43 protein-coding genes (1 of these 43 running past the window's edge) are annotated in these 49,893 nt (G+C 64.7%); 21 read left to right on the top strand and 22 right to left on the bottom strand.

Translation table 11 applies throughout. The annotated features are described in order from the left end of the window. Positions 1-251: 251 nt before the first annotated feature. Positions 252-716 carry a glycine zipper family protein gene (locus tag AC1DUB_RS15135; protein WP_477730182.1) on the bottom strand — a complete coding sequence of 155 codons (465 nt, stop codon included), beginning with the start codon at positions 714-716 and terminating at the stop codon, positions 252-254. A 125-nt stretch (positions 717-841) separates the two neighbouring features. Here AC1DUB_RS15135 and AC1DUB_RS15130 point away from each other — a divergent pair, with 125 nt between their 5' ends. Beyond that, positions 842-1,009, top strand: a complete 168-nt coding sequence (locus tag AC1DUB_RS15130; RefSeq protein WP_477730181.1) for a hypothetical protein — start codon at positions 842-844, stop codon at positions 1,007-1,009. A gap of 78 nt (positions 1,010-1,087) precedes the next feature. Here the strand turns inward: AC1DUB_RS15130 and AC1DUB_RS15125 are convergent, their stop codons facing one another. The 3 genes from AC1DUB_RS15125 to modA form a co-directional block, all read right to left on the bottom strand. Next, complete coding sequence (locus tag AC1DUB_RS15125; protein WP_477730180.1) at positions 1,088-2,239, bottom strand: ABC transporter ATP-binding protein; 1,152 nt, start codon at positions 2,237-2,239, stop codon at positions 1,088-1,090. A gap of 41 nt (positions 2,240-2,280) precedes the next feature. Next, complete coding sequence (gene modB, locus AC1DUB_RS15120; RefSeq protein ID WP_477719404.1) at positions 2,281-2,949, bottom strand: molybdate ABC transporter permease subunit; 669 nt, start codon at positions 2,947-2,949, stop codon at positions 2,281-2,283. A gap of 124 nt (positions 2,950-3,073) precedes the next feature. Next, the gene (gene modA, locus AC1DUB_RS15115) at positions 3,074-3,970 is read right to left on the bottom strand and encodes a molybdate ABC transporter substrate-binding protein (RefSeq protein WP_477730179.1); all 897 of its coding nucleotides are present in this window, start codon (positions 3,968-3,970) and stop codon (positions 3,074-3,076) included. 409 nt (positions 3,971-4,379) lie between these two features. Here modA and AC1DUB_RS15110 point away from each other — a divergent pair, with 409 nt between their 5' ends. Further along, the gene (locus AC1DUB_RS15110) at positions 4,380-6,248 is read left to right on the top strand and encodes a phosphoenolpyruvate carboxykinase (GTP) (protein ID WP_477722007.1); all 1,869 of its coding nucleotides are present in this window, start codon (positions 4,380-4,382) and stop codon (positions 6,246-6,248) included. Between the two features lie 90 nt (positions 6,249-6,338). On the opposite strand, the gene AC1DUB_RS15105 is transcribed toward AC1DUB_RS15110, so the two are convergent. After that, positions 6,339-6,872, bottom strand: coding sequence for a hypothetical protein (locus AC1DUB_RS15105; protein WP_477719401.1), 534 nt, complete (start codon positions 6,870-6,872; stop codon positions 6,339-6,341). Positions 6,873-7,058: 186 nt separating this feature from the next. Here AC1DUB_RS15105 and AC1DUB_RS15100 point away from each other — a divergent pair, with 186 nt between their 5' ends. After that, on the top strand, positions 7,059-8,015 hold the full coding sequence (locus AC1DUB_RS15100; RefSeq protein WP_477730178.1) for a LysR family transcriptional regulator: 957 nt from the start codon (positions 7,059-7,061) through the stop codon (positions 8,013-8,015). Positions 8,016-8,208: 193 nt separating this feature from the next. After that, the gene (locus AC1DUB_RS15095) at positions 8,209-9,219 is read left to right on the top strand and encodes a Bug family tripartite tricarboxylate transporter substrate binding protein (protein WP_477722005.1); all 1,011 of its coding nucleotides are present in this window, start codon (positions 8,209-8,211) and stop codon (positions 9,217-9,219) included. Positions 9,220-9,268: 49 nt separating this feature from the next. On the opposite strand, the gene AC1DUB_RS15090 is transcribed toward AC1DUB_RS15095, so the two are convergent. Together AC1DUB_RS15090 and AC1DUB_RS15085 are read right to left on the bottom strand one after the other, a co-directional pair. Further along, entirely contained in the window at positions 9,269-9,445 is a 177-nt protein-coding gene (locus AC1DUB_RS15090) for a hypothetical protein (protein ID WP_477719398.1), read from the bottom strand. 215 nt (positions 9,446-9,660) lie between these two features. After that, the gene (locus AC1DUB_RS15085; protein ID WP_477730177.1) at positions 9,661-10,083 is read right to left on the bottom strand and encodes a VOC family protein; all 423 of its coding nucleotides are present in this window, start codon (positions 10,081-10,083) and stop codon (positions 9,661-9,663) included. A gap of 161 nt (positions 10,084-10,244) precedes the next feature. Here AC1DUB_RS15085 and AC1DUB_RS15080 point away from each other — a divergent pair, with 161 nt between their 5' ends. Further along, positions 10,245-11,129 carry a metallophosphoesterase gene (locus tag AC1DUB_RS15080; RefSeq protein WP_477730176.1) on the top strand — a complete coding sequence of 295 codons (885 nt, stop codon included), beginning with the start codon at positions 10,245-10,247 and terminating at the stop codon, positions 11,127-11,129. Positions 11,130-11,159: 30 nt separating this feature from the next. Here AC1DUB_RS15080 and AC1DUB_RS15075 read toward each other — a convergent pair whose 3' ends face one another. Both AC1DUB_RS15075 and AC1DUB_RS15070 read right to left on the bottom strand, forming a co-directional pair. Beyond that, entirely contained in the window at positions 11,160-13,763 is a 2,604-nt protein-coding gene (locus AC1DUB_RS15075) for a CHASE domain-containing protein (protein ID WP_477730175.1), read from the bottom strand. A gap of 109 nt (positions 13,764-13,872) precedes the next feature. Next, positions 13,873-14,457: a TetR/AcrR family transcriptional regulator gene (locus AC1DUB_RS15070; RefSeq protein ID WP_477730189.1), complete on the bottom strand. Its 585-nt coding sequence runs from the start codon at positions 14,455-14,457 to the stop codon at positions 13,873-13,875. Between the two features lie 317 nt (positions 14,458-14,774). Between AC1DUB_RS15070 and AC1DUB_RS15065 the strand changes: the two genes are divergently transcribed. After that, positions 14,775-15,326, top strand: a complete 552-nt coding sequence (locus AC1DUB_RS15065) for a hypothetical protein (protein ID WP_477730174.1) — start codon at positions 14,775-14,777, stop codon at positions 15,324-15,326. A gap of 31 nt (positions 15,327-15,357) precedes the next feature. On the opposite strand, the gene AC1DUB_RS15060 is transcribed toward AC1DUB_RS15065, so the two are convergent. The 3 genes from AC1DUB_RS15060 to AC1DUB_RS15050 all read right to left on the bottom strand — a co-directional run bounded on the left by AC1DUB_RS15060 (position 15,358) and on the right by AC1DUB_RS15050 (position 21,903). Beyond that, positions 15,358-19,419, bottom strand: coding sequence for a PAS domain S-box protein (locus AC1DUB_RS15060; RefSeq protein WP_477730173.1), 4,062 nt, complete (start codon positions 19,417-19,419; stop codon positions 15,358-15,360). A 163-nt stretch (positions 19,420-19,582) separates the two neighbouring features. Beyond that, entirely contained in the window at positions 19,583-20,830 is a 1,248-nt protein-coding gene (locus tag AC1DUB_RS15055) for an ABC transporter substrate-binding protein (protein WP_477730172.1), read from the bottom strand. Between the two features lie 158 nt (positions 20,831-20,988). Then, positions 20,989-21,903 carry a LysR family transcriptional regulator ArgP gene (locus tag AC1DUB_RS15050; RefSeq protein WP_477730171.1) on the bottom strand — a complete coding sequence of 305 codons (915 nt, stop codon included), beginning with the start codon at positions 21,901-21,903 and terminating at the stop codon, positions 20,989-20,991. Between the two features lie 116 nt (positions 21,904-22,019). Between AC1DUB_RS15050 and AC1DUB_RS15045 the strand changes: the two genes are divergently transcribed. Beyond that, the gene (locus tag AC1DUB_RS15045; protein ID WP_477730170.1) at positions 22,020-23,357 is read left to right on the top strand and encodes a D-amino acid dehydrogenase; all 1,338 of its coding nucleotides are present in this window, start codon (positions 22,020-22,022) and stop codon (positions 23,355-23,357) included. A gap of 36 nt (positions 23,358-23,393) precedes the next feature. Here the strand turns inward: AC1DUB_RS15045 and AC1DUB_RS15040 are convergent, their stop codons facing one another. Then, complete coding sequence (locus AC1DUB_RS15040; RefSeq protein ID WP_477730169.1) at positions 23,394-24,344, bottom strand: helix-turn-helix transcriptional regulator; 951 nt, start codon at positions 24,342-24,344, stop codon at positions 23,394-23,396. A 126-nt stretch (positions 24,345-24,470) separates the two neighbouring features. Between AC1DUB_RS15040 and AC1DUB_RS15035 the strand changes: the two genes are divergently transcribed. Beyond that, positions 24,471-24,998 carry a hypothetical protein gene (locus AC1DUB_RS15035; protein WP_477730168.1) on the top strand — a complete coding sequence of 176 codons (528 nt, stop codon included), beginning with the start codon at positions 24,471-24,473 and terminating at the stop codon, positions 24,996-24,998. Between the two features lie 62 nt (positions 24,999-25,060). Then, entirely contained in the window at positions 25,061-25,696 is a 636-nt protein-coding gene (locus AC1DUB_RS15030; protein WP_477730167.1) for a LysE family translocator, read from the top strand. A gap of 15 nt (positions 25,697-25,711) precedes the next feature. Here AC1DUB_RS15030 and AC1DUB_RS15025 read toward each other — a convergent pair whose 3' ends face one another. Further along, positions 25,712-26,125 carry a VOC family protein gene (locus AC1DUB_RS15025; protein ID WP_477730166.1) on the bottom strand — a complete coding sequence of 138 codons (414 nt, stop codon included), beginning with the start codon at positions 26,123-26,125 and terminating at the stop codon, positions 25,712-25,714. A gap of 121 nt (positions 26,126-26,246) precedes the next feature. Between AC1DUB_RS15025 and AC1DUB_RS15020 the strand changes: the two genes are divergently transcribed. The 10 genes from AC1DUB_RS15020 (at position 26,247) to AC1DUB_RS14975 (ending at position 37,031) form a co-directional block, all read left to right on the top strand. Further along, positions 26,247-26,804, top strand: a complete 558-nt coding sequence (locus tag AC1DUB_RS15020) for a flavodoxin family protein (RefSeq protein ID WP_477730188.1) — start codon at positions 26,247-26,249, stop codon at positions 26,802-26,804. Positions 26,805-26,935: 131 nt separating this feature from the next. Then, the gene (locus AC1DUB_RS15015) at positions 26,936-27,238 is read left to right on the top strand and encodes a hypothetical protein (protein ID WP_477730165.1); all 303 of its coding nucleotides are present in this window, start codon (positions 26,936-26,938) and stop codon (positions 27,236-27,238) included. Between the two features lie 379 nt (positions 27,239-27,617). Continuing rightward, positions 27,618-28,577 (top strand): MurR/RpiR family transcriptional regulator, encoded by a 960-nt coding sequence (locus tag AC1DUB_RS15010; RefSeq protein ID WP_477719384.1) that lies wholly within the window; start codon positions 27,618-27,620, stop codon positions 28,575-28,577. Positions 28,578-28,627: 50 nt separating this feature from the next. After that, positions 28,628-29,560, top strand: coding sequence for an isoaspartyl peptidase/L-asparaginase family protein (locus AC1DUB_RS15005; protein WP_477719383.1), 933 nt, complete (start codon positions 28,628-28,630; stop codon positions 29,558-29,560). 70 nt (positions 29,561-29,630) lie between these two features. After that, positions 29,631-31,529, top strand: a complete 1,899-nt coding sequence (locus AC1DUB_RS15000) for a dipeptide ABC transporter ATP-binding protein (RefSeq protein ID WP_477719382.1) — start codon at positions 29,631-29,633, stop codon at positions 31,527-31,529. An 85-nt stretch (positions 31,530-31,614) separates the two neighbouring features. Then, the gene (gene gsiB, locus AC1DUB_RS14995) at positions 31,615-33,177 is read left to right on the top strand and encodes a glutathione ABC transporter substrate-binding protein GsiB (protein ID WP_477719381.1); all 1,563 of its coding nucleotides are present in this window, start codon (positions 31,615-31,617) and stop codon (positions 33,175-33,177) included. Between the two features lie 78 nt (positions 33,178-33,255). Further along, positions 33,256-34,176 (top strand): glutathione ABC transporter permease GsiC, encoded by a 921-nt coding sequence (gsiC, locus tag AC1DUB_RS14990; protein WP_477719380.1) that lies wholly within the window; start codon positions 33,256-33,258, stop codon positions 34,174-34,176. Positions 34,177-34,189: 13 nt separating this feature from the next. Further along, a complete protein-coding gene (gsiD, locus tag AC1DUB_RS14985; RefSeq protein ID WP_477719379.1) occupies positions 34,190-35,110 on the top strand; it encodes a glutathione ABC transporter permease GsiD in 921 nt (306 codons plus the stop codon). 15 nt (positions 35,111-35,125) lie between these two features. After that, a complete protein-coding gene (locus tag AC1DUB_RS14980) occupies positions 35,126-36,202 on the top strand; it encodes a DmpA family aminopeptidase (RefSeq protein ID WP_477719378.1) in 1,077 nt (358 codons plus the stop codon). 10 nt (positions 36,203-36,212) lie between these two features. Then, a complete protein-coding gene (locus AC1DUB_RS14975) occupies positions 36,213-37,031 on the top strand; it encodes a M55 family metallopeptidase (protein WP_477719377.1) in 819 nt (272 codons plus the stop codon). A gap of 33 nt (positions 37,032-37,064) precedes the next feature. Here the strand turns inward: AC1DUB_RS14975 and AC1DUB_RS14970 are convergent, their stop codons facing one another. The 7 genes from AC1DUB_RS14970 to AC1DUB_RS14940 all read right to left on the bottom strand — a co-directional run bounded on the left by AC1DUB_RS14970 (position 37,065) and on the right by AC1DUB_RS14940 (position 46,938). Beyond that, positions 37,065-38,024, bottom strand: coding sequence for an alpha/beta hydrolase (locus AC1DUB_RS14970; RefSeq protein WP_477730164.1), 960 nt, complete (start codon positions 38,022-38,024; stop codon positions 37,065-37,067). An 18-nt stretch (positions 38,025-38,042) separates the two neighbouring features. Beyond that, complete coding sequence (locus AC1DUB_RS14965) at positions 38,043-40,469, bottom strand: efflux RND transporter permease subunit (protein ID WP_477730163.1); 2,427 nt, start codon at positions 40,467-40,469, stop codon at positions 38,043-38,045. 10 nt (positions 40,470-40,479) lie between these two features. Beyond that, positions 40,480-41,559: a WD40/YVTN/BNR-like repeat-containing protein gene (locus tag AC1DUB_RS14960; RefSeq protein WP_477719374.1), complete on the bottom strand. Its 1,080-nt coding sequence runs from the start codon at positions 41,557-41,559 to the stop codon at positions 40,480-40,482. Then, positions 41,559-42,914, bottom strand: coding sequence for a DUF1329 domain-containing protein (locus AC1DUB_RS14955; RefSeq protein WP_477719414.1), 1,356 nt, complete (start codon positions 42,912-42,914; stop codon positions 41,559-41,561). The genes AC1DUB_RS14960 and AC1DUB_RS14955 overlap by 1 nt, the downstream gene beginning before the upstream one ends. Positions 42,915-42,957: 43 nt before the next feature. Then, on the bottom strand, positions 42,958-44,631 hold the full coding sequence (locus tag AC1DUB_RS14950) for a DUF1302 domain-containing protein (RefSeq protein WP_477730162.1): 1,674 nt from the start codon (positions 44,629-44,631) through the stop codon (positions 42,958-42,960). 61 nt (positions 44,632-44,692) lie between these two features. Further along, positions 44,693-45,460 carry a coniferyl-alcohol dehydrogenase gene (locus AC1DUB_RS14945; RefSeq protein WP_477730161.1) on the bottom strand — a complete coding sequence of 256 codons (768 nt, stop codon included), beginning with the start codon at positions 45,458-45,460 and terminating at the stop codon, positions 44,693-44,695. A 23-nt stretch (positions 45,461-45,483) separates the two neighbouring features. Next, positions 45,484-46,938, bottom strand: coding sequence for a benzaldehyde dehydrogenase (locus AC1DUB_RS14940; protein ID WP_477730160.1), 1,455 nt, complete (start codon positions 46,936-46,938; stop codon positions 45,484-45,486). Between the two features lie 258 nt (positions 46,939-47,196). Between AC1DUB_RS14940 and AC1DUB_RS14935 the strand changes: the two genes are divergently transcribed. Both AC1DUB_RS14935 and AC1DUB_RS14930 read left to right on the top strand, forming a co-directional pair. Next, the gene (locus AC1DUB_RS14935; protein WP_477730159.1) at positions 47,197-49,011 is read left to right on the top strand and encodes a sigma 54-interacting transcriptional regulator; all 1,815 of its coding nucleotides are present in this window, start codon (positions 47,197-47,199) and stop codon (positions 49,009-49,011) included. Between the two features lie 231 nt (positions 49,012-49,242). Beyond that, positions 49,243-49,761, top strand: coding sequence for a flavin reductase family protein (locus tag AC1DUB_RS14930; protein ID WP_477730158.1), 519 nt, complete (start codon positions 49,243-49,245; stop codon positions 49,759-49,761). An 80-nt stretch (positions 49,762-49,841) separates the two neighbouring features. On the opposite strand, the gene AC1DUB_RS14925 is transcribed toward AC1DUB_RS14930, so the two are convergent. Then, positions 49,842-49,893, bottom strand: the end of a protein-coding gene (locus AC1DUB_RS14925) for a DUF1508 domain-containing protein (RefSeq protein ID WP_477730157.1). The gene runs 122 nt beyond the window's last position; only the last 52 of its 174 coding nucleotides appear in the window; its start codon lies off the right edge, out of view; it ends in the stop codon at positions 49,842-49,844.

The raw sequence follows: 49,893 nt of genomic DNA, 5'->3' as shown, positions 1-49,893 counted from the left end.
CTATTTATGCAAGATGCGTTGCGAGTCAAAAAGGCCATGAGCAAGGCGCAAAACGCAGGCGGGGTAGACCCCGCCAAGGCTTTGCAACGCCGCGCAGGGCCTTTTTGATCGCAACCCGAAGGGAATGGGGTGAAAACAGCGCCACTCTGCGTTGCGCTCCTAGCCCAGACGCCCGGTCTGGGCGTCGTCGCGCGCCTTGATTGGCGCTGTTTTCACCCCATTCGCATTTGCATAAATAGCGTTCACAGGCCCTAGTTCCAGCCGATCACGTCAAAGCCCTTTTCGCTCAGGCAGCGCTGCACGAAGCTGCGGTAGGTGGTGTTGGGCCGGTCGCTATGGAACGCACCCGAGACCGCACCGGCCGAGCCGCCCACCGCGGCCCCTGCAGCGCCAGCCCGCAACACGCCCTCGGTGCCGCGGCCCGTGATCAGCGCGCCGACCGCGGAGGCGACGCCCACTGTGGCTGCACCCTCGCCGGCCCGGCGGCCCACTTCATTGCTCCGTTGCTCGGGCGTCAGGCCGGCCGACACGGCGCGCGACATGCAGGCGTCGGCCTCGGCCCGGCCTTGCACCTCGCCGACGCGGTTGAGCGTGGCATTGGGATAGAGCACGGGCCTGGCCGACGGGCTGCCGGGCCCGCTGGTCGCGCAGGCAGACAGCAGGGCCACGGCGGCCGACACGGCGCACACTGCAAAAATTCTGGCCGATGTGTTCATGCGTTCCTTCAACTGCTTCCTTCAACTGATTTGACAGCCTGAAGATTACCGCAGGCAGGTAATTGCCGCTGCCCGGGCCATAAAGGTAAAATCCCAAAAGTTATCAAGACTTTCCAGGAACCACCATGTCCAGCTCAGCCAATCACACCACCCATGCAGCGCACAGCAGCCCCACCCCTGCCGAAGACCAGGATGTAGTGGATGCCATCGCGCCGCTGATGCCCCTGGTGCTGCCTGTCGTCGGTGGCGTGCTGATGTTCCTGCTGGCTTTCATCGCCGTATTCCTGGCCTGATACGCCCTCTTCCGGGAACGCCGAAGTCCGCCGCAGGCGGACTTTTTCGTTAGGCAAGCCGGCAACCCCTTCAGCGCTTCAGCCCTGCCGCACCGGCATGATGTGAACGGCTTGCGGCGGAATGTGCAGGTGCAGCACGCTTCCGGGCTCGGCGCCGAGCTGCCGCAGGGCAGCCGTCGACAGGTTCAGCGTCAGGCATTGCGACGGCAGCTGCGATGGCACCAGGGTGCACAGGCTGATCTCGCCCAGCGGCAAGACCTCCTGCAGGGTGCAGGAAAAGGTATTGACCGCCTGCGCCGGGGGCGTGACCGACAGGTCCAGCAACTCACCGGCAACCACCCAGGACACTTCGGCGCCATCATCCAGCCGCCCCTTGTCAATCACCGCCAGGCTGACGTCCGCCGTACCCGGCAGGCCCTCCGGACTGTCGCTGGCTGGCGCCTCGCCATGCCAGACCAGGCGGCCAAAACCGGGCGCATCGGCGGGCCTGTTGGAAAAAAACCGTCCCTGGAAATGATTCTGGATACCCACCAGCTCGGCAACCCGGGCGTTGCGGGGGCTGGCAAACACCCGGGCGGGCGGGCCCACCTGCAGCGACTCGCCGGCATCCAGGATCACCACCCGGTCGGCCAGCCGGCGCGCTTCGCTCAGGTCATGCGTCACCAGGACCATGGGAATCGCCACGCTCTGGCGCAAGGCCGCCAGTTCCCGGTACAGCGTCTGGCGTGTCGGCGCGTCCACCGCCGAAAAAGGCTCGTCGAGCAGCAGCACCTGGGGCTCACGCGCCAGCGCCCGCGCCAGTGCCACGCGCTGCTGCTGGCCGCCGGACAGCTGGTGCGGTCGCCGGGCTTGCAGGCCCGCCAGCCCCATGCGCTCAAACAGGGCATCAAAATAGGCTTTGGCTCTCGCAGGATGGGCGGCGAGCGCTACATTTTCAATGGCCGTCAGATGCGGAAACAAGGCATAGTGCTGAAACACCAGGCCGACACGGCGCTGCTGCGGCGCCCGGCGGATGCCGCCTGCGCTGTCAAACCAGACATCCTCCACGCCCGTGCCGACACTGACGCGGCCCTGCAGGCCCGGGCTTCGCAGCAGACCCGCCACCGCGCGCAGCACGCTGGTCTTGCCGCTGCCCGAGGGGCCCAGCAGCGCCAGCAACTCGCCAGGGGCGCAGTCAAAGCCGGCATTGAGCCGGATCGGACCGTGGTTTTGAAGTGAGACCTGCAGCATGGGGTGTCGGGTGGGAGCGGGCAAGATGACAGCGCCAGGCGCTATCTGTCCTGCAGCGGGTGCGCCTTGCCGGCCGCAAAAACAAGCGCCAGCGCGCCCAGCGAAGCCAGCACCAGGGCCAGCGCCATCACGTGGGCGGCGGGCATGTCAAAGGCCTGCACCCGGTCGTAAATCGCAATCGACAGGGTTTTGGTCTCACCGGCAATGCTGCCGCCGACCATGAGCACCACGCCAAACTCGCCCAGCGTGTGCGCCATGGTCAGGGCCACGCCTGCCAGCAGGCCGGGCCAGGCCAGCGGCAGCTCGATTTTCCAGAAGGCGCGCCAGGGACTCAGGCCGCAAACCCAGGCCGCTTCGCGCAAGCTGCCGGGAATGGCGGCAAAGGCGCGCTGCAGCGGCTGCACCATGAAGGGCAGGTTGACCAGCACGCTGGCCAGCAGCAGGCCCTCGAAACTGAAGACCAGTCGCAGGCCGAGTGCGCGCGCCAGCCAGCCACCCACCGCCGAGCCCTGGCCCAGCGTGATCAGCAGGTAAAAGCCGATGACGGTGGGCGGCAGCAGCAAAGGCAGCATCAGCAGGGCCTCCACCACGGGCCGGCCGCGCCAGGGCGTGATGGCGAGCCAGCGCGCCAGCCACACGCCCAGCGGCAACAGCAGCACCGCCGAACAGACGGCCAGGGTCAGGGATACGCGAGCGGCTTGCCAGTCCATAGCGGCCTATTGTCGCAAACGGTTGCACATGGCAGGAAATGCCGTCAAAGGACAGCAGGCAGGACACCGGGCACGGCAAGACGGCAAAAGGCCTGAAAAGGCCTGATCAGGGCGGGCACCGGCCTCAAACGTAGCCGTAGCGCGAAAGCACGGCCTTCGCGCGCGCTGACTGCAGAAATTCGTAAAACGCGCGGGCGGCGGGCCCGGCATTTTTGAGCAGCACCATGCGCTGGCGCACCGGCGCGTGCAGGTCATCGGGCAGCAGCACATAACGCACGCGTGTCGCCAGCTCGGGCGCCAGCGCCAGTGACAAAGCCGTGATGCCGGCCTGCGCGGCGCCTGTGCTGACGTACTGCGTGGTCTGGGCGATGTTTTCCCCGAGCACGATTTTTCCCTGCACGGCGGGCCAGAGGTCCAGCTTTTGCAGCACCTGCACCGCCGCCTTGCCATAGGGCGCCAGCTCGGGGTTGGCAATGGCAAATTTCTGGACCTGGCCCAAGCCGGCTTTGAGTCCGCGCAACTGCGGGTCCAGCGCCAGTGGGGAGTCGGCCGGCACCAGCAGCACCAGGCGCCCGGTGGCATACACCAGCCCGCGGTCCAGCGTCAGCCCGGCATCGGCCAGGCGCAGCGCGAAGTCTTCGTCGGCCGACAGGAAGAGTTCGGCCGGCAAACCCTGCTGGATCTGCCGCACCAGGTTGGCGGACGAGCCGATGTTGATCCTGACCCGGCTTTTCTGTTCACGCTCAAACAGCGGCACCAGTTCCGCCAGCACCGGCTGCAGGTTGGCCGCCGCCGCGACCAAGGCAGGCCTGGAGCCGTCCATGTCCTGCGTATTCTGCGTGTTCTGCGCCGACGCCGGACTCGCCAGTCCAAGCCCCAGCTGAAGCGCCAAGGCCATTTGCAGCAGCCCGGCCGCAGCATGCCGCGCCCGCACCTGAAGAAGCCCGAACCGGGCCCGGAACAAAGCCTGGCGTACGCGGCCTGGCAGCGCGATCACCGCGTCGGGAAACGGGGGTTTCATGAAACGACTTCTCCTTTTTTTGGTGCATTCACCCGGCCAGGTCACGGCCGCCATGACCCCGGATATTTCACGCATAACCTCATGCAAGTTTTGCATATCTTTTGACCGTAACTTCTAGGTAACCCATCGCGATCTTCTTAAAATGAATTTTTGGTCGGCCCGTGCACCCCCCAAAAGCAGCCCACCAGCCGCTTTTTTGCCGCAGCGCCCCCGCAGCTTCGGCTTGCGGTTCCGCTCGCCGACCGAGAGTGTCCGATGGTAGTCGCCGATTGTTTCGGGCCGGAGCCGGTCTCGCCTGAATCTGCAGCCAGCGCCATTTCGACAGACGCCCCGTGTCACAGCAACTGCTGCATCGCGACATCCACCGGCGTTTATCGAAATAGCGCTTTTTAACTTTGGAGTTTTTTCGATGAATCACCCCGTCATGCAAGGACTGGATCTGGGCACGCCCAGCTATGTCAAGAACGCAAAACTGATTGCCTGGGTCGCCGACATGGTAGTCCTGTGCAAGCCTGACCGCGTGTACTGGTGCGACGGCAGTGACGCCGAATACCAGCGCCTGTGCCAGCAACTGGTCGATGCCGGCACCTTTAAAAGGCTCAACGAAGCCAAGCGCCCCAACAGCTTCCTGGCGCAGAGCGACCCTTCCGACGTGGCACGCGTGGAAGACCGCACCTATATCTGCTCGGCCCGCAAGGAAGATGCCGGCCCGACCAACAACTGGATGGCCCCGGCCGAGATGCGCGCCACGCTGCAGCCGCTGTTTGACGGCTGCATGACGGGCCGCACCATGTATGTGGTGCCGTTCAGCATGGGCCCCCTGGGTTCGCCGATTGCGCACATCGGCGTCGAGCTGTCGGACAGCCCCTATGTGGCGGTCAACATGAAAGTCATGACGCGCATGGGCAAGGCGGTGTTCGACGTGCTGGGCGTCAATGGCGAGTTCGTGCCCTGCGTGCACACGGTGGGCGCGCCGCTGGCCGCTGGCCAGAAAGACGTGACATGGCCGTGCAACAAGACCAAGTACATCGTGCATTACCCCGAGACCCGCGAGATCTGGTCCTACGGTTCGGGCTACGGCGGCAATGCGCTGCTCGGCAAGAAGTGCTTTGCGCTGCGCATCGCGTCCAACATGGGCCGCGACGAGGGCTGGCTGGCCGAGCACATGCTGATCCTGGGCGTGACCAACCCCGAGGGCAAGAAATACCATGTCGCGGCGGCCTTCCCGTCGGCCTGCGGCAAGACCAATTTCTCCATGCTGGTGCCGCCCGCCGGCTTTGACGGCTGGAAGGTCACCACCATTGGCGACGACATCGCCTGGATCAAGCCTGCCGCCGATGGCAAGCTGTATGCCATCAACCCGGAAGCCGGCTATTTCGGCGTGGCGCCCGGCACTAACATGCTGACCAACCCGAACTGCATGCGCAGCCTGAACCGCGACACGATCTTCACCAACGTCGCGTTGACCGACGACGGTGACGTCTGGTGGGAAGGCATGGAGCAGGATGCACCCGGCAAGGCGCTGCCGGCCCACCTGATCGACTGGCAGGGCAACGACTGGACGCCGCAAATCGCGAAAGAAACCGGCGCCAAGGCCGCCCACCCCAACTCACGCTTTACCGTGGCCGCGACCAACAACCCGGCGCTCGACAGCGCCTGGGATGACCCGAAAGGCGTGGCCATCGATGCCTTCATCTTCGGCGGCCGCCGCTCGACCACCGTGCCGCTGGTGACCGAAGCGCGCAACTGGGTGGAGGGCGTCTACATGGCGGCCACCATGGGCTCCGAGACGACAGCAGCCGCAACCGGCCAGGCCGGCGTGGTGCGCCGCGACCCGTTCGCGATGCTGCCGTTTACCGGCTACAACATGAGCGACTACTTCCAGCACTGGCTGAACGTGGGCAACAAGCTCGCCAGTTCCGGCGCCAAGCTGCCGAAGATCTACACCACCAACTGGTTCCGCAAGGGCGCGGATGGCAAATTCGTCTGGCCCGGTTACGGCGAGAACATGCGCGTGCTGAAGTGGATGATTGACCGTATTGAAGGCAGCGGCAAGGGCAATGAACACATCACCGGCATCAGCCCCAGCTACGAAGACCTGAACTGGACCGGCCTCAACTTCAGCGCCGAGCAGTTCAGCAGCGTGATCAGCATGGACAAGGCGGCCTGGCTCAAGGAGCTGGAGCTGCACGCCGAGTTGTTCAAGCAGCTTGAGCATCATCTGCCGAAAGAGCTGGGCGAGACCAAGGCGGCGATTGAGAAACGCCTGGCCGCCTGACAGGAACGCCGGACACAAAAAAGCCACCTCGCGAGGTGGCTTTTTTTTGGGGGCTTACCGCAACAGCGGCCCGGCCCGGGGCTCAGAAGTTCAGATGTAGTTGCGCTGGTAAGCGCGCATCACCGAACTGCCCAGTTTCACCGTACGCTCTGCTGCCGTGACCGGTGTCGAAGCGGCGGCCGGTGCAGCTTGCGCGATCTCGGCGTTGGCTTCTTCACGCAGGATTGCGGCCTGCAGGTCGGCCATCACGCGTGGGTCATTCCTGGCCGCAGCCCACATGCGCTGGTCGGCGCGGGCCTGTGCCAGGCTCTGTGACCAGTCAGCCAGACCGGTTCTCAGCTGGGCTGCCAGGCTGCGCGCGGTGCTCGCAAACAGTGCCAGTGCAGCGAAGGCCGCGGCCCAGAGCGCGATCCACATGACCAGCAAATGGCCTTCCGTGACGCTGTCCATCACCTGGTAGGCCACCACCATGACCGCAGCGGCGATGGCGGAGAGCAGCAGCGTGGCCAGGCCGCGCGTGCCGGAGAAACTCTGACGCAGGTGCTTGGCGGCATCAATGGCCGACTCAACACGGGCGACGCCGGGGTGCTGGTTGGAATACTTGATATTGACAAAGCTGGTCATGGTGAACTCCTCCGTTGGTTAACTGCCCCGACTGGCAAGATTGGCAGCGGGTAGGAGAATGTTAGGGTAATTACTGATGTTGTTCAACTTTATCTTTATGATAAACATCATTCACAATGGTGATAACAAAGTCCGGCCAAACCAAGCCACACCACCTCGCCCGGCCCGTTAATGAAGGAGCGCCCCTTGAGCCCAACCAACTTCCGTACCCTCGATCTGAACCTCCTGCGCGTGTTTGACGAGGTCATGGCGGAACGCAGCCTGACACGGGCGGCGCGCAACCTGTCGCTGACCCAGCCGGCCGTGAGCAATGCCTTGCGCCGCTTGCGCGAAACACTGGGCGACGAACTGGTGCAGCGCAGCGGCCAGGGCATGGCCCCCACCCCGCGCGCGCGCGCCATCTGGCCGGCGGTGCGCGAGGCCTTGCAACAGCTGCAGGAGTCGCTGCTCCCCAGCGAGTTTGTGCCGGGCAATGCCAGCACCACCTTTGTGCTGGCCATGGCCGACGCCACGGCGGCGGAACTGATACCGGGGCTGACCGAGACGCTGGAGCAGGAGGCGCCGGGGGTGTCCATGCGGGTGATACCGCTGACCACGCGCGACCCGCGGCGCTTGCTGGACGAGGAAGCCTGCGACCTGGCGGTCGGTTATTTCCCCTCGGTGCTGGCCGACCTGACGGCCCATGCCCAAAGCGGCGAGCCCATGCCCTTCCAGCACCGGCGACTGTATGACGGCGAGTATGTCTGCGTGATGCGCAAAGGGCATCCGCTGGCCAGCGGCCCCCTGACGCTCAACCGCTTCTGCGCGGCGCGACACATGCTGGTGAGCTTTTCAGGCCGGCCGTATGGCTTTATTGACGAGTCGCTGGCCTCGCTGGGGCGCGAGCGCCAGGTGGTGCTGACGGTGAACCAGTTCTTTACGGCAGGGCGGGTGGTGGCCAATTCCAACCTCCTGACGGTGTTGCCACGCCACTTTGTCAGCGTCACCGGCATCGCCGAGCAGCTGGTGCTGCGCCCCCTGCCCTTTGACGTGTCGCCGGTGCATGTGGACGCGGTGTGGCATCGCCGCTCGCAGCAGCGCGCCGCCCACGTGTGGCTGCGCGAGGCCGTCTTGCGGGCGGCCGACAAGGCCTTTTCGAGCTGACCGAACTGACCATCGGCCAGCGGCGACCTGACAACTCTTTGGGACAAATCGGCGGAATAGCCCAATAATGTCCGGGAGTTCAGCTACTTTATTGATAGCGACTTGAACCTGACCGGGATGCCCCTTGCGCTGGGGCATGCTTTTTGCACCGCTTGTTGCACACAGTTTTTTCTGCTGTTTTCAGGAGCCTGCCATGCCTCATCCCGTCCTGCCTACCGGCCTCACCTCATCCCACCAGCGCCTGCCGCGCCGCACCGCACTGAAGGTGCTGGCTGCCGGCGCTGCCAGCGTGGCACTGCCGGCACTCGCCGCCTGGCCCGAGAAGCCGATCAAGATCGTGGTCACCTTCCCTGCCGGGGGCGCCAGCGACATCGTGGCCCGGGTCATGGCCGAACAACTGGGTCGAAAGCTGGGCCAGGCTGTGGTGGTGGACAACCGGCCCGGTGCCGGCGGCAGCGTGGGCGGGCTGGTGGTGACCCAGGCGCCCGCCGACGGCTACACCCTGATGCTGAGCAATTCCACGCCGATTTCCATCGGCCCCTTTGCGCTGGAAAAGCAGCCCTACGACCCGGTGGCGGGCTTTACCCATATTGCGCTGATAGGCAACGCGCCCTGCGTGGTGATGGCCAACCCGGCCGCGCCGATCAAGACCATCACCGACGTGGAAGCACAGGCCCGCAAGGCCGGCCGGCTCGACTTTGGCTCGGGCGGCCCCGCTTCCATCGGCCATATCTATGGCGAGCTGATGAAAAAAGCCATGGGCGTGAACCTGGTGCACATTCCCTACCGCGGGGGTGCGCCCATGACGACCGACCTGATTGCCGGCGTGATCCCCATCGGCATTGATGTGCTGACAGCCTTTGTGCCCTACTTCAAGAGCGGCCAGCTGGTGCCCCTGGCCGTGACGTCGGCGAATCGCTCACCCCTGGTGCCCGATGTGCCCAGCGTCGTGGAGTTTGGTTACCGCAAGCTGGTGCTGGACAACTTTTTCGGCCTCAGCGGGCCCGCCAACCTGCCCGCCGACATGGTGACGCGGCTCAATACCGCGTGCAACGAGATCCTGGCCAGCAGCGAGGTCAAAAAGAAAATGCTGGACCTGGGCATCACCACCAGCCCGGTCAGCAGCGCGGCCTTCACCGGCTTTGTCCGCGAGCAGGTATCCGTGCTGGCGCCAGCCGTGAAAGGCGCAGGCGTCAAGCTTTAACGGGCGGTTCGACGCCGCGCGCGGCCCCCGGCGAGATTTACGGACGGCTTCAGCGAATCACGCTGAGGTAGGCACGGGCGGCGTCGCGCAGCTCCTGGGCCTGGCGCGGATGGCGGCCGGCACGGGATTCGGCACGCTCCATCAGGTTGTGCGCCACACCGTTGACCGGGGCCACGCCCTGCGCTGAGGGCAAAAAACGAACTATCAGGGAAATCAGGGTGTACATGTCGACGCCGCCCAAGGGGGCGAAAAGTTGCAATGAACCTAGATTAAGGGTTTTCCCTAGGTTTACAAGCCTAAACAGGCACGAAAACCATGCAAAACCCGCATAGTTAGGCCGGCAGCCGGACATGACCCCGGCGACGGGGCCCGGTGCCCGTTGACTTGCAGGCGCGGCGGAGGACGGATGTGCGGCCCGGCCAGGGCCTCATGGCTCTTCCCCTAGTCCGTGACGCCGAATTGGGGATTCCAGGCTATCTCCCACAGGTGACCGTCCGGATCCTGGAAATAGCCGGCGTAACCGCCCCAGAAGGCGGGCTGGGCAGGCTTGACGATCTTCGCGCCCGCCCGCTGTGCCTGCTCCATGACAGCATCCACCTCTTCCCGCGTCGCCACGTTATGCCCTATTGAAAACTCGGTGGCGCTGCGCGCCGACTTGGCCACGCCTGTGTCATGCGCCAGGGAATCGCGCGGCCAGATCGCCAGCTTGAGGCCGGACTGCAAGTCAAAGAAGGCGACAGCACCGTGTTCGAATTGCTCGCCCACAATGCCTTGCGTGGCCAGCCCGAGCCCGTCGCGGTAAAACGCCAGGGACGCCTGGAGGTTGTCGACAGCCAGGGTGATCAGGGTGATGCGCGGTTTCATGGCAGCTTCTCCGGTGATGGTCTGACGCATTCAGGAATGCATCAATGCAAGAGTGCAAGAGCGCATGAACCAGCCTATCACCCGGGCAACTTTTTTCAAGCCCCGGCGCGCAGTCGGGGCGCAGCTGGCGAGGGATGGCGCTCTTCCCGCACAATGACCCGGTGAACATCCAGCTCCTGTCCGACCTGCACCTCGAATCCGATCCACATTTCAGGGCGCGGCCCCTGCCCGGCGCCGACCTGCTGGTGCTCGCCGGCGACATCGGCTCCTACCAGAATGGCTCCCAGCTGGGCAGCCTGAATATCAGCGACTTTGGTCTGGCGCGGTTTTCGCCGCTGCCAGTCAGCCAGGGGGGTGCGGGCTGGCCGACGCCGGTGCTTTTCCTGCCCGGCAATCACGAGTACGACGGGCTGGATTTTGACGAAACGAAAGCGCGGCTGCGCGCAACCTGCGAGCGGCTGGGCCTGGTCTGGCTGGAGCATGAAACCGTAATGCTGCAGGGTGTGCGCTTTATCGGCTGCACGCTGTGGACCGATTTTGATGCGCTCGCCATCGCTGCGGCGCGGGCGGGGACCGTCACCGATGAAGCGCAGCGCAAGGCCCGCGAAAAAGCCTTTCGCGCCGCCAACTTCTACCTGAACAGGCACCACGCGTTTCGCGGCGGCCAGCCGATGCTGGCCGAGGCCGTGCGGGAAGAAGGCCTGAAAAGCCAGGCCTGGTTGCGGCAGGCGCTGGCGGCGCCCTTTGACGGACCCACCGTAGTCGTCACCCACTTCGCACCCAGCCTGCTCAGCGCCGACCCGCGCTACGGACTGGTTCCGGGCACAGCCGGATTTTGCAATTCGCTGGACGAGCTGTTCGCCAGCGCGGATCTGTGGCTGCATGGCCACCTGCATTGCCCGGTTGATTACGTGAAGGATGGCTGCCGCGTGGTGGCCAACCCGCTGGGCTATGCGCGCAAAGGCGAGCAGCTGGCGTTCAAGCCCGATTTGCTGATCGAAATTGGACCGCCCTCTTTTTCCACGGGTTGCAAGCTACACAATTGATAGCACTTCAAGCCGGCATCCCCAGCCCTCTCAGGGCCGGGGATGTGCGAGTGTGAAACAGAAACTGGCACCCTGGCCAATGGCCGACTGGGCCCAGATTTGCCCCCCATGGCGCGCAATGATTCGGCGAATGTTGGCCAGACCCACCCCGGCACCGGGAAAGTCCATCGGGGAATGCAGGCGCTGGAAGCTGCGAAACAGCTTGCCGGCATGCGCCATTTCGAAACCGACCCCGTTGTCCTTGACCTCATACACCGTCTGGGCCGTCTCACCGACGGCCACCTCGCGCACGCCAAAGCTGATTTCAGCAAAGCTCTGCCGCGACGTGAATTTCCAGGCATTGCCCAGCAGCTCTTCCATGACCAGCCTGAGCAGCATGGGGTCGGCCCGCGCCACCAGGCCATCCTGAATGCAGATACTGGCCACGCGCGTGCCTTGCTGCTGCAGTTGCAGGTTGTCCATCACGCCGCGCGCGATGGCGCTCAGGTCCACCAGCTGTGGCCGCAGCTGTACGCGCGACAGATTGGCCAACGCGAGCAGGGCCTCGGTCAGCTCACCCGCCTGCTGAACACCCGCCTTGATGCGCGCGAGGTAGTGTTTGCCATGGGGATCGCTCACCATGCGTTCGAGCAAACCGCTGAAGCCGCCGATGGCAATGATGGGCTGGCGCAGGTCATGCGCCACCGAATGGGCAAACTCCTGCAAATCCCGGTTGGACGCTTCAAGCTGCGCCGTACGCCGCTTGACCCGCTGCTCCAGCTCGGTGTTCAGTTCGGTGATGCGCGCTTCCGAGCGCTTGCGCACGGTGATGTCGCGCAGCACAACGTTGGCGCAGGCCTCATTGCCGTGGTCGAGGTACATCGATGATGACAGTTCGCACTCAAAGTGGGAGCCGTCACTGCGCAGCATCCGGAGTTCGCCGTAAGCTTTGCCTTCGCGCTGGCGCTCCTCCAGCAGCGGCTCCAGGCGCGCGTCGTTGGGGTCGACCAAGCCGTGCCGGCCACGCTGCCGCAGTTCGTCCAGGCTCATGCCAAACAGCTCGCAGGCGGCCGGGTTGGCATGCAGCACCTGGCCATCGGGCCGGGTCTGCAAAATGCCGTCGAGGCTGGTTTCGTAGAGCTGGCGGAAATGCTCTTCACTGTTGCGCAGGGCCAGCTGGGCCGTCTGACGCTCGGTGATGTCCATCAGGGTGCCCGCCATCAGGTCGGGCCTGCGCTGACTGGTCCACTCCGATACCCGGCCCCGCGCCAGCACCCAGACCCAGCGGCCATCCTTGTGGCGCAGGCGCGCTTCGAAGTCATAGTAAGGCGTCTGGCCGGCAAAATGCTGCTGCAGCAAGGCGTCGGAACGCGCCAGGTCATCGGGATGCACCTGGTTGCGCCAGGTCTGGATGCTGACGGGTTGCAACTCGCCCAGCCTGTAGCCGATGATCCCGGCCCAGCGCTCGTCCAGGCGGAGGTCGCCGGTCTGCACGTTCCACTCCCACGTTCCAACATTGGTGCCTTCCACCATGCTGAGCAGACGCTGCTGCTCATGGGCCAGGCTGAGCATCATGTGCTGGGCCGCAGCCAGGGCCCGCGCCCGGCTGCTGCCGAGCAGCCAGATGCATACCGCGAGCAACAGGCTCAGCGCCACACCGCCCAGGCCCAGCAGGGTCGGCACAGGGCTCGCGGCCTGCGCCTCAAAAGCGGCCGTCGTGCTGACATGCAGCGTGAGGATGCGCCCGCCGGCTGAAATGGCGCGTGACGCGTGAATCAGGCGGTCGGCATAGTGCGCCGGGCCAATCTCGCCCTTGCTGGAGGCCAGATGCCCGTCAAAGTCATAAATCAGCTGATCCTTCGTGGCGCTGGCGCCGTCAAAGAGTTCAAAGTCAGCCTGTCCCTGTACGGCCGCGGCCGCACCGTCCATGACCTCGGCAACCACCAGGGGCGCAAACAGCAGCCCGATCAAGGCCGCGCTGCGTTGCGCCGGTGTTGAGGGGTCGGTGCCGGTCCGGAAAACCGGCAGCAGGTAGACAAATCCACGGTCCTGCCGGGAGGCTCCCAACAACAGGACTTCCTTGCTCAGTGTCGGCGCGCCGGTCGCCACGGCCCGTTCGATGGCCTCGCGGCGCACGGCATCGGCGCCCAGGTCCTCACCGAGCAAGGGGTAGTTGTCAGCCTCGGGTTCGATGAATTTCGCAACATAAAGATCGGGCGCGTTGCCAGCCGCGTTGACCGAAAAGGCGGGTGCGCCATCGCTCCGTTCTGCGCTGACGAAGCGGCCCAGGTCATCACGCAACACCCGCGCCAGCAAGCCAAAGCCACGCACGCCAGGGAACTCTTGCTGGATCTGCGTGGACTCCACATAGGCGCGAAACTCGGCACGCTCCACCGAATGGCTGGCCGCATAAACACCGGCCGCACCCCTGAGGCCCACCAGCGGCGCGTTCAGGCGGGTTTCCACATCGGCCTGGAGGCGGTCCACCTGGCGGCCAAAGCGCGCCCTGGCTTCGGCCTGGATACCGTCATTCACCCAGAACACACCCAGCCCGGTGAACACCAGCCCCACCGCCAGCGCCAGCCCCGCCATGCCCGCGGCGGCGCGCTGGCTGGTGATGGAGGGCTGTTCAGCGGGCAATACCTGCCGGCTCATGGCAAGACCAGGATCGGCCGGAGGAGGCGTCTACGGGGGGTCGCTTCGGCAGCAGGCGCCGCCGGAAAGGTTACATGGTGCAACGTGATTCCAGTCAGACGCGGCAGAATTACCGGCTGCTCAGCCCGTCAAAGCAGGTGCCCAGCACCAGCTCGACAATCTCTGCATCGCTGTGCTGTCCGCCCGCCTTCAGAAACTCCAGCGCCGGGTCGCAGGCCCGTGCATACAGCGTATAAAGCACCAGCAGCGGTGGCCAGGCCGGGTTCAGGCTGCCGTCCTGCTGGGCCTGCCCAATCCAGCCGCCAATCTGGTCGCTGATCACCATCAACCCGTCAAGATAAGCCTTGTTGGCCATCAGCGCGGCACGCAGGCTGGAGTTCTGGCTGGGCAACGAGGGCATCTCGCCGGCCAGCTGCATCTGCATCATCCAGCGCACCACAGCCTTGAGCTGATCGAGGGGCCGCGCGCCGGCGGCCAGCCCGGCCAGCCCGGCCAAAAACGTCCGGGCATGGCCCAACACCCGCACCATGGCTGCTGCCGCCAGGTCTTCCTTGCTGGAAAAGTGTTTGTAAAGGCTGGCCTTGGCAATACCCACGTCGGCGGCCACCTGGTCAACCGTCATCAGGTCGAAGCCTTTTTCGGCCAGCAGGCGATTGGCCGCCTGGACGATGGCCTCCTCGCGCGCCTGCAGCATCTGCACCTTGAATGGAACCCGAGCCGGGCCGGCCTTGAGTGCGCTGATTTTGGCCGTGACAGGTGCGGCGCTGCTGGCGATGACGGGACTGCGGGGAGACATGCGGCATTTTAGGCCACATGCACCGCCACCGGACCGCAACGCTGGACGCAGCATATGTTTGGTGAACTTGTTGGCCAAGGTGCTACCCAACGGTAATCACACTTTGTTCCAATTGTTGATTTGCGCAAAGCCTGCGTTTGGATGTAATTTGCAGGAAAGGGATTGGAAAAGGTGCAGCGCAACATAATTTGAACCGGTCCCCAGGGAGAAGCGTGATGAAAAACACAACGTCGTACCTTGGCGCCTGGCTTGGAGCGGCAAGCCTCGCCTTTGCTTTTGCGCTGGTGGCGCCCAACGAGTCCAGCGTGATGGGCCGTTTGCCAGCCGCGATGACGCAGACGCTGCAGCAGCAACCCGTGATGGTGCCGGAAGGGCTGCCTTCTGACCGCACCCTGGCGCTGATCACCTTCCAGCGAGGCCAGCGCGCCCAGGTTGAAAGCTGGATCCAGGGACTCGATTTGAGGAACGACCCGTCCATTGCCTGGATGCGCATGCCCGTCCTCCATGACCCGGGAACGCTGACAGGCCGCAGCGCGATCGAAAACAAGTTGCGGCAACACTATCCCGCAGATGCCGAGCGGGCCCGGCTGGTGCCGGTGTTCACCGACCGAGCCAGCTTCGTGCGCGCCGCGGGCCTGAATGGCACCGACCAGGCCTATGCCGTCGTCGTCAACCGCCAGGGCGACGTCCTGGCCAGGGTCGAGGGGCAGTTTGATCCCGACAAGGCCCAGACCCTGCGTGAGACGCTGCAGGCGCATGGCCTTTAAGCCTTAAACCCCCGCCCGCAGGCCTGTCCGCTTAAAGCCTCGCCGCGCCCAGCGTGAAGTAAAACGTTGCGCCGCGGCCAAGCGCTGCCTCGCCCCAGACCCTTCCGCCATGGCGCGCGATGATGCGCTGGACCGTGGTCAGGCCGATGCCGGTTCCGGCAAACTCGGACGGCGAGTGCAGGCGCTGGAATGGGCCGAAGAGCTTTTCGGAATAAGCCATGTCAAAACCCGCGCCTTTGTCCCGCACAAAGTAAACCGTCTCGCCGGCACTACCGGCCTGCTGGCCAAAGGTGATCTCGGTACGGGCCGCACCGGCGCTGAATTTCCAGGCATTGCCCAGGAGGTTTTCGAGCACCTGGTGGAGCAGCCGCGGATCGCCCTGAGCCGCCAGGCCGGGCTCGACATGCAGCTGCGCCACCCTGCCAGGTTCCCGGTCCTGCTGGCGGCCCAGCACGTCCAGGGCAAGGGCGCTGAGGTCCACCCGCTCCCAGCGCAGGCTGGCGCGCGACACCTGCGCCAGCGACAGCATGGCATCTATCAGTTCGCCCATTTGCGAAACGCCCGCACGGATGCGCGACAGGTAGTGCCGGCTGCGCTCGGCCTGTGGACCAGCGACTGTTTTGGCGAGGGCCTTGTCCAGCAGATCGCTGAACCCGTCAATGGCGCTGAGCGGCGTGCGCAGGTCATGCGAAACCGAATAGGAAAAAGCTTCCAGCTGCTTGTTGGCAAACTCCAGCTGCGCGGTGCGCTGCTGCACGCGCTCTTCCAGGCTGGTATTGAGACGCAGGATTTCTTCATGCGCCCGCTTGCGCTCGCGGATGTCGGTGTTGATGCCGAGCACGCCGTTGACCTGGCCGTGCTCATCGCGCACCACCGTCCAGCGCGCCTCGATGTACACGATGGAGCCATCGCGCGCCACCTGCTCCAGCTCGCCGGTCCACTCGCCATGGTTGGCCAAAGTCTGGTTCATCGCGTTGATCAGCACTTGCGGGTCGCGGTACATGAGCTCCTCCATGGTCTTGCCCAGCACCTCTTCGGCGGTCCAGCCGTACAGCTGTTCCGCGCCCTTGTTCCAGTAACGCAGGGTTCTGTCAAGGTTGCGCACCATGATGGCATCCTGCGCACGGTCGAGCAGCGAGGCCTGTTCGCGCACCTTGGCCGCGACTTCACGCGCGGCCTCCTGCCCCCGCCGGCGCTCCAGCCGGGCACGCAGACTGATGATGCCAAAGGCCAGGTTGTCGGCAAGCTCCTGGAGGAGCTTGCCCTCGTCGCTGGAGAAATGCTGAACCTCGCCGGCATACAGCCCCAGCACACCAAAAGTATTCGGCCCATCGCACAAGGGCAAAAACAGAGCGCTTCGGTAGCCCCGCTGCAAGGCCGCCGCCTTCCATCTGAAACGATGGTCGGCCTGCGCGATGTCACCAGTCTGCTGGGGCTGGCCACTGCGAATGGCGCGGCCTGCGGGACCCTGCCCCAGCGCCTCGTTGTCCAGCCAGCTGAGCCGGATCGAGGACAGGTAGCCATCTTCGTGGCCGAAATGGGCCACGGGCAGGATGCTGCCTGCCTCGTCGTCCTGCGCATACCCCACCCAGGCCATGCGGTAGCTGCCCGCCTCAACGGCCACGCGGCAAACCTCGGCCAGCAGGCCAGCCTCGTCATCAATCCGGTTCAGGGCCACGCTGGAGCGGCTGAGCATTTGCATCGCACGGTTGGTGCTGGCCAGCGCCAGGTCAGCGAGCTTGCGGTCGGTGATGTCGCGTGCCGTGCCCACCACGCGCTCGAGTTCACCCGCGGCATTGAACACCGGGTAGGAGTTATCGCGTATCCAGCGCGTCTGGCCATCCGGGGAGGTGATGCGGTACTCCACATCGGAGACCTTGCCGGCCTCTGTGAGCTCGTCAGCGAGCTTTAGCACGGGCCGGTCTTCGGGCAGAACGGCACCGAGATAGGACTTGGGATCGGCGTAGAGGCTCTCGCAGCTATGCCCCCAGATCCTTTCGTAGCCCGGGCTGACGTAAAGCATGCGGCCGGTGCGGGCGTCGCGGTTGTAAAACACCTCCTGGATGTTGTCCGCCAGTTCGCGAAAGCGCGCCTCGCTGCCAACCAGCGCCGCCTGCGCGCGGGCGTGCTCCAGTGCGATGCGGGCCAGGCGGGTTGCGGTATCCAGCAGTTCCCGGTCTTTGTCCCGCGGCTGGCGGGGTGTACGGTGGTAAACGGCGAACGTCGCCAGCACCTCGCCCTCGCCCGACACCACCGGCGTGGACCAGCAGGCCTGCAGGCCGTAAGTCCTGGCCACCTCGCGGAAGTCCTTCATCAGGGGGTCCGTCGCGATGTCTTCCACAATCACCGGCTGCTTCAGGAAAGCGGCCGTGCCGCAGGCGCCCACCCCCGGGCCGACGGGAAGCCCGTTGATCAGCTGCATGAAGCTCTCCGGCAAGCTGCCCACAGCCCCATGCCGCAGCTGTGGGCCGTCGACCAGCAGGATGGAGCACAGACCGCCGGCCACCCGGCCTTCGATGAGCCGCACAATGGCCTGGAGCGATTTCGACAGGGGGGCGCCTCCGGCAATCAGCGCCAGCACCTCCTGCTGATCGCGGGAAAAACTTTCCGCAGCCTTCAGGTCGGTGATGTCATTGAACACCGCCACCGCGCCAATCAGTTGCTCGTCGCTGTCCCGCAGCGGCCTGGAGCTGACCCTCAAGACGCGGTCCTCAAGGCCCGGTTTGCGAAACAGCACATCCCAGTTATCGACCGTAGCGCCGCGCAGGGCCTGCGTCAGCGGCCGGTCCGCCGATGCGTAGACAGTTTTTCCGTCGAGCGTCAGCAATTCGTGGTCACGGCGCCACGCGTCCAGCGACGTGCCGGGCCCGGCGGTCGAAAAAAGCTTGCCCGCCGTGTCGTTAAAAAGCAGAAAGCGTCCCTCGGTATCGACCGCCGCCACACCCTCGCTCATGCTGTTGATGACGAGGTCCAGCAAGGCGCGCTCCTTGTCTACCCGGCGCCATGCGGCACCTGCTTCATCCTTGCGTGCCTGCAGGGACTCGGCCATGCGGTTAAAGGACGAGCCGATTTCGCCGAACTCGCCAGGGTGCAGCGGGCCAAGCTTGACGCGCGCCTCCAGATTGCCGCCGGTGATCTCGTGGGCTTTTGTCAAAATCGCGCCGGCCGGTTTGACAATCGAGCGGACACCCAGCCACCATGCGCAGCCTATGCCAAAGCCCGTCATGCCCAGCAGGGCCAGCAGATTGATGAGAAATGCCTTGCGCGGACCGGCCGTGATGACGTCACGCGGCGCGCTGACAGCCACGAACAATCCGTCGCCTGCCGTGCCGCCGACCGGCGCATACGCATAGACGCGCTCAACACCGTCCGCATCCACGGCCTCGCGCATGCCTGACTGCCGGGCCTGCGCGGCGTCCAGCACCACGGCATCGCGCTCCCGGCTGCCCTGCAAGCCCGGGCCGGCAGGGTGCTCCGCCACGACGGTGCCGCGCCTGTCAATCAGCCGCAACCGGGCGCCCTCCAGAACCGGACCGGCGGCCAGAGCCTCCGTCATCCTGCCGATGTCCAGCGCGGCAACCGCAACGCCATTGAGGACGCCTTCGCTGCTGTAGACCGGCACGGCAAAGCTAATCCCTGGTCGTCCGCTGGCGCGCCCTATGGTGTAGTCGCCCACCGAGAACTTCCGGCCGGCCAGCACCTGCCGGAAGAAGGACCGGTCGCCCGCATACACCTCGAAGCCGGCCTCCATCGCATGGCAGGAGACCTTGCCGTCGAGGTTCACAACCCCAAGGTTGACATAGGCTGAATCCTGCGATTGGAGGTTTTTGAGGTACTGCACGCACACCCGGTTTCGCGTGTCCTTGATCGACGGCCCGCTGGCAATGTCGCCGAGCAGCTGTGCGACCCGGTCCACCAGGCGCTGCTGGTGTGCCGCCGCCAGCAGCACGTCGGACTGCAGCCTGGACCGCGCCAGCTCAAGCGCCGTCTCCCGGCTTTTGGCGGCCGAATAAGCGAAGAGACCAAATACCGGCACCAGCGCAATCAGCGCCAGCAGCACCAGACGAAAACGAAGCCCTCCCCAACTCAGCATCCCGGTTACCTTGTGCCTTTCGCGGCGATGCAGCGCCACGCACGCATCTTGCCTGAGTGTGCGGAAAGCAGCGATGTTTGTAAATAGGCCGGTCCGCGGGCTATGGCTCGCGGGCTCGCGGGCTTGCGGACTTGCGGACTTGCGGACTTGCGCGCAGAGTCGGCTACTGCTTGCGCTGCACAAACAGGTTGCGCTTGGCGTCCTCGGGGTAAGCAAACGTGACCACACCATGTCTCACCATGCCCATCACCAGCATGTTCTGCGTGGCGGCGTCCTTGTCCTGCTTGCTGAAAGGCTGGTCATAGGTAGCCACCACGCCGTAGTACGTGCGGCTCTTGCTTTCGAGGGCGGCCTTGATGGCCGGGCCGCTGAGGTTGCCGTCGCGTATGCCGAACAGCGAGTACACGAGGATGTAGACGGCGTCATAACCCTGCGCAGCCGCCATGGGCACCGGAATTTTCCTGACATTGAATTTGCGGGCGTAACTGGCCAGAAAAGAAGCGCGGCGCTCGTTGCTGGGCTCGGCAATGAATGTCTGGGCCATCAGCGCGCCATCCGCTGCGTCCTTCCCGCCATCGATGAAAAACGGAAATGACAAGGTCCATGCGCCTACTTGCGGCACCTTCCAGTTGAGGGCCTGGCGGCCGTGCGCGATCACGGCGTTCTCCGGGCCCACGGTGTAGCTGAACACCACGTTGGCGCCCGCCGCTTTGGCGGCCTTCAATTCCTCGCCGAGATCCTTCACGCCCAGCGCAAAACGGGCGACATAAACGGGCTTCAGGTTTTTGACGCCCAGCGCTTTTTCCACATCCCGCAGGCCGGCTTCGCCGTAACCGGTGGTGTCGGCGAACACCGCCACCTTGCTCCAGCCGCGCTTGAGGATGTCCTCCACGACGAACGGGGCCTGGATGCCGTCGCTGGCCGACGTGCGGAAAATATAGCTTTCCGCCGCGGGGTATTTCGCCGTGAGCGGCGAGCCGGTGGCGCACGGAATGATCAGCGGCAGCTTGTTGGCCTGGTAGACCTCAAGCGACTTGGCGGCCACGCCGGTATTGCAAAAGCCAAGGGTTGCGGACACCTTTTCGGCGACCAGTTCCTGCGACATTTTCAGGCCCACATCGGGGTTGGCCTGGTCGTCCTTGCGCACAATCTGCAGCTTGCGGCCGAGGTAGCCACCCACCGCATTGATCTCGTCCACCGCCTGCTGGATGCCGTTGAGCATGGGCACGCCGAAGTCGGATGACGCGCCGGTGAACGGGCCAATCACACCAATCTTGAGCGTGTTGCCAGCCGGGGACGGGGCTGCCGCCGCAGCGGACCCCCCCTGGGCGGCCACCGGCAGCGCGGTGCCCAGCGCCACGAGGGCGGCAACGGCAGCGCCGAAGCCGGCAAGACGTGAGCTGATGAACATGTTGTGTCTCCTGTAGCCACGCAGGATAGGCGGCGCCAGGCGCGGGGACGCACCAGACTTTCCCCTAAAAAAGGGACGGGCGTCAGTGAGCCGTCAGCCTGCGGGGCGGCGGCGGGGAGCGGCTCCCGGTGGCAGGCTGGCGGCTGCCGCCCGGCGCATCAAGGCACCAGCGACAGGGCCGACGCCTGCCGCAGTGCCGCGGTGAGCGCATCCAGCACTTCGGACTCCAGATTCCAGCAATGCCAGTACAGCTGGATCGGCAGCGTGCAGGTGGGCAGCACATTGACGAGCAGGCCCTGATCGATCAACCCTTGCGCCAGCAGCCGCGGTACCACGCTGGCGCCCCAACCCGCCAGGACGGCACGCACCTGGCCTTCCGATGACGGCACAAAGAGCTGGTTGAGCGTGACACGTTTGAGCCCGAAGGCCTTGCCGACGAACTCGCTCTGCATGTCGTCCTTGCGGTTGAACGCCACGAAGGGTATGTCGCGGAAATTGTGGGCGGTCAGCGTCGAGTTGGCCAGCCTGTCCCGCGCAAATGCCGGTGCGGCCACGGCGACATATTCCATGGCGCCCAGAGAGACCATCTTGCATCCGCGCAAGGCCTGCCTGAGCGTGGTGACGCAGCCCAGCACCTGGCCTTCGCGCAGCCATTCCTGGGTGAAGTCCTGGTCGTCCGCGATGATTTCCATCGGCAGGCCCTGCTGCGCCAGATCGGTCAGCGCCCGCATGGCCCAGGTGGCAATGCTGTCGGCATTGATGGCAATGGAGATGCGCTCTTCTTCGCGCGCGCCGCCCAGCGAGCTCGGTGCCAGCTCCTTGAGGTCACGCTCCAGGTCGGCGCGCAAAAGACGCAGCATCTTGGTGTGCTTGAGCAGCAACTGGCCCGCAGAGGTCGGCTTGAGTGGCCGGCTCCGCACGATCAGCACGGTGCCGACCTGGGCCTCCAGCGCGCGCAGGCGCTGCGACACCGCCGACTGCGTGATCGACAGGCGCTGGGCCGCGCGCTCAAAACCACCCTCTTCCACAATCGCGGCCAGACACTCCAGCGCGTCCGGGTCAAACGTACTCATGGCAACTCCCTCACTATTAGCCAGACTGATGTTTTCACTGATAGTTTAATTTTTCTTTTAATTGAAAGCAACATCCTTCACACTCCAACGCACGGAAAGGACGGAAAGGCACGGTCATGAAAGTTGTTGTTTTGGGTGCGGGAATTATTGGCGTGAGCACCGCCTGGCACTTGCTGGAGCGCGGACATGACGTGACCGTGGTGGACCGGCAGGCCGATGCGGCGCTGGAAACCAGTTTCGCCAATGCCGCGCAAATTTCCGTGAGCTATTGCGAGCCCTGGGCCAACCGGGATGCGCCGCTGAAGGCGCTGAAGTGGATGTTTCGCAATGATGCTCCGCTGCTGTTCCGACCCAAGCTGGACATCCATCAATGGCGCTGGGGCCTGCAATTTCTGGCCCAGTGCAATGACGCCGCCTTTGAACGCAACGTGCAGCAACTGGTGGCGCTGGGCGCCTACAGCCACGCCGCCCTCAAGGACGTGGTGAACGCCACCGGCATTGAATACAAGCGGCTGGAGCGCGGCATCGCGCATTACTACACCGACCAGAAATCGTTTGACACCGCCGGCGACGCCGCTGTGTTGATGCAGAAATACGGCGTGGCGCGGCGCGTGGTGAGCACGGCCGAGCTGCTCGCCATCGAGCCGGCCTTCCAGTCTTTTGCACACCGCATCGTGGGCGGCACCTACACCGCCAGCGACGAAAGCGGCGATGCCCGCATGTTCACCCAGGCCCTGGCCCGGCGCTGCGCCGACCGGGGTGTCCGCTTCCTCTACGGCCACGACATCGACCACCTCGAGAAGGCCGGCGGCGCGATCGAATCGGTCGCGGTTCGCGCCCGTACGGCAAATGGAAAACGCGGAAATATTATTCACCTCCAGGCAGATGAGGTGGTGGCGGCCTGCGGCTCTTACACGGCGCCGCTGCTGCGCACGGTTGGCGTCGATCTGCCCATCTACCCGGGCAAGGGCTACAGCGCCACCTTCAAGCTGCTCAAGCCGGAGCTGGCTCCTTTCGTCAGCACCATTGATGACGAAGTCAAGTGCGCCATGAGCCGGCTGGGCAACCACCTGCGTGTGGCGGGCACCATCGAAGTGGGTGGTTACAACCTGTCGCTGGACACGCCGCTGGCCAAAGCCCGCTGCAGGATGCTGGCCGACCGCATTGAACAGGTGCTGCCCGGCGTCTGCGACACCCGGCTGGCGGAGCAAGGCGGCGAGCCGAATTTCTGGACCGGCCTGCGCCCTGCCACGCCGACCAACATTCCCTACATCGGAAGGACCAAAGTAGGCCGTTTGTGGGTCAATGCCGGTCACGGCACACTGGGCTGGACGCATGGTGCCGGCTCAGGCAAGGCCATGGCCGAACTGATCAGCGGCGAAACGCCGGCCATGAATTTCGGTTTTTACGGGTTTGACCGTCCCCGCGAGCCGCAAAGAGCCCTGGCCGCCTAGGGCCCGCCTTGGGGCGGCCCGTGCGGACATGGCGTGTCATGCCGCATGCTGGTCCAGCAGCTGTTGCGCCCAGGCGCGCAGCGCCTCGCGCAGGGCAGGCGGCTCCTGAATCTCGAAGGCAAACGGCAGCCGTGCCAGCTGCCGCGCAAACCAGGGCACATGGTCGGTCTGGCTATGCAGCAACACCCCCTTTTCACTGGGCTGGAACACGCCGATGCTTTCGGGGAGCGCCTGTTGCGCGCACTGCAAATCCGCGTGCAACAACACCCGGACCGTGATTGCCCGCGGCATGGTAGCCAGGCCCAGCGCCAGGTGCTGCACCGCATTGAAATCCGCCGGCGGCGTGAACACCGCATTGAGCGGCTGGACCTGCTGCACGCGGTCCAGCCGGAATGAGCGCAGTCCCCCACGCAGGTGGCACAGGCCGACGACGTACCAGCGCCCACCACGGTAGGCCAGGCCGTAGGGATCAAAGTCCCGCTCGGTCACCACGCCGTCGGCCGACTGGTAGCTCAGGTGCACGCGCTGCCAGCCATGGGCGGCCGCACTGAGGGCCAGCAGCGCCGTGTTGTCGCCGGGCGCGACCGCCCGGGTGAGGTCCAGCGTCACCGTCTCGCCCAGGGCCCGGATCCGGTTTTTCAGCTTGCCGGGCATCACGCGTTCGAGCTTGGCCTGCGCACTTTGCACGGCAGGCGCCGCTTCGGCCAACCCGAGCCCGCGAGCGGCCACCAAGCCGATCGACAGCGCCAGCGCCTCGTCGTCCGTGAACATCATGGGCGGCAATTTGAAGCCGGCGACAAGGCTGTAGCAGCCATAACGACCGCGCTCCGCCACCACCGGAATGCCCAGGCTCTCGAGCTTGGCGATGTAGCGGCGCAACGTGCGCCCATCCACCTCCAGCCGCCGGGCCAGCTCGGCGCCACTCAGCCGGCCGTGGGCCTGCAGCAATTCCAGCACCGTGAGCACGCGTGTGGTCGGGGAATACATGGTCAAAAAGTCTACTCCGTAATTAGGACTGAAATCACCCTATTACTTCTTTAGACTGGATTTTTACGGTGCTTCACGACCAGCACTGCTCACCCACTCCTCACTGCTTCTTTCGGAAAAACCACCATGATGACAACCGCCAATCCCGCTCAGGCCGCGCAACCCATCCAGCTCACCGATGGACGCCACGACTTCAATTTCATCACCGGGCGCTGGCTGGTCAGCAACCAGCGGCTGCTCAAACGCTTGCAGGGCTGCACCGAATGGGAGAGTTTCGAGGCCGTCCAGGATGGTGCCTTGCTGCTGGGTGGCCTGGGCAACATGAACGACCTGATGGTGGAGGGACAAGGCGTGATCGGCATGGCCCTGCGCTTTTTCAACCCGCAAACCCGGCAGTGGAGCATTTACTGGGTGAGCCGCAGCGACGGCTTGCTGCAGCCGCCTGTGGTCGGCGCCTTTGCCAAGGGCATCGGCCGCTTTGAAGGCACCGACACGCACGAGGGCCGGCCGGTCCGGGTGCGCTTTCTGTGGTCGGAGATCACGCCGGGCAGGGCCCGCTGGGAGCAGGCCTTCTCGGACGATGGCGGGCGCCACTGGGAAACCAACTGGGTGATGACCCTGACCCGGCCTGCCTACTACGCAGCCCGTTACTGAATTGCTGATGAATTGCTGATGAATTGCTGCGCTGCTGAAAAAAAAGAAAGGGCACGTCACCCATGGACCACTTCTCCCATCTCTGGCTGTTTTTCCTGATGGTGCTGGGCATCATCGTCCTGCCCGGCATGGACATGGCGTTTGTGATGGCCAGCTCGCTGACCGGCGGGCGCAGGTCAGGCCTCTTCGCGGTCAGCGGCATCGTGGCCGGCGGCATGTGCCATGTGGTGGCCGGCGTGCTGGGACTGGGACTGTTGCTGCAACTCGTTCCCGGCATGCTCCACGTCATGCTGCTGGCGGGAAGCGCCTACATCGCGTGGATAGGCTGGTCATTGATTCAAAGCACCTCCGTCTTGGGTGATTTGCCCGCCGTCCATTCGCACTCACCATGGCGCACCTTTCGGCAGGCAGCACTCACCTGCCTGCTCAATCCCAAAGCCTATTTGTTCATGCTGGCCATCTTTCCGCAATTCCTGCGGCTTGAGTACGGCTCGCTGTGGCTGCAGGCGATCGCGCTGGGGCTGATCATTGCGCTGACGCAAACCGGGGTGTATGGCTCGCTGGCGCTGGCGGCCGGCGGCACGCACCGGTGGCTGGCCAGCCGCCCCACGGCCAGCATTGCCCTGGCGCGCGCAGTAGGCGCCATGCTGATGCTGAGCGCGGCCTTCACCGCCTGGCAGGGCTGGCGCCAGCTGTGACCGTGCCGAGGGTGTTCAGGCGGGCGGGCCTGGGGGCCCTTTCAGCTCCACGGTATTGCCTTCGGGGTCAGTGAGGTAAATCGAAGGTCCCTCGCCTTCTGCGCCGTACCTGGACTCCACCTTGCCCGCCTGCACGCCGTTGGCGGCCAGGTGCCCGCGAATGGCAACCGCATCGAAGGGCTCGACGCGAAAGCAGAAATGGTCGACGTTGCGCGCTTGCGCGCCGGGCGCCGCACCACCGGCCCGCCCCAGCTTGCCGTCCACCGGCACCAGATCCACCAGCGAGCGCCCGGCGCGCAGCTGCACCAGGCCGATGTCGTCCTGCCGGCGTTCAACGGTGCAGCCCAGCACGCCCGTGTAAAACCCGAGCATGCGTTGCAGGTCAATGACCCGAAGGACGATGTGATCAATCTCGCGGATATGGATCATAAAAAACTCAAAGAAGCTCAAAAAGACCTGCATGCCGATCACGCTCATTCTGGCATGCACGGCCAGACCCTGCGCGCGCAAAGGCCTGCAAAGGCCCGCCAGAGCCAGTACCATGGCCGCCATGCAGCAGAACCCCCGCTTTCTTTTTCTCGCCACCTCGACCCGTGAACCCGGCGCGCAAGGCAACACCGAATGGCTGGCGCGGCAGGCCGCCGCCGCGCTGCCTCCCGGCACGCCGCAGGACTGGCATCACCTGTCCCGCATGCAGTTGCCGCTGTTCGTGGACCAGCGCCACACCACCGGGCAGTACGACATGCCGGCAGGCGACATGAAAACGCTGCTCGATGCCACCCTGGCCGCGACCGACATCGTGTTCGTGGCGCCGGTTTACTGGTACAGCATTCCGGCACCGCTGAAAATTTACCTGGACCACTGGAGTGCCTGGATGCGCGTGCCGGGCCTGCCCTTCAAGGACGAGATGGCGAAGAAGAAGCTGTGGCTGGTCACCACCAGCGGCGACCGCGCCAAGGCGCAGCCCATGATGGACTCGATCAGGCTCTGCGCGCAGTTCATGGCCATGGCTTACGGCGGCGAGTTGTGGGGCAAGGGCGGACCACCCGACGCCGTCAAGGCCGATACGGCTGCCGTGGCGCACGCCGCTACTTTCCTGGCTGGCTGATCCCGGAGCCAGCGCGGCTGCGGCCTGGTGTGCGGCAATGGCTTCATGCTTCGGCAACGTGGCCTTTTCCTACAGCCGGTGGCTTGTCGGGCTGACAGCACCGCAACAACAGGGCGTCCAGACTCGGGCATATGCCCAGACATAAACTGGCCGGACCGCCCGGCGAACCTGTCGATCAACCCGCTGCCGGCAAAGGCATGCCCGGCAAGTCGCCGCGCGCCCAGCGGCCGCTACCCGATCAGCCCATCACACCCGCAGACCGGTCCGTGGAGAGCAGCCTGGAGTTGCCGCATGAGCGTGACGAGGCGGTTGACATGACCGGCGAACAGACCAACCCCCTCATCGAGCAGGCGGAGCAGGATGTGCGCAAGGGGCTGAAGGACACCAGCAAGGGGCCCGAAATGGACCGGGCCTATAAAAAGCTCAAGTCCTGAGCAGCCGCCGGTGGGCGATCCTTCATTGCACGTCGCGGCTTTTGCCGGCTCGCCCGCACATCCGCCTCCCGCCTCTGCGCCGCCCTCCCGCACTCGGCCTGACCCATCAACCGGGTCCGCCACCCATCGCTTGCTATTGTTTTAATAGCTTCTTACGCCCGAATTACGTGGACCAGAGGCTATTTTCACCCAAGAAAATGGCGCACTGAACCGTGCCAGCCCTCCAGCGCCGATGTCTGAAGCCCGTCCCTTGAGCGAGGCCATTGCCATCGCCGGACAACGCATCGCGGGGGCTGGTACCGATTCCAAATGATCAAAAATTTCGCTATCATGAGTCGTTTTGTAAATTTATATACATTCAATTTCACGCCTGACCCTGATGACAACTGTTCCCGGCAACCCCTCGATGGCACAGCGCATTGCACGCGTGTTGCCGACGCTGACACGCTCGCACCGGCAGATGGCCGACTATGTGCTCGCCCACCCCTTGCAGGCCGCCACCATGCCCATCGACGAGCTGGCCGCCACGCTGGGGGTTTCGGTGGCCACCGCCAACCGGTTTGCGCGGGCGCTCGAATTTGACGGCTACCAGCAGTTCCGCGCGGCGCTGGTGCTGGGTTTTGAAACCACGCTGGCCCCGGTCGAGAAGCTGCGCAGCACGCTCGAACACCCCACCACGGTGGCTGACGTGTTCGCGAGCGCGCTGGCGGAAAACCAGCGCAATATCGACTTGACGCGGCAATCGCTCGATGCCCACAGCTGCGAGCAGGCGGTGGGCGCCATCCTGAATGCAAAGCGCATTTACATCATGGGCTTTGGCGCCAGCAGCTGGCTGGGCGGGCTGCTGCAGCGCAGCCTGGACCCGTATTGCGACAACGTGCAGTTGCTGGCCAACATTGAGAGTTCCTCCCACGCCGCGCGCGTCCTGACACGCCTGCAGCCCACAGACCTGCTCATCGCCATTGCCTACCCCCGGTATTTCGCCGACACCGTGTTGCTGACGCGCCGCGCACGCGAAGCCGGCGTGCCGGTGCTGGCGCTCACGGATCGCGTGACGTCCCCGCTGGCGCCGCTGGCCACGGTGGCGCTCTACGCCCATACCGACAGCCAGTACTTTGCCAACTCCGAGGCCAGCGCACTGGCACTCATCGAAGCGTTAAGCAGCGCGGTCGCCCACCGCGCCAAGGGCTCGCTCAAGGCGGCGACGCAGCTGGCCGAATCGGTGCTGCCCTGGCTGCACGGCAGCCACAGCGGCCGGCTGCGCGCCGAGGCCGCAGCGCCTGCGCCTGCGCCCCGCAAGGCCAGCGCCAAATCGAAATCCTCAAAGGCCCCCAAGTGACACCGCCCAAGCCCCTCCCACTCATTGCCATCCACGGTGGCGCCGGCACCATGAGCCGCAAGCACATCAGCACCGGGCAGGACGCGGCTTACCACGCCGCCCTGCAAGGCATCCTGCTGGCTGCGCAGCAGTTGCTGGCCGATGGTGGCAGCGCGCTCGACGCCGTCAGCCTGGCTGTTGACCTGCTGGAAGACTGCCCGCTCTTCAATGCCGGCCATGGTTCGGTCTTCACCCATGACGAAACCCATGAGCTGGACGCTGCCGTGATGGACGGCGCCACCCTGCGCGCCGGCGCGGTGGCCTGCGTGAGCCGCGTGCGCCGCCCCTTGCGCGCCGCCCGCGCCGTGATGGAGTACAGCGAACATGTGCTGCTGGTGGGCGCCGGCGCCGAAGCCTTCGCCGAAGGCCTGGGGCTGGAGATGGTTTCGCCCGATTACTTTTCAACCGAGGCCCGCCGCGAGCAACTGCGCCGCGCACTGTCCACCGACAAGGCGGTGCTGGACCACGACGGTGCGGCCTTGGTGTTCCGTCCCTCGGCAGCCGGCGCGGCGCCGCTGGATGATGACCGCAAATTCGGCACCGTGGGCGCCGTCGCGCTCGATGCGCACGGCAATCTGGCCGCCGCCACCTCCACCGGCGGCATGACCAACAAACGGCCCGGCCGCGTCGGCGACACGCCCCTGATAGGCGCCGGCACCTATGCCGACAACCGCACGGCGGCCGTCTCCTGCACCGGCACCGGCGAAATGTTCATACGCACGGCGGCGGCCTACGACATCTGCGCGCGCATGGCCTACGGCGGCCTGTCGCTGGACGCGGCGGCGCAGCAGGTGGTGATGAACGTGCTGCCCGCCATGGGCGGACGGGGCGGCCTGATTGCTGTCGACGCGCAGGGCAACCTGAGCCTTCCCTTCAACACCGAAGGCATGTACCGCGGCCATGCCCGCGTCGGCGAGACACCGCAAACCGCGATCTTTCGCTGATCGCCATCTGCGGCACGCTCCTTGCACTTCCAACATATCTCCACACACCTCCACACAAAAGCGCACCGCAATGCAATCCACCGTGGCCGAAGCCTCTCAACCCAGCGCCCTGTACCTGCCCGACAACCGGGTGGTGGCTGTCAACGACCTGTCGGTGCGCTTCACCACCTCCGAGCGCACGGTCGATGCGGTGCGCAATCTCTCCTTTCATGTGGACCGCGGTGAAACCCTGGCGATCGTCGGCGAATCGGGCTCGGGCAAATCAGTCACCTCGCTGGCGCTGATGCGCCTGGTCGAACATGGCGGCGGCCGCATCATCCACGGCAGCATGGCGTTTCGGCGCCGCAGCGGCGAGGTGCTTGACCTGGCGCAGGCGCGCAACGCGACGCTGCGCAGCATTCGGGGCGCCGACATCGCGATGATTTTCCAGGAGCCCATGACCTCGCTCAACCCGGTGTTCACCGCCGGGGACCAGATTGCCGAATCGATCCAGGAGCATCAGGGAAAAAGCGCGAGCGCCGCACGCGCCGAAGCCCTGCGCATGCTCGAACTCGTACGCATTCCGGAAGCGCGCAATGTGCTGAGCCGCTACCCGCACCAGCTCTCGGGCGGCATGCGCCAGCGCGTGATGATCGCCATGGCGCTGTCGTGCAAACCATCGCTGCTGATTGCCGACGAACCCACCACGGCGCTGGACGTGACCATCCAGGCGCAAATCCTGCAACTGATTCGCGCGCTGCAGGACGAAATGCGCATGGGCGTGGTCTTCATCACGCACGACATGGGCGTCGTGGCCGAAGTGGCCGACCGCGTGCTGGTGATGTACCGCGGCGACAAGGTGGAACAAGGCGCCTCCGAAGAAGTTTTTGCCCGCCCTCGCCATCCCTACACCCGCGCACTGCTGTCGGCCGTGCCACGGCTGGGCGCGATGGAAGGCACCGAATTGCCGCTCAAGTTCGACTTGCTGCGCACCGAAGAGGCCGATGCGGCACCGCGCGAGACGGCTCAACCGCAAGACACGATCGAGCCCGGCAGCGCGCCGATTTTGCGGGTGCAGGATTTGGTGACACGCTTTGATGTGCGCAGCGGGCTTTTGGGCCGCGTGGCACGCCGCGTTCACGCGGTGGAAAAAGTCAGCTTTGATATTCGGCCCGGCGAAACGCTGGCACTGGTCGGTGAATCGGGTTGCGGCAAATCGACCACCGGCCGCTCGCTGCTGCGCCTGGTCGAAAGCCAGAGCGGCGTGATTGAGTTTGGCGGGCAAAACATCCGCGACCTGCCCACCAGCACGCTGCAAGGGCTGCGCCGCAATATCCAGTTCATTTTCCAGGATCCGTTTGCCTCGCTGGATCCGCGTGTCACCGTCGGCTTTTCCATCATGGAGCCGCTGCTGGTGCACAAGATTGCCAGCGGCAAGGAGGCGCAGGCGCGGGTCGACTGGCTGCTTAAAAAAGTCGGCCTGCCCACCGAGTACGCCCAGCGCTACCCGCACGAGTTCTCGGGCGGCCAGCGCCAGCGCATCGCCATCGCGCGCGCCCTGGCGCTCAACCCCAAGGTGGTGATTGCCGATGAGTCGGTGTCGGCACTCGACGTCTCGATCCAGGCCCAGATCGTCAACCTGATGCTGGACCTGCAGCGCGAGCTGGGCATTGCATTCCTGTTCATCTCGCACGACATGGCGGTGGTCGAACGCATCAGCCACCGTGTAGCCGTGATGTTTTTGGGCCAGATTGTCGAGATCGGCCCGCGCCGCGCGATTTTTGAAAACCCGCAGCACGCCTACACCCGCAAGCTGATGGCGGCCGTGCCGGTGGCCGACCCGAGCCGGCGCCACCTGAGCCGCCAGCTGATGGAGGGCGAGATTCCCAGCCCCCTGCGCGCCGTCGGCGACGAGCCCGTCGTGCCGCCGCTGGTGCAGGTCGGCCCCGGCCATTTCGTGGCGCAGCACCGCATTGCCGGCGCCTACTAATTTTCTTCAGCCTGCATTTTTTCGATCCGCTTTTCGCTTGTTTTTCGCTTGTGTTTCCCCTCAACCTGAACCAGGAGTTTTCCCCATGACAGAACGTATGACACCGCTTCGACCCAAGGCCCTGGCTGCCAGCCTGCTGGCCTTGCTGGCCCTGGCCTCCGCTGGCTCGGCCCTTGCCGCCAAGGACGTGGTGCTGGCCATCGGCGGCCAGCCTGAAACGCTGGACCCCTACAACACCAACACCACGCTGACCACGGCGGTCACCAAGTCCTTCTACCAGGGCCTGTTCCAGTTCGACAAAGACCTGAAAATCGAGAACGTGCTGGCCGAAAGCTACACCGTTTCCAAGGACGGCCTGGTCTACACCCTCAAGCTGCGCCAGGGCGTGAAGTTCCATGACGGCACCGATTTCAATGCCGAAGCCGTCAAGGCCACGCTGGACCGGGTGCTCAACCCCGACAACAAACTGGCCCGCATCAACCAGTTCAACCGCGTGGACAAGGTCGAAGCACTCGCACCGTACAGCGTGCGCATCACGCTCAAGGAGCCTTTCGGCCCCTTCATCAACTCGCTGGCACACGCCTCGGCCGCGATGATCTCCCCGACGGCGCTCAAAAAATACGGCAACAAGGACATCGCTTTCAACCCGGTCGGTACCGGCCCCTTCACCTTTGTGGAATGGAAGCAGACCGATTTCATCAAGGTCAAGAAATTCGACGGCTACTGGAAAAAGGGCTACCCCAAGGTCGACAGCGTGACCTGGAAGCCGGTGCTGGAGAACAACACGCGCGCCGCCATGCTGCAGACTGGTGAAACCGACTTTGCCTTTCCGCTGCCCTACGAGCAGGCTACTGAACTGGAGAAGAACGCCAAGCTCAAGATGGTGACCGGCCCGTCCATCATCACGCGCTACCTCAGCTTCAACATGCTGCAAAAGCCTTTCGACAATCTCAAGGTGCGCCAGGCCATCAACTACGCCATCAACAAGGAAGCGCTTGCCAAAGTGGCCTTCGGTGGCTATGCCGTTCCAGCCGAAGGCATCGTGCCGCAGGGTGTCAAGTACGCCCACAAGATGGCGCCGTGGCCTTATGACCCGAAAAAGGCGCGCGAGCTGCTCAAGGAAGCCGGCTACGCCAACGGCTTCGAGTCGGTACTCTGGGGCGCCTACACCACCACCACGTCGCAGAAAACCATCCAGTTCGTGCAGCAGCAGCTGGCTCAGGTGGGCATCAAGATATCGGTGCAGTCACTCGAACCCGGCCAGCGTACCGAGTGGGTGCAAGCCGCGCCGGACGCCAAAACCGCGAAAGTGCGCATGTACTACGCCGGCTGGTCTTCTTCGACTGGTGAAGCCGACTGGGCGCTGCGTCCGCTGCTGGCCACCGAAGCCTGGCCACCCAAGCTGAACAACACCGCCTACTACAGCAACGAGAAGGTGGACGGCTACATCGCCAGCGCCCTGAAGTCGGTCGACGACAAGGAAAAAGCAGACCTGTATCGCCAGGCACAGGAGCAAATCATGAAAGACGCGCCCTGGGCACCGCTGGTGACGGAGAAGAACCTGTACGCCACGAGCAAGCGCCTGTCGGGCGTTTACGTGATGCCCGACGGCAACATCAACTCGGACGAAATCGCGGTCGCTGAGTAAGCATTTCCTTTACGCCTTCTTTGCACCGTTCCCGCGTGCGCCAGCCTCCGCTGGCGCACGCCCTGACCCGACTCCATCATGCTGAACTATTTTTTGAAACGGCTGCTGGGCCTGACGCCCACGCTGCTGATCGTCGCGGTGCTGGTGTTCCTGTTCGTCCACATGCTGCCGGGTGACCCGGCACGCCTGGCGGCCGGACAGGATGCCGACCAACAGACTGTGGAACTGGTGCGCCAGGAGCTCGGCCTGGACCGGCCGCTACCCGAGCAGTTCGTGAGCTTCTTCACGCACATGCTCAAAGGCGACTTCGGCACCTCGCTGCGCACGCGGCGCCCGGTGTCGACCGAAATCGCCGAACGCTTTCTGCCGACACTGCTGCTGACGCTGACCAGCATGAGCTGGGCGGTGATTTTCGGCATGGCCATAGGCGTGGTTTCTGCGGTGTTTCGCAACGAATGGCCGGACCGGCTGGGCATGACGGTGGCCGTCTCGGGCATTTCTTTTCCGGCCTTCGCGCTCGGCATGCTGCTGATGCAGGTCTTCTCCGTGCAGCTTGGCTGGCTGCCCACCGTGGGAGCCGACAGCTGGAAGCACTACATCCTGCCGTCCTTGACCCTGGGCGCGGCCGTGGCCGCCGTGATGGCGCGCTTCACGCGCGCTTCTTTCGTCGAAGTGATCCAGGAAGACTTTGTGCGCACGGCCCGTGCCAAGGGCCTGAAAGAGCGCACGGTTATTTTCAAGCATTGCCTGCGCAACGCGCTGATCCCCGTGGTCACCATGATGGGCCTGCAGTTCGGTTTTTTGCTGGGCGGCTCCATCGTCGTCGAGGCGGTCTTCAACTGGCCCGGCCTGGGCCGCTTGCTGGTCGATGCCGTGACCATGCGCGACTACCCGGTGATCCAGACGCTGGTGCTGCTGTTTTCGCTGGAGTTCATCCTGATCAACCTGGTGGTGGACGTGCTCTACGGCTTCATCAACCCCACCATTCGCTACAAATGAGAACAAGCCAGCCATGACACAGACCATCGTCAACGAAGCCGCCGTCGCCATCGCGGCGCCGCCCATGGCCACGCAACACACCCGCGTGCGCACGCCCTGGACCGAGTTCTGGCGCAAATTCAAGAAGCAGCATGTGGCCATGGGGGCGCTGGCCTTCGTGCTGCTGCTGGTGCTGCTGGCCCTGCTCGCGCCGGTCATTGCGCCCTACGACGCCGAAAACTTTTTCGACTACGACAAGCTCAATGCCGGGCCGTCGTGGCAGCACTGGCTGGGCGTTGACCCGCTGGGCCGCGACATCTTCAGCCGCATCCTGGTGGGCGCGCGTATTTCGCTCGCCGCCGGCTTTGCCTCGGTGGCCATTGGTGGTGTGATCGGCACCGCACTGGGTTTGCTGGCCGGCTATTACGAAGGCTGGTGGGACCGCATCGTGATGCGTATTTCCGATGTGCTGTTCGCCTTTCCCGGCATCCTGCTGGCACTCGGCGTGGTCGCCATCCTGGGCAGCAGCATGGTCAACGTGGTGGTGGCCGTGTCGGTGTTCAGCGTGCCGGCCTTTGCGCGGCTGGTGCGCGGCAACACCCTGGTGCTCAAGCAGATGACTTATGTCGAGGCGGTACGCAGCATAGGCGCTTCGGACTGGACCATCATCATGCGCCACATCCTGCCGGGCACCATCTCGTCCATCGTCGTCTACTTCACCATGCGCCTGGGCACCTCCATCATCACGGCGGCCAGCCTGTCTTTCCTCGGCATGGGCGCGCAGCCGCCCACGCCCGAATGGGGCGCCATGCTCAATGAAGCGCGCGCCGACATGGTCAACGCACCGCACGTGGCACTGTTTCCCAGCATGGCGATCTTTCTGACGGTGCTGGCGTTCAACCTGCTGGGCGACGGCCTGCGCGATGCGCTGGACCCAAAAATTGACCGTCAGTAACAGGGGCATTTCGTGATGCCTCGCCATCTGCTGCCCCGCATTGGCAGCCTGCCGCCTGGGCCGCGCAATGCCATCACCGATGTGGCCGGTGTTACCGTGGGCCATTGCACGCTCGACGCGCAAGAAGTGCAGACCGGTGTGACGGTGGTCTGCCCCCATGGCGGCGATTTGTTTCGTGACCGGGTGCCCGCGGCCGCGGTCGTGCTCAACGGCTTCGGCAAGAGTGTGGGACTGGTGCAGGTCGAGGAACTAGGCGTTCTGGAAACGCCGATTGCGCTGACCAACACCTTTTCGGTCGCCCCCGTGGCCGAGGCACAAATCCGCCAGTGCATCGCCGCCAACCCCGAAACCGGCCGCAAGCTGCCCACGGTCAATCCGCTGGTGTTTGAGTGCAACGATGGCTTCCTCAACGACATCCAGCGCATGGCCGTCACCGGGCAGCACTACCAGCAAGCCTGCGCGCAAGCGGGCGCGGATGTTGAGGAGGGCTCGGTCGGTGCCGGCCGTGGCATGTCGAGTTTTGGTCTGAAGGGCGGCATCGGCACGGCGTCGCGCCGCGTCCCGGCACCCGGCGGCGGCGAACACACCGTCGGCGCGCTGGTGCTGGCCAACTACGGCCGGCTGCCGCAGCTGGTCATGGCCGGGCAGGCCCTGGGCGCCCGACTGGCCAGCCAGTTGGCCGGCCCCTTGGCGCTGGAGGCTGACGAGCCCGAGAAGGGCTCCATCATCCTGCTGATTGCCACCGATGCACCGCTCGATGCGCGCCAGTTGCGCCGGCTGGCGCTGCGCGCCGGCGCCGGCCTGGCCCGCACCGGTTCCGTGTTCGGCCACGGCAGCGGCGACATCGCTCTGGCTTTTTCCACCGCCTACACCGTGCCCCAGCAAACCGGCAGACCCATGCCGGCTGTGGCCATGTTGCATGACGGCCTGATCGACCCGCTGTTTCAGGCCGTGGCCGACAGCACCGAGCAGGCCATCGTCCACGCCCTCTGCTGCGCCCGTGCCGTGACCGGCCGCAATGGCCACCACCGCCGCGCACTGGCCGATCTGCTGCCCGGCGGGACCGCACCGACACATCCACAAACACCCTGAACGAGTTCCCATGAAAGTTTTGATTTCCACAGACATCGAAGGCGTTGCCGGCGTTTTCCACCACGAGCAGGTGCGCGCCGGAAACCCCGAGTACGAACGCGCCCGCCTGCTGATGACGCACGAGGCCAACGCCGCCATTGCCGGCGCTTTCGAGGCCGGCGCCACCGAGGTGCTGGTCAACGATTCGCACGGCGGCTTTCGCAACATGCCGCCGGACCTGCTGGACGCTCGCGCCCAGGCCGTCATGGGCAAGCCGCGCTACCTGAGCATGATGGCCGGCGTCGACAACGGCGTGGACGCCGTCTGCATGATCGGTTACCACTCGCGTGCGCAGGGCCGCGGCATCCTGGCCCACACCATCAACAGCTTTGCATTTGCGCGCGTGCGCTTCAACGGCGTCGAGCTGGGCGAAGCCGGCATCTATGGCGCGCTGGCCGGCGAGTATGGCGTGCCGGTGGTGATGGCCAGCGGCGACGATGTGTTCATCGAGGAACACCGGCCCGTGTTCCCGCATGCCACTTTTGTGCAAACCAAGCGCGCCACCGGCCAGACCAGCGGCATCAGCCTCTCGCCCGCGCAGGCCTGCAGCGCCATCCAGGTGGGCGTGGCGACCGCGCTGGCGCAGCTCGGCGCGGCCCGCCCCTTCGTGCTGACGGGGCCTATCGCCGTGCACATCCAGACCCAGACACCGGCGCTGGCCGACCTGTTTTGCCAGTGGCCGACCCTGCAGCGACTGGATGGCGATGAAGTCGGCCTTGAAGCACCGACGGTGGAAGCCGCCGTCCGCATGCTCAACTGCCTGTCGGCCATGTCAACCCTGCTGCGCTAGCGCATCACAGGCCAGGCCAGTCGGCCTGACCTATCAAGCCTGCTCGCGCAACCACTGCGCCAAGTCCGCCAGCACCTGCGGGCCAATGGGGGACACGGCGCTGAAATGGATGCAGGCGTGGATGGCGCTGGGGTAGTGCTGGTGCGCGACCAAAACGCCTGCTGCCTCGGCACGCAGGGCCAGGGCATGGCCTTCGTCACGCAGCGGGTCATGGCCCATGGTGGCGACCCAGGTGGCGGGCAGCACCGCCAGCCCGGACTTCAGCAGCGCCACATCAGGGTGGTCTGGCGGCGTTGGTGATGGCCCGCCCAGATAGCTGGCGGTGAACCACTGCATGACCCCCTTGGTGAGGAATTTGCCTTCATTTTCCTCGTACGACGGGCTGGGCTCGTCCGGGTGCTGCGCCACGGGGTAAATCAGGCCCAGGGCTCGCACCGCGGGGAACTGCACCCGCCGCACCGCCACCAGGGCCAGCTGCGCCCCGGCGCTGTCGCCCGCCACGGCGATGCGATGCGGGTCACCACCTAAGGTGTCCGCATGGGCGCAGATCCAACGCAGGGCCGCTGCCACGTCATCGGGTGCGGCGGGGAATGGGTGTTCGGGGGCCAGCCGGTAGTCCACCGCCACGACCAGCATGCCCGTAAGGTGGCACAGGGTGCGGCAGACCTCGTCATGCGTTTGCAGATCGCCCATCACAAAACCCCCTCCATGCACGTACAACAGCACGGGCCACGGCCCCTGAGCCGTGGGACTGTATGCCCGCAAAGGCAGCACGCCACCGGGGCCGGGAATGCATTTATCTTCCACCTTGCCAATGGCCGGGCCGGGCAGGCCCAAGGCGTTGGCCAGGTCCCGGTAGACCTGCCGCGCCATGGGCGGCGGCAAGGCCTCCAGAGGAGGGGATCCCTGGGCTGCAGCTTGGGCCAGAAAACCTGCAAAGGCAGGGTCGAGTGGTGCCACATCAAGCGTGGCACAAACAGGGGATACGGTCATATGGGTTTTCCTGAAAGGTCAGACAGGCACAGAAACGGCGGCTGACACGACAGCGGTGGTGGCAGGTTTGCGCAGCAAGAAATGGCCGAGTGCAGGCAGCAGCACCAGCGCCCCGACCATGTTCCAGACGAACATGAAGGCCAGCAAAATGCCCATGTCGGCCTGGAACTTGATGGGCGAAAAAGCCCAGGTGCCGACAGCCAGCGCCAGCGTGATGCCCGTGAGCATGACAACCCGGCCCGTGAACTGCAGCGCATGGTGGTAGGCGTCTGACAGGCTGGCGCCCTCCCGCATGCGGGCCAGGGTAATGCTCAGCACATACAGCGCGTAGTCCACGCCGATGCCCACGCCCAGTGCAATCACCGGCAAGGTGGCAACCTTCACGCCCATGCCCAGCCACACCATCAACGCCTCGCACAGGATGGAGGTCAGCACCAGCGGCAGCACCGCCACCACCACGGCACGCCAGGAGCGAAAGGTGATCCAGCACAGGACCACCACCGCCGCATAGACCCACAGCAGCATCTCTTGCATGGCTTTGCCCACCACGATGTTGGTGGCCGCATCAATGCCGGCGCTGCCGGCGGCCAGCTTGAAAGTGACCTCGGGCGTGTTGTTGGTCGCGGCAAATTTCTCGACCTCGGCCACCACCCGCGACAGGGTTTCGGCCTTGTGGTCCTTCAGGTACACATACAGCGCCAGGAAGGAGCAGTTCTGGTTGAACAGCTCACGCGGGGCGCGGGTTTGCACGCCGCCCAGAGCGCCGTCGTTGGGCAGCAGCTCAAACCATTTGAAGTTGCCTTCGTTGTAGCCCACCATGGCCAGCCTGGACAGCGCGGCCATGGAGTTGGTGGACTCCACGCCCGGCAACTGCTCCAGGCCCCAGGCCAGGCTGTCCAGCCTGGCCAGCGTGCCGTAGCTGGTGCACTGGTCCACCGGCGTGGTCACCATCACGGTCAGGATGTCGGCGCTGGCGGCGTAATGCGAGATTTGGTAGGCGTTGTCGCGGTTGTAGCGCGAGTCGGCCCGCAGCTCGGAGGCGCCGGGATCCAGGTCGCCAATCTTCAGGTTCAGGCTGACGGCGTAACCGCCCGCCGCCATCAAGCCTGAGACCACGATGGCCGCCGTGGCCCAGCGCTTTTGCGTGAAGTGGTCCAGCAAGGCCCACAGCCAGGGGCGCCCGGCGCCCTCTTGCACGGCTTCTTCGCGCAGGCTGCGCGCCGCTGCCGATGGGGCCACGCCCGTATAGGACAGCAAAATCGGCAGCAACACCAGGTTGGTGAAGATCAGCACGGCCACGCCAATGCTGGCGATCAGGGCCAGGTCCTGGATCACCTTGATCTGGATGATGACCAGCACGGCAAAGCCCACCGCGTCGCATAGCAGCGCTGTCAGGCCGGCCATGAAGAGGCGGCGAAAGGTATAGCGCGCCGCCACCACCCGGTGCGTGCCGCGGCCAATGTCCTGCATGATGCCGTTCATCTTCTGCGCACCGTGGCTCATGCCGATGGCAAACACCAGAAAGGGCACCAGCACCGAGTACGGGTCCAGCTCATAACCCAGCAGCGCCAGCAGGCCGAACTGCCAGACCACCGCCACCAGGGAACAAGCCACCACCAGCGCCGTGCTGCGGCCGCAGCGGGTGTAGGCAAACAGCACTATGGTGGTGATCGCCAGGGCCAGCAGGAAAAACAGCAACACCTGCTGCAGGCCTTCAATCAGGTCGCCCACCACCTTGGCAAAACCGGTCACACCGATCTCCAGCGTGTCGCTGCCGTACCTGGCGCGCAGCACTTCGATCTGGCGCGACAGATCACCGTAGTCCAGCGCCTTGCCGGTTTCGGGGTTGCGGTCCAGCAGGGGCACAAACACGATGCTGGATTTGAAATCGCCGGCCACCAGTTGCCCGATCTCGCCCGAGCGCTCCACGTTGGCGCGCAGCTCGGCCAGGCTCGCTGGCGAGCCGTCAAAGGTGTCAGGAATCACCGGGCCGCCGTCCAGGCCCTCTTCGGTCACCGCCACCCAGCGGGTGTTGGAGGTCCACAGCGACTTCATGAAAGGCCGGTCCACGCCGGGGAGCAGGAAAATTTCGTCGTTGATTTTCTGCAGCGCATCCAGATAGCGTTTGTCGAAAATCGTGCCCTTTTTGGCCTGTACCACCAGCCGCAACGCGTTGCCCTGACCCGCCAGGTCGCCCTTGTGCGCCAGGTAGTTGACGATGTAAGGATGCGAGGTCGGGATGGTCTTCTCGAAGCTGGCGTTCAATTGCAGTTTTGTCGCCTGCCAGCCCAGCACCAGGGTCAGCAGCAGGCACAGGGCCATGACCCAGGGACGGTGGTTAAAAAAGGCGCGTTCGAGCAGCGTGCCGGAGCGCGTGTCGAAATCTTCAAGCCGCGCGACGACAGGCTGGCTGGATGCGTTGATGGAGGAGGAATCGGCGTGCATAAAATTTTCTTCAGTCAACAGACAGGGCAGGCAGCCGTCGCATGCCGCGCAGGCTGGCCAGCACCAGGCTGCCATCGGCTGCGATGGCGACACCCGACACCGGAACCGGCTCGCGCGCAGGCACACGCTTGAGCGCGGGCCCATCGTCGCGCCCCACCAATGCGTCCCCGGCCTGGCCCATCAGCACAAAGCCACCGCCGGCCAAAGCCGCGCCCGCGCCGACAGCCATGGGCAGGCCGGTATCGAGTTTTTCCCAGCGCGGGCCTGCGTCCATGGAGCGGTAAGCCGTGCCGCGCAAGCCGTAGGCCACCCAGACATCGCCTGCGGTGTGCAGCAAGCCAAAAAAGCTGCCTTTGTAGGGCGACTCCAGCACGCTAAAGCTGGCCCCACCGTCGGTGGAGCGCAGCAGCAGGCCCTGCTCACCCGCAATCAGCAAGGTATTGCCATGGGCGCGCAGGCCGTACAGGTGCAAGGATCTGGGGTTGGGCAAACGCGGCCCCACCGCCGCCCAGGTCTTGCCGCCGTCCACGGTGGCGAACATCAGGCCGTAGGCTCCCACGGCAAAGCCGCGTTGCGCGTCGATGAATTCCAGGTCAAAAAATGGTTTGTCCGCGCCCTCTTCCACCAGGCGCTGGGCGTTGGCGATCGCCTTTTCATCGCCCGACTTCTGCGCGGCTTGCAGCACCAGCGCAGCGGCCTGGAGGCCGTCGAGCTGCTTGTGCCAGGTGGCGCCGCCGTCGTCGCTGCGCAAAATCACGCCCAAATGGCCTGCCGCCCAGCCGGTTTTTTCATCGGCAAAACGCACCGTGGTGAGGGTGGCTTGCACCGGCACCTGGGCCTGCGTCCAGCGGGCGCCGTGGTCGTCCGACAGCAGCACGGTGCCGCGCTCGCCCACGGCCACCAGGCGCTTGCCTGCGCGGGTCACGGCCAGCGTGGCCGCGCCCAGGGCCTTGGGCGTCACCAGGGCGGCTTGCGACAGCACGGCCGGGGCAGTGGCCGACCACGCGGGCAGCGTGGCCGTGGCCGCCATGCCGAGCAGCCCCCGCAGGGCCGCTCGCCGCGCAACGCCAGCTTGTGCGAATCCGCTCATCAACGCGCGCCTTCGTTGGACAGGGATTCAGCACTGAAGAAGCTGCGCGGAATCGGCGGCACGATTTCATACTGCTTGGGCATTTCGTTGGAGGCCATGTTCAGGTAGTAAGAACCGTTTTGCATGTCGTAGCCGCCCCACAACACAAAATTCGATACGGCGGGAACGTCTGGCAGGGTCAGCATCAGGGCATAGTTGGTGCGCCAGAGTTGCCCCTTGGCATCCCAGCCGTCAAACAGCGCGATTTGCCAGGAGTCTTCGTCGATGTAGTACTTGCGCTTGGGCACCACGTGGCGCTTGCCCGAGGCCAGCGTGGCCTCCACTTCCCACACACGGTGCAGTTCCCAGCGCACCTGGCTCGGGTTCAGCGTGTTGGGCGTCACCAGGTCTTCCACCTTGGCTGACGCAGCACGGTTGTTGTTGTAGGGGATGTACATCTCCTTCTTGCCCACCAGCTTCAGCTCATGCTTGTCGATCGGGCCAAACAGGGTGAAGGCTTCGTCGAACAAACCGATGCCGGAAGTCACCGAGTCGGGCGTGTCATAGGCCACCGAAGGCGCTTTGCGCACCCGGCGCTGGCCCACCAGGTACTGCCACAGGCCACGCGGCGCGGCTTCTGAAACACCGTCCAGCGCCAGAATCGCTTCGCCCGCCTTGGAGCCCGGCGCGTTGGCGACGAACTTGCCGAGCGAGTAGTAACCGTCGAACTTCTCCAGGCTGCTGTCCTTGGCATAAAAAGCCTGGCTCAGGGTCTGCGTGCCACCCGAGGCCATGGCACGTCGGCCATCGGCCGTCACCACCCACACCCGCATCGGCAGGGTCACGTTGCCACCGCGCCAGGCGGTGCGCTGGTTCCACATGGCTTCATAGCCGTCCTTGGGGATGGGGAATGGCACGCCGCCAAAAGCACCTTCCATGCCGTAGCCGCCTTCAACGGTCTTGGCGCGGGTGGCGTTCTTGAAGGTGTTGTCGTACACCGACTGAGGGGCCGCAGCGGTGCGGTGCGTGGGGTACACGTCGATGCGGAAGTCGGGGTACTTCTTCATCAGGGCCTGCACCCCGTCGCTCAACTTGTCGGCGTGCTGCGCCATGTTTTTGGCGTTGATCGACAGGGTGGGCTTTTCGTTGGGGTACAGGTCAGGGCGGGCATCGCCGTTTTTGTAGCCGGGTGCGGCCTTGCTCAGGCCGCCGTCCCAGGAGGGAATCGTGCCGTCCTTGTTGCCAGCCTTCTCCGCGCCCAACGGGGTCAGCGTGGTCTTGAGTTTGGCGGCCTCGTCCGCGCTCACGGCGGCTTGGGCGGTCAGGGCAGCGGTCAACAGGGCCGCCGCGAGCAAGGGGGGGTTTGCGAACTTCATCATGGTGTATGTCTCGGTAATAGGTGTTTTCAGAAATGTGTTTTCAGAAAGTACGGGAAGCGGTGAAGGACAGGTAGTTGCGGTCTTTCAGCGTCTGGCCGTAGGACAGCATGCGGGTGGGCGTGCTCGCATCGGTGACGGTGAAGGTGTTCTCCTTGCCGAAGAAGGCGGTGTAGTTCAGGCCCACATTCCATTCCTGGTACTTGCCCTTGATGCCGACGCTGAAGTCGCCCCCTTTGCTGACACCGCCGGCGAAGTTGAAGATGGCCGAAGAGCGCCCCCCAAAGTTGTAGCCCAGGCCGATCGGAATCGACAGGTCCAGGCCGGGCAGTACCTGGAAGTACTGCGGCTCGAAAATCATGCGAAAGGCCGCGGCATCGCGCGTGGTGTTGGGGTCAAGCCCGCCGAAGCCGACGGCGCTGGGGTTCCTGGTCACGCTCAGGACCCGGTTCCAGGCCAGCTCGGCCAAAAGAGCGCCGCCGTCCCACAGGCTGGACTTGGTGAGCACATAGATGCCCGACAGGTTCAGGTGCGCCGTCTTGCCGATGGCGTGGCAGGGGTTGCTGGCCGATCCGTCGCAATTAACCGGCGGCATGAAGGGCGCACCGCCCAACACAGCCGGATCGCTGGCCAGCGGTGCGTCGGTGCGCACCGAGCCTTCCAGCGCCCAGTTGAGCTGCCCCACGGACGACGTGACGCTGGCGCCAAAGGTCTTGATGCCCTTGGCATAAACCTTGTGGACGTTGCCATTGATCAGGTCGAACACCGGTACCGATGGCGTTTTGTCGTTGTAGCGTGCGGCGTAGAGGCCGTACTCAAACGCGCTGCCTGCAGGCGACCAGCGCAGTTGGGCTCCGAACTGGCCGCTGTTGCCCGGCGTCTGGTCCTTGCTGTTGTCGGTGTTGAGTACCGTGGTCGGGCCGAGGTAGACCCAGCCGCCGCCGATGTAGTCCTGATTCGAGAAATAACTGCCCACACCAGGGATCTTGCTGGGCCGCCACTTGAGCTGATAGTAGCCGCCCAGGGTCACCCCCTCCGCCACCTGCAGCGAGCCGGAAATCTGCTCCACCGGCAGCAGCACTTCCTTGAACTGCCAGTTGGGCACCGAGACGATCTTGGCGATGTCCACCGGGCCTTGCGCATTGGCAATGCCGTTCTGGCCGAAGAACAGGCTTTCGCCGTATTGCAAGGCATGCTTGCCGACGCGGATCGAAGCCGGCATGCTGCCCAGGTTGCCCTTGGCAAACGCAAAGGCATCGAGAAACTCGCCATCGCGGCCATGCTGGGCGCTGGTCGCTGGAATGAACTGGTTGGCGGGCTGGCCGACGAAGTTGCTAACCCCCAGCGTGCCGTCGTTCGCATTGGTGCCCCGGTACTTCGAGTCGTACCAGGCGGAATGGCTGATGCGCAGACCGACGTTGCCGTGGGTCACATCGAACTCGGTCAGCAAATCGACGCGGTTGGAGACGATGCCTTTTTTGCTGAAGTTGGCATTCCCATCGTTCTCATTGGCCACGCCGGCATCGGGCGACGGCACCGTCAGGGCCGCCGAAGCATCCTTCAGCCGATAAGCCGTGCTGTACTTTGGCGTGAAGTCCAGCCGTATCCTGGTGTCGGGGTCGGAACCCAACTCCATGGCCTGGGCCGACAGCGCGCAGAACAGGCTGCTCGCCAGCGCCAGGGCGCCGAGTTGGAAGGGGGTGATTTTTTTTGTCATGCATGTCTCCTCAAGTTATGGTCGGTGGATCGGTGGGGGTCGGTGGGGGTCTATCGCTTGCTCAGAGATAGGTCGAGGCCAGGCCGCCATCGACCGGAATGTTCACGCCGCTGACCCAGCGCGCCGCATCGCTGCACAGCCAGGCGATCACCGCAGCCACCTCGTCGGCAAAGGCCGGGCGCAGCATGCGGTGGGCATCTTTTTGAATCCGCTCTTCGCCCAGCATGGAGACGAAATCGCCCAGGATGGGCGTGAACACCGGGCCAGGTGCGACGCAGTTCATGCGCACCCCTTTGCCCAGGAACCATTCCTGCGACTGGGTGGCGCTCCAGACGATCAGGGCTTCCTTGAAATACTGGTAGCAGGTGGCATGCGGCACGGGGTGGTCGCGCAGCCAGGCAGCACCGGCCTCAAAGCCCTTGACGGCGGCGAGCTCCCTGTGCAGGTCCAGCCGCAGCGGCCATTCGGCACCCAGGATGGAGGCCACGTTGACGATGCTGCCGCCACGCGGCATGCGCTGCAACACGGCTTCCGTCAGGTGCCGCAGGCCCAGGTAATTCACACGGGCCACCAGGTCGCCTGCGGCCGTGCCGGGCACGCCAGCGACGTTGCAAAACGCGTCAATGTGCGCAGGCAACTGGGCCACGGCGGCATCAATGGCGGCGGCGCTTCCCAGATCGGCCTTCACGAAATCATCCAGCGTCAAGCTGGGGTCGTTGCGGTCCATGCCAATGACTTTGGCGCCCTGGAAGCGGGCCAGCCGGGCCACCTCGGCCCCAATGCCGGACGAGGTGCCTGTGACGACGATGGTTTTCCCTTGCAAACTCATAAATCTCTCCTCAAAAATTTGACTTAAAACGGGTAGGTGGGCGCCGTGTCCTTGATCGTCATCCACTGCCACTGGGTGTATTCCTCCAGGTCCGCCGGTCCGCCCACGCTGGTGCCGTTGCCCGCAATGCCGGGGCCGCCGAAGGGGTTGACGCAGTCGTCATTCACGGTCTGGTCGTTGATGTGGACCATGCCGGACTTCAGCTGCTGACCCACCACCATGGCACGGCCTACCGACCTGGAAATGACGGCGGAAGACAGGCTGCCGGTGTTGTTGTTGGCCAGGGCAATGGCTTCGGCATCGGTCTTGTAGGTGATGATGTTGGCGACGGGGCCAAAGGTTTCTTCGTCATACACCCGCATGCCGGCCTTGACGCCCGTCAGCACGGTGGGCTTGTAGAACAGGCCGTCAAAAACTCCACCGGCTTCCAGCTTGGCGCCCGCTTTCACGCTGTCCTGCACGAGGGCGTGCACGCGGTCGCGCTGCCTGGCATCGATCAGCGGGCCCAGGGCTACTTGGCCGCTGGCACCGTTGCCCATCGGTAAATGCGTGGCCTTGGCAATCAGCCGCCTGGTCAACTCGGCGGCCATGCTCTCGTGCACCAGGATGCGGTTGGAAGCCATGCAAATCTGGCCTTGGTGAAAGTAAGCACCCCAGGCGGCATTGCTGGCGGCCACATCCAGGTCAGCATCGTCCAGAATGATCAGGGAATTGGCGCCGCCCAGCTCCAGCGACACCTTCTTCAGGTGGCGGCCAGCCAGCTCGCCAATGCGGCGGCCCACAGCGGGCGAACCGGTGAAGGCAATCATCGGCACCAGCGGGTCAATGACCAGGGCTTCACCGGCTTCAGCGTCGCCAGGCAAGACCTGCAGCAAGTCTTTGGGCAAACCGGCCTCTGCGAAGATGCGGGCGATCATCAGGCCACCCGTTACGGGGGTGCGGGTGTCGGGCTTGATCACCACGGCATTGCCAGCGGCCAGGGCCGGGGCCACCGAGCGGATGGTCAGGATCATCGGGAAGTTGAAGGGCGAAATCACCCCCACAATGCCGTGCGGCACACGGCGCGCGATGCTGGTGCGGCCCGGCACACTGGGCAGCACATGGCCTTGCGACTGCAGGGGCATGCCGGCGGCCAGGTTGCAGATCAGCGCGGCTTCGCGAATTTCATGCTGGCCTTTGGCCAAAATGCCGCCCGTCTCGCGTGCGGCGTACAGCGCCAATTCATCACCATGCTGCTGAAACAGGGCGGCAGCACGGCGAAAAATTTCAGCCTTTTCACGCGGTGGCACCACTACCCACGCTTTTTGCGCGGCAGCGGCAGCGGCAGTGGCGGCGGCCACGTCGGCCGCATCGGCAATGCCCACGGTGCACAGTACCTGGCCCGTGGCGGGCTCGATCACATCGCGTGCACCACCACCCAAGGCAGCTTGCTTCAGGCCGGAAAAATTAAAAAATGCTGTTGCATCTGCTACACCCATGGGAAAAGCCCTTTCGGTTGGTTTATCAGTTCGTCACTTTTTCCGCGACTTGCCGGATGTATTGCAATGCACAGACCAACACCCACCATCGCAACCGCCTGCCGCCCCGCATTGGGGCCTTTTCCAGAGGGGAACTAGGGACATACCCCAAGTCAAATTACTGCGGCGCAGCAAAGGGAAATCCCTGTTCTATTTTTTGATCAAATGGTTATAAATGTGAACTACATTTGCGCAATTGATCAAAGTAAAAAACAAACCATGGGCAACACTTCGCGCATCTCCCTGGCCGACGTGGCCCGGGCCACCGGCACGACCCTTGGCAACTTCGACAGCGCATTGGTGGCCAAAGCCCTGGGCGGATTTGCCAGTGCCCACATGGGCGGCGATGCCCACCCCAACATTGCCGACATCAGTGAATGCCTGTTTTTTTCTCCGGGCGACGGACGCATCTGGCTGCAAGACCAGCGCATGGTCTTGCTGCACACCGAAGCCCTGGGCTCCCTGCGGCGCGAAATGATTGACAGCCTGGGGCTGGAGCAGGCCCGCGGACTGTTCACCCGTGCGGGCTATGTCAGCGGCGCCCGCGATGCCCAACTGGTGCGGCGGCAGTGGCCCGATGCAGACCCGTCGGCCATCGCCCTCGCGGGTACGCGCCTGCATGCGCTGGAGGGGGTGGTGAAGGTCGAGGTTGTGCGGGCCTCGTACAGGCCCGAAACGGGCAGCTATGAAGGCGAATTCCTGTGGCACAACTCCAGCGAAGACGATGAACACATCGCCGCCTACGGGATTGGCGGCTCACCCGCCTGCTGGATGCAGGTGGGCTATGCCACGGGCTATGTCAGCACATTGTTCGGCCATCTGGTCGTTTTCCGGGAAACACAGTGTCGCTCCATGGGCGAAGCGCATTGCCAGGTGATAGGCAAATCGGCCGACCAGTGGGACGATATCGCGGAAGACATGCGCTACCTCAACGTCAGGGAGTTTGTCGATACCGCAGCCTACGCCCGCCCAGCCCCCAGCGCCGCCGAACTGCCCCAGGTCGAGGCCTCCGCCGGCGATGCGATGGTCGGTGCCTCCTCGGCCTTCAACGCCGCCTGCCACCAGTTGAGCCGCGTGGCGCGTACCTCGGCCACCGTGCTGTTTACCGGCGAGTCCGGCGTGGGCAAGGAAAAATTTGCCCACATGCTGCACAAGATCAGCCCGCGCAAGGACCGGCCCTTTGTGGCGGTGAACTGCGCAGCCATCCCGGAAACCCTGATCGAGTCCGAGCTGTTCGGTGTGGAACGCGGGGCGTACACCGGGGCCAGCCACTCGCGGCCAGGCCGCTTTGAGAGAGCCAGCGGCGGCACCCTGTTTCTGGACGAGATTGGCTCGCTGAGCTACGTCGCCCAAGGCAAGCTGCTGCGCGCCTTGCAGGAGGGCGAGGTCGAACGCGTGGGAGGCACGCGCAGCATTGCAGTGGATGTGCGCGTCGTGGCGGCTACCAATGAAGCGCTGCGTCAAGCCGTGCTGGAGGGAACGTTTCGCGAGGATTTGTTCTTTCGGCTCAATGTCTTCCCCATTCACCTGCCGCCCTTGCGCGAACGGCGTGATGACATTCCCCTGTTGATGAACCACTTTCTGAACCACTACCGGCGCAAGCACGGCTGCAACACGGGCGGGTACACGCAGGCAGCGGTTCGGTCCCTGCTGAACTATGCCTTTCCAGGCAACATCCGCGAACTGCAAAACCTGATCGAACGCGCTGTGATCATGGCCGACATGGAAGGGCTGATCGATGTGCACCACCTGTTCACCAGCGGTGAAACCCTGAGCACCGACATCATGACGCTGCGGCTGAAGGGAAGCTCCGCAACTTTAAACTTCGCAGAGCCTGCAGGCTGCGCACAAGCCCTGGCGATAGCCACACCGTCAAGCACGGCGCAGGCTCCGCAGTCTCTGGACCAGACCGAGCGCGACACGCTCTTGCGGGCGATTTCCACATCCCAGGGGAATCTGTCCGCCGCAGCGCGGCTGCTCAACACCACGCGGGCGAAGCTGGCCTACCGCGCAAGAAAGCATCGCCTCCTTTGATTCGCACACACTCGCCTTGAGGTTTCAGGCTTTCCCGCCAGCTTCGGCCCCCACCCGCTCACCCATCCAGCGCAACAGGTCCAGCCACATCTGTCGCATTTCGGCGTCCAGCGGGGTACGCATGCATCCAGACCCAGACGCCGGCACAGACCGGCCTGATCGCACCCAGGCGGGAGGGCCGCCAAGCCTGTGGCCGGTACGCTTCAAGCGCTTCAGTTAAATTACCCGTCTATGCCGACCCCTTCCATTCCGCGCAAAGCGAGCAGTCCCAGCTTTTCCCAACGAGAGTTCCGGGCCTCGCTGGCCATGTTTGCCACCGGGGTCACCATCGTCACCGCGCGCACGCCGGCCGGCGTGCTGGTCGGCCTGACGGCCAACTCCTTCAATTCGGTGTCGCTCAACCCGCCCCTGGTCCTCTGGAGCCTGGCGCAGGCAGCGGGCTCCATGGCTGCGCTGAGCGCCGGATCGCACTACGCCATCAACATCCTGGCGGCGGACCAGAAAGCGCTGGCCGAGCGCTTTGCCAGCCGGCGCGAAGACCGCTGGGCGGACGTGCTGTTCACCGAAGGCGCGAGCGGCTCTCCCCTGCTCAACGGCGCGGCCGCCACCTTCGAATGCTTCAACCGCAGCCGCTACGAGGAAGGCGACCACGTGATCTTCGTCGGCGAAGTGGAGCGCTGCAGCCATCGCGCCGGCGCAGCGCCGCTGCTGTTTCACGGCGGCAGGTTCTACACCGAACACCCTTTGTGAACCAGCGCTGACAGCCCTTCAATGAAGGTGCCGCTGTTGCATGGGAACGTCAGCAAGCCCGGATAGACGCGCTTGCCCGCTCAACGCTCGCGCACGGGCGCCTGCGCCGAGTGTTTCACCTTCTCAATGGCG

This window comes from Polaromonas sp. P4_F9 (assembly GCF_056401235.1).
Note: the sequence above shows the minus strand (reverse complement) of the source record. Positions and strands in the feature narration are given on the sequence as shown.

Bases quoted from the DNA above. Each gene is read 5' to 3' on its own strand.
- AC1DUB_RS15135 (WP_477730182.1), bottom strand. From the start codon at position 716: ATGAACACATCGGCCAGAATTTTTGCAGTGTGCGCCGTGTCGGCCGCC.
- AC1DUB_RS15130 (WP_477730181.1), top strand. From the start codon at position 842: ATGTCCAGCTCAGCCAATCACACCACCCATGCAGCGCACAGCAGCCCC.
- AC1DUB_RS15125 (WP_477730180.1), bottom strand. From the start codon at position 2,239: ATGCTGCAGGTCTCACTTCAAAACCACGGTCCGATCCGGCTCAATGCC.
- modB (WP_477719404.1), bottom strand. From the start codon at position 2,949: ATGGACTGGCAAGCCGCTCGCGTATCCCTGACCCTGGCCGTCTGTTCG.
- modA (WP_477730179.1), bottom strand. From the start codon at position 3,970: ATGAAACCCCCGTTTCCCGACGCGGTGATCGCGCTGCCAGGCCGCGTA.
- AC1DUB_RS15110 (WP_477722007.1), top strand. From the start codon at position 4,380: ATGAATCACCCCGTCATGCAAGGACTGGATCTGGGCACGCCCAGCTAT.
- AC1DUB_RS15105 (WP_477719401.1), bottom strand. From the start codon at position 6,872: ATGACCAGCTTTGTCAATATCAAGTATTCCAACCAGCACCCCGGCGTC.
- AC1DUB_RS15095 (WP_477722005.1), top strand. From the start codon at position 8,209: ATGCCTCATCCCGTCCTGCCTACCGGCCTCACCTCATCCCACCAGCGC.
- AC1DUB_RS15090 (WP_477719398.1), bottom strand. From the start codon at position 9,445: ATGTACACCCTGATTTCCCTGATAGTTCGTTTTTTGCCCTCAGCGCAG.
- AC1DUB_RS15085 (WP_477730177.1), bottom strand. From the start codon at position 10,083: ATGAAACCGCGCATCACCCTGATCACCCTGGCTGTCGACAACCTCCAG.
- AC1DUB_RS15075 (WP_477730175.1), bottom strand. From the start codon at position 13,763: ATGAGCCGGCAGGTATTGCCCGCTGAACAGCCCTCCATCACCAGCCAG.
- AC1DUB_RS15070 (WP_477730189.1), bottom strand. From the start codon at position 14,457: ATGCTGCAGGCGCGCGAGGAGGCCATCGTCCAGGCGGCCAATCGCCTG.
- AC1DUB_RS15065 (WP_477730174.1), top strand. From the start codon at position 14,775: ATGAAAAACACAACGTCGTACCTTGGCGCCTGGCTTGGAGCGGCAAGC.
- AC1DUB_RS15060 (WP_477730173.1), bottom strand. From the start codon at position 19,419: ATGCTGAGTTGGGGAGGGCTTCGTTTTCGTCTGGTGCTGCTGGCGCTG.
- AC1DUB_RS15055 (WP_477730172.1), bottom strand. From the start codon at position 20,830: ATGTTCATCAGCTCACGTCTTGCCGGCTTCGGCGCTGCCGTTGCCGCC.
- AC1DUB_RS15050 (WP_477730171.1), bottom strand. From the start codon at position 21,903: ATGAGTACGTTTGACCCGGACGCGCTGGAGTGTCTGGCCGCGATTGTG.
- AC1DUB_RS15045 (WP_477730170.1), top strand. From the start codon at position 22,020: ATGAAAGTTGTTGTTTTGGGTGCGGGAATTATTGGCGTGAGCACCGCC.
- AC1DUB_RS15040 (WP_477730169.1), bottom strand. From the start codon at position 24,344: ATGTATTCCCCGACCACACGCGTGCTCACGGTGCTGGAATTGCTGCAG.
- AC1DUB_RS15035 (WP_477730168.1), top strand. From the start codon at position 24,471: ATGATGACAACCGCCAATCCCGCTCAGGCCGCGCAACCCATCCAGCTC.
- AC1DUB_RS15030 (WP_477730167.1), top strand. From the start codon at position 25,061: ATGGACCACTTCTCCCATCTCTGGCTGTTTTTCCTGATGGTGCTGGGC.
- AC1DUB_RS15025 (WP_477730166.1), bottom strand. From the start codon at position 26,125: ATGATCCATATCCGCGAGATTGATCACATCGTCCTTCGGGTCATTGAC.
- AC1DUB_RS15020 (WP_477730188.1), top strand. From the start codon at position 26,247: ATGCAGCAGAACCCCCGCTTTCTTTTTCTCGCCACCTCGACCCGTGAA.
- AC1DUB_RS15015 (WP_477730165.1), top strand. From the start codon at position 26,936: ATGCCCAGACATAAACTGGCCGGACCGCCCGGCGAACCTGTCGATCAA.
- AC1DUB_RS15010 (WP_477719384.1), top strand. From the start codon at position 27,618: ATGACAACTGTTCCCGGCAACCCCTCGATGGCACAGCGCATTGCACGC.
- AC1DUB_RS15005 (WP_477719383.1), top strand. From the start codon at position 28,628: ATGAGCCGCAAGCACATCAGCACCGGGCAGGACGCGGCTTACCACGCC.
- AC1DUB_RS15000 (WP_477719382.1), top strand. From the start codon at position 29,631: ATGCAATCCACCGTGGCCGAAGCCTCTCAACCCAGCGCCCTGTACCTG.
- gsiB (WP_477719381.1), top strand. From the start codon at position 31,615: ATGACAGAACGTATGACACCGCTTCGACCCAAGGCCCTGGCTGCCAGC.
- gsiC (WP_477719380.1), top strand. From the start codon at position 33,256: ATGCTGAACTATTTTTTGAAACGGCTGCTGGGCCTGACGCCCACGCTG.
- gsiD (WP_477719379.1), top strand. From the start codon at position 34,190: ATGACACAGACCATCGTCAACGAAGCCGCCGTCGCCATCGCGGCGCCG.
- AC1DUB_RS14980 (WP_477719378.1), top strand. From the start codon at position 35,126: ATGCCTCGCCATCTGCTGCCCCGCATTGGCAGCCTGCCGCCTGGGCCG.
- AC1DUB_RS14975 (WP_477719377.1), top strand. From the start codon at position 36,213: ATGAAAGTTTTGATTTCCACAGACATCGAAGGCGTTGCCGGCGTTTTC.
- AC1DUB_RS14970 (WP_477730164.1), bottom strand. From the start codon at position 38,024: ATGACCGTATCCCCTGTTTGTGCCACGCTTGATGTGGCACCACTCGAC.
- AC1DUB_RS14965 (WP_477730163.1), bottom strand. From the start codon at position 40,469: ATGCACGCCGATTCCTCCTCCATCAACGCATCCAGCCAGCCTGTCGTC.
- AC1DUB_RS14960 (WP_477719374.1), bottom strand. From the start codon at position 41,559: ATGAGCGGATTCGCACAAGCTGGCGTTGCGCGGCGAGCGGCCCTGCGG.
- AC1DUB_RS14955 (WP_477719414.1), bottom strand. From the start codon at position 42,914: ATGAAGTTCGCAAACCCCCCCTTGCTCGCGGCGGCCCTGTTGACCGCT.
- AC1DUB_RS14950 (WP_477730162.1), bottom strand. From the start codon at position 44,631: ATGACAAAAAAAATCACCCCCTTCCAACTCGGCGCCCTGGCGCTGGCG.
- AC1DUB_RS14945 (WP_477730161.1), bottom strand. From the start codon at position 45,460: ATGAGTTTGCAAGGGAAAACCATCGTCGTCACAGGCACCTCGTCCGGC.
- AC1DUB_RS14940 (WP_477730160.1), bottom strand. From the start codon at position 46,938: ATGGGTGTAGCAGATGCAACAGCATTTTTTAATTTTTCCGGCCTGAAG.
- AC1DUB_RS14935 (WP_477730159.1), top strand. From the start codon at position 47,197: ATGGGCAACACTTCGCGCATCTCCCTGGCCGACGTGGCCCGGGCCACC.
- AC1DUB_RS14930 (WP_477730158.1), top strand. From the start codon at position 49,243: ATGCCGACCCCTTCCATTCCGCGCAAAGCGAGCAGTCCCAGCTTTTCC.